Here is a 56,624-nt window from a genome sequence, read left to right on the forward strand (position 1 = left end):
CGCGCGGGCCCAGCTCTTTGGCCAGGTAGCGGCTCAGTACTTCGATGGCGCCCTTCATGGCCGCATAGGCGGCGTAGCCCGGCAGCGCGAAGCGGGCCAGGCCCGACGACACGTTCAGGATGCGGCCGCCGTCGTTCATCAGCGGCAGCAGCTTCTGGGTGAGGAAGAACACGCCCTTGAAATGCACGTTGGCGAGGGCGTCGAACTGCGCCTCGGTGGTCTCGGCAAAAGGCGTGTGCACGCCCATGCCGGCGTTGTTCACCAGGAAGTCAAAGCGCTCGCGCTGCCAGGTGGTCTGCAGGGCCTGCGCAAGTTGCGCGGCAAAGGCGCCGAAGCTGGCGACGTCGCCCACGTCCAGCGCCAGGGCCACGGCGCGGCGGCCCAGGGATTCGATCTCGGCCACCACGGCATGCGCTTCGGCGGCCTGCTGGCGGTAGGTCAGCACCACGTCGATGCCGCTCTTGGCAGCAGCCAGCGCGGCACTGCGGCCCAGGCCGCGGCTGCCGCCGGTGATGAGAACGATGGGACTGGAGGATGAAGAAGGTGTCAAGGTCACAGAGGTCGTCATGGCAAGGTCCTTTGCAGAGAGGAATGGTTGATGGGTATGGACTTTATTGATTGCCAAAGGACCGATAAATCACCAAAATTCAGATTCATTGTCCAGATTAAACAAACAATGAACCCCCTCCTCGACCAGATGCAAACTTTTGCCCGCGTGGCGGAGCTGGCCAGCTTTACCCAGGCCGCGCAGGTGCTGGGCATTCCCAAGGCCACCGCGTCGCTGGCGGTGCAGCAGCTGGAGGCGCAGCTGGGCACGCGCCTGCTGCACCGCACAACGCGGCGCGTGCAGCTCACGCAGGACGGCCAGGCGTATTACGAGCGCTGCAAGGACCTGCTGGACGATGTGGACGAGCTGCAAGCCCTGTTCCAGCAGCCGGGCGGGGCGGCCCTGCGCGGGCGGGTCCGCATCGACATGTCCACTGGCATTGCGCGGCAGCTGGTGCTGCCGCGCCTTCCGGAGCTGATGGACCGCCACCCGCTGCTGGAGGTGGAGCTGAGCAGCACCGACCGCCGCGTGGACCTGGTGCGCGAGGGCTTTGACTGCGTGATCCGTGTAGGCCCCGTGGCCGAGCCCAGCCTGGTGGCGCGCCCGCTGGGCAATGTGCGCGTGGCCACCTGCGCCAGCCCAGGCTACCTGGCGCGCAAGGGCTGGCCCCACACGCTGGTCGACCTGGCGCAGCACGACCTGGTGCACTACGTGAGCACGCTGGGCACGCGCTCGGCGGGGTTTGAAACACTGGATTCCAACGGCGAGACCCGCTTCCACACCATGGCGGGCCGCATCACGGTGAACAGCGCCGAGGCCTACCTGGGCGCCTGCGCTGCCGGGCTGGGGCTGATCCAGGCGCCGCTGCTGGGCGTGCGCGAACTGATTGACCGTGGCCTGCTGGTGGAGGTGATGCCTGAGCACCCCGCCCCGCCCATGCCGGTGACTCTGCTGTACGCCCATCGGCGCCACCTGTCGCAGCGTGTGCGGGTGGTGATGGACTGGCTGGCGGAGGTGGTGCAGGCGCACCTGCGCAGCGAAGCAGAGACTGCGGACGCCCAAAAACTATCAAAAAAATAGCTGCCAGCGCTTGCTGGATAAGCGCTAGAAGCCAAAAACACTTCAAACCCTGTGAATTGACGGATAGCTACGCGCCAGAGAACCGGTACACGATGGCGCCACGCGCCACCTCGCCCGGTTGCCACCAACGGGTAGGGAAGGCAGGGTGGTTCGGGGCGTCGGGGTACTCCATGGGCTCCAGGCAGATGCCATCGCCGGGTTGCCACAGCCAGCCCTCGCCAGGTGCGCCCACGGCGGGGCGCCCCAGGTCGCGCGCAGGGTCAGCCTTCAGGCCGTGGCCCGCGTACACCTGCACGCCCGGTACGCTGCTCCACACCTCCATGGCGCGGCCACTGACGGGCTCGGCCAGCAACGCGGCCAAGCGCAGGCCTGCGGGCGTGACGGCCGAGGTGGGCATGTGCGGTGGTGAGGCGTGCGCGCGGTCGTCCAGCACCAGGTAATGGTCCAGCCCGCCAGCGCGTGCCAGCTGCTCGTGCGGCTGCGCCACGGCGTCGCCCACGCGGCGCGGTTGAAGAAAATCGAACGGCGTGCCCTGCGCCGGCGCCAGCGCGCCGCTGGGGCACACGTCGGCCTCCAGCGGCACGTAGCGGCTGGCGGGCACCTGCAGGGTGTGGGCGTGCGTGCTGCCTGCGCCAGCCAGATTGAAAAACGCGTGGCCGGTGGGGTTGAACACCGTGGAGGCATCAGCCACCTCGGCGGTCCACGCCATGTGCAAGGCGTTGTCGGGCGCGGCATGCAGCACCAGCTGCAGTCGCACCGAGCCGGGTACGCCATCGTCTTCGGTGCGGAAGGTGTGGCCCAGCACCAGGGTGTCGGGCTGCACATCCTGCACCACAAACACCTGGAACCGGCTGCCGCGCGGGCCGCCATGGTGGTGGTGCGGGCCGCTGTTGGTGGGCAGCTGCAGCGCTGCGCCATCGGGCAATGCCAACTTTCCCTGGCGCAGCCGCCCGGCCCATCGGCCGATGAAGGCGCCCATGGAGAGCTGGCCGTCCAGGTAGCCCTGCAGGCTGTCATAGCCCAGGGCCACATCGACCAGACCGCCCTGCGCGTCGGGCACGGCCACCTGCACCAGGCGGGCGCCGTAGTTGCTCACGGCCACCTGCAGGCCGCCTGCGCCGTGCAGGGTGAAAAGATCGGTGCGCTGGCCATGCAGGTCGCGCTGGAATGCGTCGCGGGAGAGTGTGAAAGCCATGGCGGCAAGTCTATTTGTTGGCAGGCGGCGCGTCGCGCGTCACCAGCCAGATGCCCGCGCACACCAGCACCAGGGCCAGCAGGTTCTTCCACTCCAGCAGCGCCTCGCCCAGAAAGAGTGCCGACAGCGCTGCGCCGAAGATCGGCACCGTGAAGTTGAACACCGTGACCTGGCTCACGCGGTTGTGCTTGAGCAGAATGCTCCACAACGAAAACGCGGCCGAGGACAACAGCGCCAGGTAGATCAGCAGCACGGTCGAGCCCACTGTGAAACCTGTGAGCGAGCCCCCCAGCGCCCAGCCGATGGCCAGCAGCGCCACGCCGCCAATGCCCAGCTGCCAGCCGGTCATCACCACCGAATCCATGCGCTGCGACACCTGCTTGCCGTAGATGCTGGCCGCGGCCAGCACGAAGGCGGCGAACACCACAAAGCCCTCGCCCAGCAGGGTGAAGTCCAGGTCCAGCGTGCCGCGCCCGAGGTTCACCACCATCACACCCACAAAGCCCACCACGCAGCCCCAAAGCTTGGCATGGCTCAGGCGGTCGTTGTGATAGACCCAGTGCGCCAGCAGCACGCTAAAAAACGTGCCCGTGGCATTCATGATGGAGCCCTTGACGCCCGTGGTGTGCGCGAGGCCCACGTAGAAGAACACGTACTGCAGTGTCGTCTGTGCCAACCCCAGCACCACCAGCTGGCGCCCGGCCCCGGGCCCCAGACCCCAGATGGCCTTGCGCGTGGCCACGGCCCAGGCCAGCAGGATCAGCCCCGCGCCCAGAAAGCGCCAGCCTGCGAATACGAGCTGCGTGGGAATGTCATTGCGGACGATGCCAAACCAGGCGTAGCCGGTCTTGATGGCCGGGTACGAGCTGCCCCATAGCAGACAGCACAGCAGCGCCAGCGCCACCACGACCTTGCGGTCGGAAAAACGGGTGTGACCCATGAGAAACGGTCTTTCAAGGACAACAGCCCTTGCAGGCAAGGGCTGTTGGAGGGGAAACACAAGGGGCCATAGCCCCTATAACTTCACGTCACCGGCGCCGGGTTGAACAGCCCCAGCGCGTTGTGCAGCTTCCACTGCTCGGCCCAAGTCTTCTTGCGGCCGCTGGCCACGTCGAGCAGCAGGTGGAACATCTCCCAGCCCAGGTCTTCGATGGTGGCCTCGCCGTCGGCTATCTTGCCCGCGTTGATGTCCATCAGGTCGTGCCAACGGCGCGCCAGGTCGCTGCGCGTGGCCACTTTGACCACGGGGCATTCGGCCAGGCCGTAGGGCGTGCCCCGGCCGGTGGTGAAGACATGCAGGTTCATGCCCGCAGCCAGCTGCAGCGTGCCGCAGATGAAGTCGCTGGCGGGCGTGGCGGCGTACACCAGGCCGCGCTGGTCGCGGCGCAGTTTTTCGCCCGGAGCCAGCACGTGCGCAATGGGCGCAGTGCCGCTCTTGATGATGGAGCCCATGGCCTTCTCGGCGATGTTCGACAGCCCGCCCGCCTTGTTGCCGGGGGTGGTGTTGGCTGCGCGGTCCACACGGCCGCGGTCCAGGTAGCGGTCGTACCAGCCGAGTTCGCGCACGATGGCTTGCGCGACTTCAGGCGTGGCGGCGCGGCTGGTGAGCTGCTCCACGGCGTCGCGCACCTCGGTGTTCTCGCTGAACATCACCGTGGCACCCGCGCGCACCAGCAGGTCTGCGCAAAAGCCCACGGCCGGGTTTGCGGTGACGCCCGAGAACGCATCGCTGCCGCCGCACTGCACGCCCAGCACCAGCTCGCTGGCCGGGAGGGTCTCGCGGCGGCGGGCGTTGAGGCGTTCGAGGTGCGGGCGCGCGCTTTGCACGATGTGGTCGAGCATGGACATGAAGCCGACATGCTCTTCGGCCTGCAGGCACACGGTCTCTGGGCCCAAGGCCGCATCGCGTTCGTCGGTGATGGGAAAGCTGCCCGGGGGCAGCAGGCGGTCGGGTTGCAGCTTTTCGCAACCGAGACTCACCACCATGACCTCGCCGCCAAAGTTGGGGTTGAGGCTGATGTTGCGCAGCGTGCGGATCGGGATGATGGCGTCGGGCGCATCAATGGCCACGCCGCAGCCGTAGGTGTGCTCCAGGCCGATCACATCATCCACATGGGGGTACAGAGGCAGCAGCTCGGCCTTGATGCGGCGCACGGCCTGCGTCACCACACCGGCCACACACTGCACGGTGGTGGTGATGGCCAGGATGTTGCGCGTGCCAACCGAGCCGTCGGCGTTGCGGTAGCCCTCGAAGGTGTAGCCGGTCAAAGGCTCCGGCACCGGCGGCTTCACCGTGGCCATGGGCAGGCCCTCGAGCGCGCGGGCCGAGGGCATCTGCAGCAGGCGTTCGTGCACCCAACTGCCGGCTGAAATATCTTTCAACGCATAGCCGATGGGCACGTTGTAGCGGCGCACCACCTCGCCTTCGGCAATGTTTTGCAGCGCCACCTTATGGCCTTGCGGTACCTTGTCGCGCAGCGCCAGGCCTGCGCCGGGCACCCCGGGAGGCAGCACGGTGCCAGCGGGCAGGCCGCCATCGTTGGCGACGATGGCGACGTTGTCATCCGCGTGCATGCGGATGGTGAGGGCGGGTCGGGTCATCGGTGGTGGGGTCTTGGCAAAGTCGGCAATGCAGCAAAGGTCATGCCTCAGGCTGCAGGGGCAGCATCGTGATCCAGTTCGGATTCAGGCCCACATCGTGCTCTGCCACCTGCGTCAGCGCGCCGCTGGCGGGCGCAATCAAGTGCACGCCGACCCGGTGGCTCAGCTGGCCTGCGGCCAGCAGGTGGCGGCCGTCGGGCGCGATGGCGAAGCCGCGAGGCTGAAGCTGGGTGTGCCAATGTCCGATGGGGTTCAGCAGGCCACTGGTGGCGTCCACGGCAAAGCCCGCCAGTGTGTGGCTGTTGCGCTCGCTGGTGTACAGCCAGCGGCCGTCCGGGCTGAGGTGAATATCAGCAGCCCAGGCCGTACCGACAAAGCCGGGCGGCAGCGTGGGCAGGCTTTGCAACAGCTCCAGGCCGCCGCTTGCTTCGTCCCACGCCAGCACATGCACGAAGGCGTCGAGCTCGCCCAACAGATAGACCCGGTCGCCCCGCGCGTTAAAGCGCAAGTGCCTTGGACCGGTGCCCGCAGGCAGGGCGAAGACAGCGGGCTCGCTTGGCTGCAAAGCCCCCGTGGCCGCATCGAGGCGGTAACGGTGCAGCTGCCCACCACCCAGCGATGCCGCCAGCACAAAACCGTTGCCAGGGCTGGGCAGCGCGCTGTGCGCATGGCGGCCCGTGGCGTAGGTGGCGGCGGCAGCAGCAGCATCCACGACACCATTGGGGCCGATGGGCTGCACAGCCACCAGGTCGGACCCGTACGAGGCTGTAAGCAGCCAGCGTCCCGTGCCATCCGTGGCCACATGGGCCATGCTGGCAGGTAGCGGCGCCTCGCCCAGCACCTCGGCGCGGCCTGCGCGGCTGTCCACGGCCAGCGTGACCACAGCCAGCGGATCGCTGCGCCGAGCGACATACAGGCGGGTGCTGTCGGGACTCAATGCCATGGGCATGAGCTGGCCACCCAGAGGCAGTACCTGCTCGGTGCGCAGCTGGCCCGTGTGGGACGCCAGATGAAGCACGTGCAACTCGCCGCTGTCGGCGCAAGAAACCAAAACCAGGGTATCGCTCATCGAACAAGCCCCATGGTCAGAGCCCCATCGCGCGCGGCAGCGACAGCGAGATGGCCGGCACGTAGGTGATCATCAGTAGCACCACAAACAGCGCCGTAAAGAACGGCAGCATGGCGCGCGAGACGATGCCAAGCGGCAGCTTAGCCACGGCCGCACCGGTGAACAGCACCGTGCCCACGGGCGGCGTGATGAGACCGATGCCCAGGTTGACCATCATGATCATGCCGAAGTGCACCGGGTCCACGCCCAGCAGCTTGACCACGGGCAGCAGGATGGGCGTGAGGATGAGGATGAGGGGCGACATGTCCATCAGGCAGCCCAGCAGCAGCAGCATGATATTGATCAGCGCAAGGATGACGTACTTGTTGTCCGACAGGCTGGTGAGGAACATGGTGACCTTCATGGGGATCATCATCATCGTCATGAGGTAGCCAAACGCTGCCGCAAAGCCGATGAGGATCATCACCACGGTCACCGTCTTCACGGTGCGGTGCACCAGCTTGGGCAGGTCGCGCCAGCGGTAGTCGCGGTAGATGAACATGGTCACGAAGAACGCCCACAGCACCGCAATCGACGCCGATTCGTTGGCAGTGAACACGCCCGACAGGATGCCGCCCAGGATGATGACCATGGTCATCAGGCCCCACAGGGCTTCCACACAGATCTTGAGCGCCTGCTTGAGCGGGATGACCTCGCCCTTGGGGTAGCCCTGCCTGTGGGCCGTGAACAGGCACAGGCCCGCCAGCGTGAGCCCCAGCATCAGCCCTGGCAGCACGCCGGCCATGAACAGCGCAGCAATGGACACGGAGCCCCCCGCTGCCAGCGAATACAGCACCGCGTTGTGGCTGGGCGGGATGAGGATGGCCTGCACCGAGCCGCTGACGGTAACGGCCGTGGCGAACGGGCGTGGGTAGCCCTGCTTTTCCATCTGCGGAATCAGCACCGAACCGATGGAGGCCGTGTCGGCCACCGACGAGCCCGAGATGGCGCCAAAGAACGTGGAAGCCAGGATGTTGACCAGCGACAGCCCGCCGCGGATAAAACCCACCAGCACGCCCGCAAACGCCACCAGCCGCCGCGCCATGCCGCCTTCGGCCATGATGGCGCCGGCCAGCACAAAAAACGGAATCGCCAGCAGCGAGAACTTGTTGACGCCCGAGGCGAGCTGGATCATCACCGCGTCCAGCGGCAGCTCGATCCACAGTGCACCGGCCAGCGCCGCCAGGCCCAGCGAATAGGCAATGGGCACGCCAATCATCATCAGCACGAAGAACGTGCCCAGCAGTACGAGGGTGTCCATGGTCAGGCTCCGTCAGCGAGTTCTTCGTAGCGCACGATGCGCCGATGGGCCTGCGTGCCGAACACCATTTTTTCCAGCACGAACAGCAGCGTCACTGCCGCGCCGATGGGCAGCGATGCATACGTGGCACCCACGGGCAGCCAGGGTAGTTCGGCAATGCCCTGCCCCCAGGTTTCAATGCAGAGGTTGGTGCCATACCAGGCCACAAAGCCGCAGATGACCAGCATGAGCAAGTCCACCACCGTGCCCAACACGTGTTGCACAGCACGGGGCAGTTTTTCGGTGAGCATGTTGACGGCAATGTGGCCGCCCGCCCGGTAGGCTGCTGCGGCGCCGATGAAGGTGAACACCATCATGAGCAGGATGGCGATGGGCTCGGGCCATTGAGACCCCGTGCCCATCACGTAGCGACTGAACACGCCCCACGGGATGATCAGCGACATGAAGAAGATGGCCGTGCCGGCGGCCCAGATGGTGGCCAGATACAGGCGGTCCATCCAGCGCAAGAAGGGGTGGTCCATACGAATGGGTCCAGGAGAGGTCCAGGGGGCAAGGAAAAAGGCGCAGGCGCCCCACCAGGAGCTTTGCCTGCGCAAGACGTGAACGGTGGTGCTTACTTCACCGCCTCGATGCGCTTCATAAGGTCCGCATAGTTGGCGCCGTACTTGGCGCGCACGGGGGCTGTGGCGTCAAAGAACGGCTTGTTGTCCACAGTGATGAACTCCACACCTGCCGCCTTGAGCTTGGCGGTGTAGTCCTCCACACTCTTGTCCCACAGCGCGCGCTGCTCCATCTGGGCTTCGCGCCCAAACTTCTTCAGGAGGGCCTGGTCATCCTTGCTGAGCTTGTCCCACGTCACCTTCGACACCACCAGCAACTCGGGGATGATCAGGTGGTTGGTCTGCGTGTAGAACTTGGCGCCCGTGCTGTAGTGGTTGCTGGTGAAGAAGCTGGGCGCATTGTTTTCAGCGCCATCCACCACGCCGGTCTGCAAGGCGGTGAACACTTCGCCGTAACCCATCGAGATGCCGTTGCCGCCCATGGCATTCATGGTGTCCACGAACAGCGGGTTGCCCATCATGCGCACCTTCTGGCCCTTGAGGTCGGAGGGGCTGCGCACAGGCTTCTTGGTGTACAGGCTGCGCGATCCGCCGTCCATCCAGCCGATGGCCACCAGCTTGGCGGGCGATGCGCTGATCTTGGCCAGCAGTTCGTCGCCAATCGCGCCGTCGATCACCGCGCGCATGTGGTCCTGGCTGCGGAACACGAAGGGCATGTTGAACACGTTCACCTCCGGCACCACCGTTCCCACCGGGCCGAGCGAAGTGCGCAGGATGTTGATGGCGCCGAACTGCGTCTGCTCGATCATTTCCTTCTCGCCGCCCAGCACGCCGCCGGGGAAGGTCTGGATCTTCAGGCGGCCTTGCGTGGCGGCTTCGAGCTTTTTGCCCATGTTTTCCACCGCCACCACATTGGGGTAACCGGCGGGGTGCACGTCGGCCGCCTTCAGCACCATGGACTGGGCCTGGGCGGCAAGGGGAAGCATTGCCATCGCGGCCACAGCGGCGGCGCAGGCAGTCAGCAGGGATCGGCGAAAGGTCATGGTTTGTCTCCGGTGGAATGGTTTTTGAGAGATGTGGAATGGACTGAAATCCCGGCGCCGGGGTCATTCGAAAGGACCAGTGCGCACGAACGGACCGCCCTGGTAGATCACGGCGGGGTCGGTCATGTCGGGATGCGGGTCGGCCGCCTCCACTTTCGCGCGGAAGGGCTCAGAGCTGTCCTCTGGGCGGTAGCCGATGTGGCGCGCCAGGGTGTTGTCCCACCAGGTAGTGGTGTTATCGCCCATGCCATAGATGATGCTGTGGCCTACCACTGGCGCCGTGAGGCTGGCGACCACCAGGCGCTCCAAGTCGTCGTAGCTCATCCAAGTGGCCAGCATGCGGCGGTTGCGCGGCTCGGGAAAGGATGAGCCAATGCGCAGGCACACGGTCTCGATACCGTAACGGTCGAAGTAGAAGCGCGAGAGGTCTTCGCCAAACGCCTTTGAAACGCCGTAAAGCCCATCGGGCCGCGCAGGGTCGCGCAGGCCCACGACTTCGTCCTGGCGATAGAAACCGGTGACATGGTTGGAGCTGGCAAACACCACGCGCTTGACGCCCTGCTTGCGCGCCGCTTCGTACAAGTTAAAGACGCCCACGATGTTGGCGTGCAAGATGGGCTCCCAGGGCTGCTCGGTGGACACGCCGCCCAGATGCACCACAGCCTGAACACCCGCCAGCAGGGCCAGCATGGCGCCTGCATCTTCGAGCCGTGCAGGGCGCAGCTCTTCACCCTCGCTGGCGGCGCCCAGGTCAGCGATGTCGGAAATGCGCAGCGTGGCGCAATAAGCCTTGAGCCTTGGGCGCAGCTGCCGCCCCAGCCCTCCCGCGGCACCAGTCAACAGAAGTCGTTGGAATCGGATCGGCGTCGGGTGGCAGGGCATGGCAGTGGCGAAGGTTCTTGGTACAGTGGCGTTACACGGGGTTGCACGTCATCAGTTGTCGTACAACAATGCGGCAATGTACCCGTCTCTCCGTCGCCGCCACATAGGGATAACACCGAGAATGAACACCGATACCCTGCTCCGCCGCAAGCCCCGCACCCTGGCCCTGGAGCTGGTTGAGTCACTGGGCGACCGCATCCGCGACGGCCGGTTGGCGCTGGGCGCCAAGCTGCCCACAGAGGCAGCGATCATGGACGAGTTCAGCGTGAGCCGCACGGTGGTGCGCGAGGCAATTTCCAAGCTGCAGGCGTCGGGGCTGGTGGAAACGCGCCACGGCATCGGCACGTTTGTATTGGGCCTGGGGCAGGCCCCGGGCTTCAAGATTACGCCAGACCAAGTCAGCACGCTGCGCGATGTGATTGCCGTGCTGGAACTGCGCATCGGTGTGGAAACCGAAGCCGCGGCCCTGGCCGCGCAGCGACGCACCGACGCCAACTTGGCAACCATGCGCGAGGCGCTGAATGCCGTGGCGTCGGCCGTGGACGCAGGACGGGATGCAGTGGCGGCGGATTTCCAGTTCCATCTGGAAATCGCCCGTGCGACACAGAACAGCCACTTTGCCGAGCTGATGGGCACGCTGGGCAGCATGATCATTCCCCGCGCGCGGCTGGATGCCACCGACGCACTGAACGACGAGCGTCGCCAATACCTGCGCCGTGTAAACGGCGAACACGAGAGCATCTACGATGCCATCGTGGCGCAAGACCCGGACGCCGCACGCGCCGCCATGCGCACCCACCTGGCCAACAGCCGCGAGCGCCGCCGCCGCGCGCAGGCCGAAGCCAGCTGATATCAGAGACCCGCTGCAGCGACCAACCGCTCGGCGCTGCGGCCGAAGCAACTGCGCCGATACCTGCTACAGGGAGCTCCGCTACAGCTGACTCCCGATACCAAAACCTCTCGCATTGTTGTACGATGACATACAACAAAATATCATTCTGTCACCGCTTTGAGCGCGGCATGTGCCCGGCCGCGGGCGTTACGCAAGCGACTGCCACGTACTCCCATCGTGCCGTGCACGGGCCTCGTACCAACTTTCTTCCACCACCAACCACACCACCACAGCCATGCATGCAAACCTGATCGGCGGCGCCTGGATCGACGGCGTCCGCACCTACCAGAACACCAACCCCTCTGACACACGCGACGTGATTGGCGACTACGCCGTGGCCAGCCGTGAGCAGGCGCTCGATGCCGTGGCCGCCGCACACGCTGCTTTCCCGGCATGGAGCCTGTCCACCCCACAGCAGCGCTTTGACATCCTAGATGCCGTGGGCAACGAAATCATCGCCCGCAAGGCCGAGCTGGGCGACCTGCTGGCCCGCGAGGAAGGCAAGACCCTGCCCGAAGCGATTGGCGAAGTGGGCCGCGCCGCCGCCATCTTCAAGTTCTTTGCTGGTGAGGCGCTGCGCCCCGGTGGCGAGATGATCCCATCCGTGCGCCCTGGCGTGGGCATCGAGATCACACGCGAGCCGCTAGGCGTGATCGGCATCATCACGCCGTGGAACTTCCCCATCGCCATCCCGGCCTGGAAGATTGCCCCCGCCCTGGCCTACGGCAACACGGTGGTGTTCAAACCCGCTGAAGTGGTGCCAGGCTCTGCCTGGGCGCTGGCCGACATCCTGCACCGCGCGGGCCTGCCCGCCGGTGTGTTCAACCTGGTGATGGGCAGGGGATCGGACGTGGGCGCCGTGCTGCTGGAAGACGAACGCATTGCGGGCGTGAGCTTTACCGGCTCGGTCGGCACCGGCCAGCGTGTGGCCGCCGCCTGCGTGCCGCGCGGTGCCAAGGTGCAGCTGGAGATGGGCGGCAAGAACCCGTTTGTGGTGCTGGACGACGCCGACCTGAACGTTGCTGTGGGCGCCGCCATCAACAGCGGGTTCTTCTCGACCGGCCAGCGCTGCACCGCCAGCAGTCGCGTGATCGTGACCGAAGGCATCCACGACCGCTTCGTGGCCGCCATGGTCGAGAAAATGAAGACCTTGAAGGTGGACGACGCCCGCAGGGCTGGCACCGACATCGGCCCCGTGGTGGACGACCGCCAGCTCGCGCAAGACCTGGAATACATCGGCATCGGCCAGCAGGAAGGCGCCAAGCTCACCTACGGCGGCGAAGCCCTGGAGAAGAACGCCGACGGCGCGCCCGGCTACTACCTGCGCCCCGCCCTGTTCACCGAGACCACGCCCGGCATGCGCATCAACCGCGAAGAAATCTTCGGCCCCGTGGTGAGCGTGTTGCGCGCCAAGAACTACGAAGAGGCCCTGGCCCTGGCCAACGACACGCCCTTCGGCCTGGCCAGCGGCATTGCCACCACCAGCCTCAAGCACGCCACGCACTTCAAGCGCCACGCGCAAGCCGGCATGGTGATGGTGAACCTGCCCACGGCGGGCGTGGACTACCACGTGCCCTTCGGCGGCCGCAAGGGCAGCAGCTACGGCCCACGCGAGCAAGGGCGTTACGCGGCGGAGTTCTACACCACGGTGAAGACGGCGTACACGCAAGCGTGAAGCGGCCAGCCCGCAACCCACCGGACAGGCGGCGCAGCGGGTTGCTGAAAATATGAGGAAAAAATAGGCCCTGCCGCTCTACCACATTGCGTCACAAGCTATACATTTAATAGCAAGCAGAACGCACGGGGCCTATCTCCTGATGGGAGGCTCGCCCCTCCCCCATGCCGGCCTCAGCGCGGGACTGGATCCCCTCCGCTATCATCGCGCCCCATGACCGCCCCCCGACGAACCTTTGCTGCGCTGCGCCTGTGGGTGCTCGCATGGTTCGTGGCGTCAATGGGGGTGGCCATTGCATCGCCGCTAGCGCACCCGCAATCCTTTGAGGTGATCTGCTCGGGCGCGGGCACCATCAAGCTGCTGGTGCAGACCGACGATGGCACCGTCGAAATGGGCGCGATGGGCATGGACTGCCCCTTGTGCTCCACCCCCAGCGCCCCGCCACCCACACCGGCAGCCGCCGTGCTGCCACCCCATCCCCTGGCCCATGCGCTGCAGCCTGTAGAGGCTGCCCGCATCGCGGCCGCCACTGCGGCGCCCCTGCCCGCACGCGGGCCCCCATCGCGCTCTTGATCTGAAGCTTGTTGGCAGTGCCCGGTACCTGGTGGTCGGGTGCTGCCCTGTTCCCGCTGTTTTCCAGATCGCGCAGCCCTGCGTGCAACTCACGCAGGCCCGGCTGCGCTGTCGCCTCAAGACAAGAGCGTTTTCATGTCCTGTATTTCCTTTGCTTCGCGCAGCGCTGCGGCCTTGCCGCGCCTGCCCCTTTCCCCTCTGTGCCTGGGCGTGCTTGCCACCTGCGCGCTGGCCTCGGCCGCCACCCATGCACAGCAGCCCACTACACCCACATTGCAGGCCGTGGACGTGGTCGATGCCACTGCATCCCCCAACGGCAAACTCAACCTGGACACCCCCGTGGACACCGGCAGCCGCCTGGGCCTGACGGTGCGCGAGAACCCCGCCTCCGTCACCGTGGTAGACCGCGCCACCATCGACGCACGCGGCGCACAGGACACGCAGGAAATTCTGCGCGCCGTGCCGGGCGTGGTGGCGCACAACGCGCCGGGTTCGATGTCCGCGCACTACCGGGGCTTTACCAGCAACTCGGTGGCGCAGCTCTACAACGGCATCAACCCGCAATACGGCAGCGCCACGCGCGCGGTCGATAGCTGGATCTACGACCGCGTGGAAGCCATCGGCGGTGCCTCAAGCTTTTTGTACGGCTCGGGCGGAGTGGGTGGCTCCATCAACTACATCACCAAGACGGCCGAGCGCAGCGACTTTGCCGAAGGCCAAGTGCGCCTGGGCTCGTACGACCTGAAAGAAGTGTCTGTGGGCTTGAACCGCCGCATCGCAGGCGGCGACGGCACTGCAGGCCCCACGCACTACGCACGCATCGACCTCAACCACCGCGACGCAGGCAGCTGGACCGAGGGCACCAAGACGCAGTCCACCCAGCTCGCTACCTCGCTGCTGTCGGACCTGGGCGGCGGCTTCAGCCACACGCTGGCCTACGAATACCAGAAGGACCATGTGGACCGCCCTTACTGGGGCACGCCGGTGCTGAACCCTGCCGTGGGCGCGCTGACCATCGACCCCGCCACGCGCTTCAAGAACTACAACAGCGCCGACGGCATGTACGAGCACCGCGTGCAGTGGCTGCGCTCGGTGGCGCAATGGCGCGTGTCCGATGCGCTGCAGCTCAAGAACACGCTCTACGTGTACGACGCGCTGCGCGACTATCGCAACGTGGAGATCTACACCTTCAACGCCACCAACACTGCCGTCACCCGCACCTCCCCCCTGCTCCAGCGGCACGACCAGCAACTGCTGGGCAACCGCATTGAAGGCACGTACCTGGGGCAACTGGCTGGCAGGAAAAGCGACTGGGCGTTTGGCCTGGACGTGAGCGTGAACAAGCAAACCCGATTCCCGCTGGGCCCGTCGGTCACCGTAAGCACGGTCAACCCCTACAACTTCTCCACCGAGAACTTCTTCAGCATCACTGGCATCTCGCCCGTCTGGAGCCCCGACAAGGACAACAAGATCACCAACACCGCGCTGTACCTGGAAAACCGCACGGCCGTGGTGCCTGGCGTGAATCTGATCACCGCGCTGCGGCACGAGCGCATCGATCTCGACCTGGTGAACCGCCGCGCCGTCACAGCCACCGCGCCCGCCACCTTCAGCCGCAGCTACAGCCCCACCACTGGCCGCCTGGGCGTGGTGTGGGACATTGCGCCTGGCGCCAACCTGTATGCGCAGGCCTCCAACGCGGCCGACCCACCCTCGGGCTCGCTGGCCTCGGCCTCGTTTGCCGATGTGCGCAACAACAGCGAACTGACCACCGGCCGCCAGGTCGAGGTGGGCAGCAAGTTTGACTTCTTGGACGGCAAGGGCAGCGCCACGGTGGCGGCCTTTGACATCCGCCGCAAGAACATCGCTTCGCAAGATCCGTCCAACCCCAATCTCACGGTGCTGGTGGGCGAGCAGTCGTCCAAGGGCATCGAGCTGTCGGCCGGTATCCGCCCCACGCCGCAATGGCAGCTGCAGGGCAACCTGTCGCTGATCCGTGCGCGGTATGAAAACTTCGTGCAGGGCGGTGTATCGCGCGCGGGCAACGTGCCGCAACTGGTGCCACAGCAGGTCGCCAACCTGTGGGCCTCGTACGCGATCACCCCCAACGTCACCGCCAGCGCGGGTGTGCGCCATGTGGGCAAGGTGTATGGCAATGCGGCCAACACCAAGTTCTGGCCGTCATACACGCTTCTCGACCTGGGCCTGGCCTGGAAGGTCAACAAGTCCACCACTCTCACGGGCCGCGTGCGCAACGCTACCGACCGCATCTACGCGGCCGAGACGCGCGACCAGGTCTACCTGGGCGCACCGCGCACGCTGGACGTGACGCTACACACCGCGTTCTGACGCAGGCGGAGCACCAGACATGCCACACGCCAAACGCTGGCTGTACCTCGTCCATCGCTGGCTGGGCGTGTTGCTGTGCGCCTTCTTCGCCATGTGGTTCCTCTCGGGCGTGGTGATGATGTACGTGGGCTATCCCAAGCTCACGCAGGCCGAGCGCCTGGCCCATCTGCCGCCGCTGCGCAGCGCCACGCGGGGCCCCGAACGCCTGCTGGAGCCCGCCGACGCCCTCGCGCGCGCGGGCCTGACAGGCCCGCTGCAGGACCTGCGGCTGGCCGTGGCCAGCGGCGGGCGCGCGGTGTACTTGGTGGTTCCCGCGGCCCCGACGGGAGACGCCGCACCCCGCCCGCGCCGGGCACCCGCACCTGCGGTCGTCGACGCCCTCACGGGCGAGCGGTTGCAGCATGTGGACGCCGCACACGCCATCGCCTCGGCCCAAGCCTTCGCGCAGCAGCCCGATGCCACCATCGACTACCAGGGCACGATCGACGAAGACGCCTTCACCCACTCGCGTGCACTCGACGTGCACCGCCCACTGCACCGCCTGCACCTGGGCGACAGCGCGGGTACCGTGGTCTATGTGTCGGGCACCACGGGCGAGGTAGTGCGCGATGCACCGCTGCAAGAGCGGGCCTGGAACTACGCGGGCGCCTGGATCCACTGGCTATACCCGTTCCGCGGCAATGTCTTCAACGACTACTGGACGGACATCGTGAACTGGCTGTCCATCGCAGGCATCGTGCTCACGGTAACGGGCACGGTGGTAGGCGTGCTGCGCTGGCGCTTCAAGGGTCGGTACAAGACGGGCGCGCGCACGCCCTACCGGGGCTTCATGATGCGCTGGCACCACATGTTCGGGCTCGTGTTTGCGGTCATCACGTTCACGTGGATCTTCAGCGGCCTCATGTCCATGAACCCCTGGAAGATTTTCGACAGCGGTGCCGCCCCCCTGCGCCAACAGGCCATGCACGGCGGCCCACTGGTGCTGCCTGCGCAAGCCGCCACCGTGCATGCGCTGCTCTCGGCCGGGTCCCTCGACACCCGCGAACTGCGCTGGATACGCAGCGCAGGCCACACGCTGGTGCTTGCAAGCAGCCCCACCGGCGCACCTGCGGTGCTGGACGCCACCACGGCCGCGCCCCACACCTGGGCCACAGGCGCTGTGGCCCAGGCCGCCACACAGCTGCTGCCCCACGCCGTGGTGCGCACCGAAACCCTGACCGCCTACGACCTGCACTACTACGACCGCGCCGCCCACACCATGACCGGCGGCGCCGAGAAGCCTTTGCCGGTGCTGCGCGTGGTGTTTGAAGACCCCCACGCCACCTGGGTCCACATCGACCCCCACACCGGCGCCGTGCTCGGCCGCACCGACAGTTATCGCCGCACCAGCCGCTGGCTGTTTGCCATGCTGCACAGCTGGGACTGGCTGCCCCTGCTGGAACGCAGGCCGCTGTGGGACGTGGTACTCATCGTGCTTAGCCTGGGCGGGGCAGTGATGAGCATGACGGGGGTGGTGTTGGGGTGGCGCAGGCTGGGGGTGAAGCTGCGCGAATCGAGGGGGCCGTCAGCTTCGGCTGCGCAGCGTCCGGCTCAGCAGAATCACCGGCACCAGCCCCACGGCCACCAGCGCCAGTGAAGGCAGTGCCGCCTCGCCCAGACGCTCGTCGCGCGCGAGCTGGTAGGCCACCACGGCCAGGGTGTCGCTGTTGAAGGGGCGCAGCACCATGGTGGCAGGCAGCTCTTTCATCACGTCCACAAACACCAGCAGCGCGGCGGCGGCGGTGGAGCGCTTGAGCAGCGGCCAGTGCACGCGGGTCAGCAGGCCGGGGCTGCCGATGCCGAGCATACGGGCCGAATCGTCCAGACTGGGCGGGATGCGTGCATACCCGCTTTGCATGGACTGCAGGGCCACAGCGCAAAAACGCACCAGGTAGGCCCACACGATGCCGAACGCAGTAGCCGTGACGAGCGCGCCCACGCCCCAGTGCGGCATGGCGGCCTGCAGCCAGCCCACAGGCAAGAGCAGGCCCACCACGATGACGGCGCCGGGCACGGCATAGCCCACGCTAGCCAGTTGCACCACGCCACGCGTAATGGCGTCGGGCTGTCGGCGCACGGCAAAGGCCAGGGCCAATGCGATGACCACAGCCAGCGCGGCGGTGATGCCACCCAGGCGCACGCTGTGCCAGGCCCATTCCATGAAGCGCTCCCACGGCAGCACCGACCAGTCTGCGGCCAGCGGCCGGAGCATGAAGAGGACCGGGGCGACAAAGCCCATCAGCACGGGCACCGTGCACACCGCCCAGGCTGCCCAGCGGCGCGCTCCACGCAGGGCCAGCGGTTGCGCTTCGGCCGAGCCTGCGCGCCCGCCAACTGCGGCAAAACGCATGCGCTTTTGCGCGCGGTGTTCCAGGTGCAGCAGCGCCATCACCACCAGCAGCAGCATGGTGGCCAGTTGCGCGGCCGCCAGGCGGTTGTCCATCGACAGCCAAGCCTTGTAGATGCCGGTGGTGAAGGTTTGAATGCCAAAGTAGCTGGCCACGCCAAAGTCGGCCAGGGTTTCCATCAGCACCAGCGCCACGCCAGCCGCCACGGCAGGCCGTGCCAGCGGCAAGGCGACAGCGCGAATGCGGCGCGACAGCGGCGCGCCGAGCAGGCGTGCGGCCTCCATGAGGTGAGCGGCGCGCTCACCCAGCGCCGTGCGGGCCAGCAAGTACACGTAGGGGTACAGCGAGAAGATGAAAACCCACACCGCACCGCCCAGGCTGCGCACTTCGGGCAGCAGGCGGCCCTCCAAGCCGAAGGTATTGCGCAGCCCTACCTGCAGCGGGCCGCTGAACTGCAGGAAGTCGGTGTACGCGTATGCCGTCACATAGGCGGGCATCGCCAGCGGCAGGAGCAGCAGCCATTCGAGCGTGCGCCGGCCCGGAAAATCAAACAGCGTGACGGCGGCCGCCGTTCCCGTGCCCACGATGGCCGCGCCCAGCGCCACCAGCACGCTCAGCCACAGTGTGGTCCACACATAGCCTGGCAACACGGTGGCCGCCATCTCGCGCAGGATGGCGCCGGCATGGGCGTCGCCCTGGCCCACGGGCAGCCATGACGCGAGCACGGCCAGCACGGGCAATGCCAGAAAGCCCGCGAACAGGATCAACGGGACGGAGCGAAAGGCAAAACGGGGCATGCGGCGCAAGGCGGGGGCTCGATCAACGGAGTAGAAAGTAACACCCATGGCCGGGCTCCGGGGGCGGGGCAATGCTCAAGAATGCAAATGCGAATTTTAAGCATTCGCCCCGCGCCTAGAATAGGAGTATGTTTCTTGAGGTCTCCCAACTCGAAGTGCGCTATGCCGGCCGCGCCCAGGCCGCTGTACAAGGCGTGACGCTGGCATTGAAGGCCGGTGACATTGGCGTGCTGATCGGCCCGTCGGGCTGTGGCAAGACCACCCTGCTGCGCGCGGTGGCGGGACTGGAGCGAGTGACGGGTGGTGAGATCCGCCTGAGCAAAAGCGTGGTCAGCAGCGCCAGCCTGAGCTTGCCGCCCGAGCTGCGGCGCATCGGCATGGTATTCCAAGACTACGCGCTGTTCCCGCACCTCTCGGTGGGTCGCAATGTGGCCTTTGGCATCCACCAGCTGCCGAAGGCCGAGCAAGCCGCGCGCGTGACCGAGGTGCTGAAGCTGGTCGGACTGGAGGGCAGCGAGCAGCGCTTTCCGCACGAGCTCTCCGGCGGGCAGCAGCAGCGGGTGGCGCTGGCGCGTGCGCTGGCGCCGCGCCCGCAGCTCATGCTGCTGGACGAGCCGTTTTCGAACCTGGACGTGGACCTGCGCGAGCGCCTCGCGCACGAGGTGCGCGGCATTCTGAAAGCCGCGGGCGCCACGGCCTTGTTTGTGACGCACGACCAGTTCGAGGCCTTTGCCATTGGAGACGTGATTGGTGTGATGCACGAGGGCCAGCTGCACCAGTGGGACGATGCCTATACCCTGTACCACCGCCCCACCAAACGCTTTGTGGCCGACTTCATCGGCCACGGCGTGTTTGCCCCCGCCACACTGGTGCAGCGTGGCGACAACGTGGTGGCGCAGACCCCCCTGGGCGAGCTGACGGACCTGGACGAATGCCCCCTGCCCGGCAGCTACCCCGCTGGCGAATGCGACGTGTTGCTGCGCGCGGATGACATCGTGCACGACGACCACGCGCCGGTGCAGGCGCAGATCGTGCGCAAATCTTTCCGCGGGTCGGAATTTCTGTACACCCTGCGCCTGGCCAGCGGCCACACCGTGCTGGCTCATGTGCCCAGCCACCACGACCATGCACTGGGCGAATGGATCGGCATCCGCGCCCAGGTGGACCATGTGGTGACTTTTCCCCGGGGCTGACGCCTCGAAATTTGGGTCAAATCAGGCTCTAGCGCTTTTCCAGAGCGCGCTGGCAGCTATCAAATTTGACCAGTTTGCATACTGACTGTGCGTGTCGCGCCACAACCGCGTCATCGCGCCCCCGACCCATCGGCCGCATCCACCAGCAAGTGATTTCTCATGGGCATGCCTCACAGCATTCCCGCGCTGCCCGGCATGAAGACCGCACTGACCGCACCCATGAGCACACCCATGACGATGGCGGCAATGAGCACCACAACGGTGTAGGCGACCGACTTTTCGGGGGCGCTTTTCATCAGCACGGGCAACCCGGTGTACAGCAGGTAGATGGAATAAAGGGCCGCCAGCAGGCCCAGCATGGACAACACCGACAGCAGGCTGAAAACGCCCCCCAAGAGCGCCGCCGTGCTGGCGTACACCGCCACCTTGAGGGCCTGAATCTGGCTCTTTTGGCCCCCAAAGGTGGGTGCCAGCGCGTCGATGATGAGCCCCAGCACGAAGATGCCCGCCAGGCTGAGGGCATACGACAGCACCATGTTGACCAGCCCCGCCAGCAGGGGCATGCGTACCGACACGCCAAAGGCGCTGAACCCGATGAGCGATAGCCCGATGAACCCGCACACGGCCGGGACCGCGGCCAGGACCATGGCGTAGCGGGTGTAGAGGGTTGCGGCGTCGGTCGGCTCCGCGTCGATGGTGGCCCAGGTGGTCTGGGGCTGCAGAAGAATGCTCTTGGCGCGCTCTATCAGGTTCATGGTGCCCTCCCGGCAATGGCAATGGCGTGTAGCGGTGTTGGAACAAGGCCCGTGCGGCGACTCGCGCGGGCCTACGAAACCGCGAACGATAGGAGCAAACCACCCGAGGAGGAGGACGGCCCGCCACAGAGCAAGGCCACGGTTGTGCAATATGTCCGGTTTTTGCCGCGCGTCGTGCGCGTCGCCGAGCATGCCGCGGCTGCGTCAATGCGGTCGGGAGGCGGCCAGCGACCGGTATCAGCCTTGTGCGGGAGGCAGTGGTGCAGGTTCTGGCGGGGTTTCAGACGGGGACTGGGCGGGAGGGGGTTCCGGTGTTTGCGCCGGAGTCTGGCTGGCCGGGGCGGGTGGCGTCTGCGCTGGCGTGGTTGCCGGCGTGGCGCCGGGGGCCGACGCGGGCGGTAAGGCAGGCCGCAGTCCCGGCACCACGGCGGGGGTGTTGACCCCTTGCGCCACAGCGGCCATGGCGCTGAACATCATCAGGGCCCACACGCACCATTCACGGAAACCTTGGCGGAACAATTGCAAAGCAGACATGGCGACCTCCTTGATGCCACCCCGGTCGATGGACCGCAGGCTGGCCGCCAGTCTCGCGCCCGCCGCGCTGGTGCGGCGTCGGACAAGGCCGCAAGGCTGCCGCAGCACAGCGCGCAAAGCGACCGGGAAGACTCAGCTGCGGCGCAGCCCGTCGACCACGCCCTGCAGGTGCTGCGTGAAGGTGCGGCGATCGCGGCCCGCAGGCAGCTCAGGCTCGCCATAGTGCACCACCGCTTCGATGGCCGGGGCACTCAGCGTGCGCCAGATGGATCCCACCAGGGTTTCATCGCCGATATAGCTGGGGGCAAAGCTGGTGGTACCGCTGGCGCGGTCCACAAAGCGCAGCCCCACGGGTTGCACGGGCGCATCGGCGGCCACCGCGGCCTGCAGCAGGTTGGCGTGAAAGGGCAGCATCTCGCGCCCGTCGCCCGTGGTGCCTTCGGGGAACACGGCCAGCACCTCGCCGCGCTGCAGCGCCTCCTGCATGGACTTCACCATGCGCAGCGCGTCGCGGCGCGAGCTGCGCTCGATGTAGAGCGTGCCGGCGGCGGTGGCCAGTGCGCCGATGATGGGCCAGCCCTGCACATCGGACTTGGACACGAAACGGCAATGGCGGGCGGCGTGCATGACGGGGATGTCCAGCCACGAAATGTGGTTGGCTACCAGCATCACCGGCCCCGTGACGGGCGGACGGCCCTGGATGCGCAGACGGATGCCCGCATGGGCCAGCAACTGCAGCGACCAAGCCTGCACGTGAGCGTGCTGCTGGTCGGGGGAAAGCGCCGGAAAGCGCAGCGCCACGATCCACACGCCCTTGGCGATGTGCGCCAGCATGCGCAGCAGCCGGCCACTGGCGCGCAACAGTCTCATCACCAGGCCCGAGGGTGGCGGCGGCGCACTGCGTCAGGCCGCGTCGAAGGCGACTTGGCCGCCGACCAGCGTCATGCGCACGCGGCCGGGCAGTTCGTAGCCTGAGAACGGCGTGTGTTTGCCCTGGCTGCGCAAGGCGTCGTCCTGCACCGTCCAGGCGGCCTGCGGGTCAAAGATGCAGAGGTCACCGACGCCCCCTTCCACGATCTGGCCGACGCTGGCCTGCAAGGTGCCCAGCGCATTGCCCAGCACCCGGGCCGGCTCGCTGGTCACCACGGCGAGGGCGCGCGCCAGCGGCACGCCGCTGTCCTGCGACCACTTGAGCGCCAGGGACAGCAACAGTTCAAGCCCCGTGGCGCCGGGTTCGGCCTCAGCAAACGGCAGGGTCTTTGCGTCTTCATCCACCGGGGTGTGGTCGGACACCAGCGCGTCGATGGTGCCATCGAGCAGCGCCGCGCTCAGGGCATCGCGGTCACGCTGCTGGCGCAGCGGCGGCGTCAGGCGCGCGCGGCTGTCGAAGAAGCCGATGTCGTTCTCGGTGAGGTGCAGCGAGTTGATGCTGACGTCGGCCGTCACCTTCAGGCCATCGGCCTTGGCGCGGCGCACCAGCTCCACGCCGGCAGCGCTGCTCAGGCGGCACAGGTGCACTCGCGCGCCGGTGGTCTTGAGCAGTTCAAAAATGGTATGCAGCGCAATCGTCTCGGCCGCCACGGGCACGCCCGACAGACCCAGGCGCGTGGCCAGCGCACCGCTGGCGGCCACCCCACGCCCCAAGTGCATCTCTTGCGGGCGCAGCCACACGGTGTAGCCAAAGGTGGCCGCGTACTGCAGCGCGCGCTGCAGCACCTGGGTGCTGGCCAGCGGCACCTCGGCCTGGCCGAAGCCCACACAGCCGGACTCGGTCAGCTCGGCCATCTCGGTCAGCACCTCGCCGGCCAGGTTGCGGGTGAGCGCACCGAGCGGGAACAGGCGCGACTGGTGCAGCTTCTCGGCGCGGAACTTGAGCATCTCGACCAGGCCGGGCTCGTCGAGCACAGGGTCGGTGTCGGGCGGGCAGACCAGGCTGGTCACGCCACCGGCCACGGCGGCGGCCATTTCGGATTCGAGCATGCCTTCGTGCTCGTGGCCGGGCTCACGCAGCCGTGCGGCCAGGTCCACCAGGCCGGGCAGCACGATGCAGCCGGCAGCGTTGATGGTGCGGTTGGGCGCAAAGTCGGGGGGCACGCGGTTGACGCTCACGATACGGCCTGCCGCCAGCGCGATGTCGCAGGTCTGGTCAAGGCCCGAAGCGGGGTCGATCACACGGCCGTTCTGGATCAGTATCTTCATGATTTCAAGCCAAATTGGCTGCTAGCGCTTACTGGATAAGCGGTAGCAGCTATGAAAACAGGAGTGTTTGTTCCGAGCGTCATGCTTCGTTACCAGCCACGATGGACATCACAGCCATACGGACCGCAATACCGAAAGTCACCTGCGGCAGGATCACGCTCTGCTTGCCATCGACCACGGCGGAGTCGATTTCCACGCCGCGGTTGATGGGGCCGGGGTGCATGACGATGGCGTCGGGCTTGGCCAGCTGCAGCTTTTCCTGCGTGAGGCCGAAGCTCTTGAAATACTCCTGGCTCGACGGCAAGAGCGCACCGCTCATGCGCTCGTTCTGCAGGCGCAGCATGATGACCACGTCGGCATCCTTGATGCCCTCTTCGAGCGTGTGGCACACGCGCACGCCCATCTGCGCCATGTCCGACGGCACCAGTGTGCGCGGCCCTACCACACGCACTTCGGCGCAGCCCAGCGTGGTAAGGCCGTGGATGTCCGAGCGCGCCACGCGCGAGTGCAGCACGTCGCCCACGATGGCCACGGTGAGGTTGCTGAAGTCCTTCTTGTAGTGGCGGATGGTGTACATGTCCAGCAGCCCCTGCGTGGGGTGGGCATGGCGACCATCGCCGGCGTTGATCACGTGCACATGGGGCGCCACATGCTGGGCAATCAGGTACGGCGCGCCCGACTCGCTGTGCCGCACCACGAACAAATCGGCCGCCATCGCGCTCAGGTTGGCGATGGTGTCGAGCAGCGACTCGCCCTTGCTGGCCGAGCTGCGCGCGATGTCGAGGTTGATCACGTCGGCCGACAGGCGCTTGGCCGCGATCTCGAAGGTGGTGCGGGTGCGCGTGCTGTTCTCGAAGAACAGGTTGAACACGCTCTTGCCACGCAAGAGGGGCACCTTCTTCACTTCGCGGTCGTTCACGCTCACGAAGTTGGCCGCCGTGTCGAGGATGTGCGTGACGATGTCGCGCGGCAGGCCCTCGATGGACAGCAGGTGGATGAGTTCGCCGTTGCCGTTGAGTTGGGGGTTGCGCTTGTGCAGCACGGTCAGGCCTCTTTGACTTGGAATTGGAAGATGCCGCTGTCGTCACGCGCCAGGGCCAGCGACTGGGCGGCAGGCAGGGCCACACGCGCAGCGGCAAAGTCGGCCTGCACGGGCAGCTCGCGCCCGCCCCGGTCCACCAGCACGGCCAGGCGCACGCTGGCGGGGCGACCGTAGTCGAACAGCTCGTTGAGCACGGCGCGGATGGTGCGGCCGGTGTAGAGCACGTCGTCGAGCACCAGCACATCGGCGCCATTCACATCAAACGGCAACGCGGTCTGCGCGCTGGCCGACAGACCGCGCTGGGCGAAGTCGTCGCGGTGCATCACCGACGAGAGCACACCTGCGGGCCCTTCGAGGCCCAGGTCTTTTTGCAGGCGCTCGGCCAGCCAGGCGCCGCCCGAGGCAATGCCGGCCAGGCGCGTGGTGGGGGTCAGCATGCTGCGCACTCCGCGCAGCAGTTCGCGGTACAGCGCCTCGGCATCAAGCACCAGGCTGCCGGACATTCCGGGGGATGGGGTGGTCATGGGAGATTCCTCAAAAACTGTTCCAGGATGATGCAGGCCGATGCCGCGTCGGCATCCTTGGCACCACCCGCGATGGCTTCCGTGGTGCTGTAGCGCTCGTCCACCTCGAACACCTGCAAACCAAAGCGCCCGCGCAGCTGGCGCCCGAACTTGAGAGCCCGCGCAGTGTTCTCGTGGCTGGCGCCGTCAGGGTGGTAGGGCACGCCGATCACCAGTGCGTCGGGCTGCCATTCCTTGATGCGCTCGGCCACCTGGGCAAAACGAGCGTCGCCCTCGGCCTGGATGGTGCGCTGGGGCGTGGCGCTGCGCAGCATGCGGTTGCCCGAGGCCACGCCCGTGCGCTTGAGCCCGAAGTCAAAAGCAAGAAAGGTCTGGAAATGCGCAGGAACCGCTGGCGGCTGGATGGACTGAGCGGGCGCGCCAGTCATGCGTGCCCCGCCTCGGGCGACAGCATCCAGGCCTGCAGGCCCAGCAGCGACAAGGCCCGGTCGTAACGCTCGGGCACGGGGGTGTCAAAGATCACCGACAGATCGGCCGCCACGGTGAGCCAGGCGTTCTCGGCCAGTTCGGATTCAAGCTGCCCCTCGCCCCAGGACGAATACCCCAGCGTGATGAGCACGCGGCGGGGGCCGGCGCCGGTGGACAGGGCTTCGAGCACGTCCTTGGAGGTGGTCATCTCCAGGCCGCCGGGGATGGTCATGGTGGAGGCATAGGCCGACTCGTCGGTTTCCGCCTTGTCCATCAGCATGGGTTCGTGCAGCACAAATCCGCGCTCGGTCTGCACCGGGCCGCCCTGGAAAACGGGCTCTTTGGTAAGGTCCTCGCGGCGCAGGGACAGGTCTACCTTGTCGAACAGGCCCTTGAGGGTGATATCGGTGGGCTTGTTGATGATGAGGCCGAGCGCACCGCGCTCGCTGTGCTCGCACAGATACACGACGCTGCGCGCAAAAGACTCATCTTCCAAGCCGGGCATCGCGATCAGGAAGTGATGCGTCAGGTTGATGGGCGCAGAATCGAAAGACATCCCGCAATTTTAACGGTGAACATGCCCCCCTCCCCCGCGTCCGCCTACCCCTGCGGCCTTGTCTGGTTTCGCCGCGACCTGCGCGCTGAAGACCATGCGGCCCTGTACCACGCCCTCACCCAGTGCGCGCAGGTGCACTGCGTTTTTGTGTTCGACACCGACATCCTGGACACGCTACCGCGTGCGGACCGCCGAGTGGAATTCATTCGTGAATCACTGGTGGAGCTGGACGCAGCGCTACGCAACCTGTGCGGCCATGCGCAAGGGGGCTTGATCGTGCGGCACGCGGCTGCCAGCGAGGCGGTGCCTGCGCTGGCAGAGGAGCTGGGCGCACAGGCCGTGTTTGCCAACCACGACGACGAGCCGGCCGCACTGGAGCGGGACAGCCAGGTGCGCACGCGGCTCGCTGCGGCAAGCCGTGCGTTCCACACCTTCAAGGACCACACGGTGCTGGAGCGCAGTGAGGTGCTCACGCAGTCGGGCAGCCCATACAGCGTGTTCACACCCTACAAGAATGCCTGGCTCAAGAAGGTGGATGCGTTCCAGCTGTCGAGCTACCCGGTGGAGCGGCATGCACACCGCCTCGCCCCGCGCCCTCCAACATGCCGCCATGCGGTGCCCGATCTGGCATGGTTGGGCTTTGAACCCGCAGGCCTGGCGCAGCTGCGCATTCCGACCGGCGCCAGCGGGGCCCGACAACTTCTGAAAGATTTTCTGGGTCGCATTGCGCGGTATGACACAGCACGGGATTTTCCGGCCATCAAGGGCCCGAGTTACCTCAGCGTGCACCTGCGGTTTGGCACCATCTCGCCGCGTGTGCTGGCGCGCACTGCGCACGGGCTGATGCGCGAGGGCAATGCCGGCGCCACGACCTGGCTGAGCGAGCTGATCTGGCGCGATTTCTACTTTCAGATCCTGCACCACCATCCGCACGTCGTGGGGCACAGCTTCAAACCCGCGTACGACGCCATTCAGTGGGAAACCGGACCCGAGGCCGACGCCTTGTTTGCCGCGTGGTGCGAAGGCCGCACGGGCTATCCGCTGGTGGACGCCGCCATGGCGCAGATCAACCAGACCGGCTACATGCACAACCGCCTGCGCATGGTGGTGGCGAGCTTTCTGGTGAAGGACTTGGGGCTGGACTGGCGCCGGGGCGAGGCCTACTTTGCCGAGCACCTCAACGATTTTGATTTGGCGGCCAACAACGGCGGCTGGCAGTGGGCCAGCTCCAGCGGCTGCGACGCGCAGCCCTACTTCCGCATCTTCAACCCTGTAAGCCAGAGCGAGAAGTTTGACCCCGAGGGCAAGTTCATCCGCCGCTACCTGCCGCAGTTGGCCAGACTGCCCGACAAGGCGCTGCACGCGCCATGGCTGGCACGGCCACTGGACCTGCAGGAGGCCGGCGTGCACCTGGGGCGCGACTACCCGCACCCCGTGGTGGACCACGACGCCGCACGCCAGCGCACGCTGGCGCGCTACGCGGTAGTGAAAGCGGCTCACGCCGACTGAGGGGGGGGTAAGGGGTGAGCGACCCCGAGGGGAAATGGGGGCTCACGAAAGCCTGCGGGCTCAGCGGCCGTTGGGCGCTCCTGCTTCCTGCTGGGCACTCATGCTCATGCCGTCCACGCTGAGCGTGCCTCCAGCTGCCAACCGCAGCTTGAGCGAAAGATCGGTGCGATTGTCGGCATGGGCGATGGCCTCTTCGGCGGAGATGGCCCCCGCTTCCACCAGCTTGAACAAAGAGTGGTCGAAGCTGCACATGCCCTGCTCGGTGCCACGGTTGATGGCGGTCTTGAGCTCGTCGATCTGGCCTTTTTGGATCAGGTCCGCCACGTAGGGTGTCAGCAGCATGATCTCGGTGGCCGGCACCAGCCGGCCCTGGACACCTTTGATGAGGCGCTGAGCCACCACCGCCCGCAGGTTGAGCGACAGGTCCATCTGCAGCTGCTTGTGCGCGTGTTCAGGGAAGAAGTTCAGGATGCGCTGCACCGCCTGGTTGGCGTTGTGCGCGTGCAGGGTTGATACGCAAAGGTGCCCGGACTCGGCATAGTGCAGCGCGTGCTGCATGGTGGCCCGGTCGCGGATCTCGCCGATCATGATCACGTTGGGCGCCTCGCGCATGGCGCGGCGCAAGGCCTCGTCGTACGAACGCGTGTCGATGCCCACCTCGCGCTGCGTGATCAGCGACTTCTTGTGTGGGTGCAGGTATTCGATGGGGTCTTCAATGGTGAGGATGTGCCCGCTGGCATTGGTGTTGCGGTGGTCCAGCAGCGCCGCCAGCGTGGTGGTCTTGCCAGACCCTGCCGACCCCACGGTCAGGATGAGCCCGCCCTTGAGGAAAGCAAGGTCCTTCAGCACCTGGGGCAGGCCCAGCTCATCCAACGTGGCAATGCTGCCCGCCACATGCCGGATCACCATGCCCACCTGGCCGCGCTGCAGATGCACGTTCACCCGGAACCGATCACCTTCGGCGGTGGCATACGAAAAGTCGCACTCCATCGTGGACTCGAACTCGTGGTGCTGCGCCTTGCCCATGATGGAGTACGCCATGGTGCGGATGTCCTGCGCCCGCAGCACCTGCTGGCTGATGGGCAGGAAGGCCCCCTGCCTCTTGACGGTGGGCGGTGCGCCCGCCAGCAGGAACAGGTCCGATGCCTTCTCCCTCGCCACCAACGCGAGGCATGCGAGCAGGCGGCTGTCGCCGTACGGAGCAGGTGCGGTGGCTTCCAGGGAAACAGCCGATTGATTCATGGAGTCCATAGGCAAAGTCGCTGGGTTGGGACGAGAGGAAAACGCTGCTGTGGAAGAAAAAACGCTCTGCCCCTTGCGGGGAAGAGCGTTTTACAGGAGCACCAGGGGTCGTTCAGACCTCGGCCGGCGCCGCCAGTCGGGCGTAGTGCTGGATCAGGCTGAGCAGTTCCTCGTCGGAATAGGGCTTGCCCAGGTAATGGTTCACGCCCAGTTCCATCGCGTGCTCGCGGTGCTTTTCGGCAATGCGCGAGGTGATCATGATGATGGGCAGGTCGCGCAGCGCGCCATCGGCGCGGATGTTGCGCGCCAGGTCAAAACCGTCCATGCGCGGCATTTCGATGTCGGACAGCACGACCGTGGGGCGCTCTTCCTGCAGACGTTCGAGGGCTTGCAAGCCGTCGGCCGCCAGCGCGACCCGGTAGCCTTCGCGCTGCAGCAGGCGCTGCGTCACGCGGCGCACCGTGATCGAATCGTCCACCACCAGCACCAGTGGGACCTGGCTGGTGCCCGTCAGTTGGGCAGACGCCACCGCCTTGCCCGCACCCGAACCGCCTGCCGCATCCGCCGCCACCGGTGGCAGCCCCACGCTGGACGAACGCACCTGGTCGCCATACACCGTGGCCAGCGCCACGGGGTTGTAGATCAAGACCACCGCACCCGAAGCCAGCACGGACATGCCCGCGAGGCCCGGCAGGCGGGACAGCTGCGGCCCCAGGTTCTTCACCACCACTTCCTGGTTGCCCAGCACTTCGTCCACGTGCATGGCAATGCGCTGCGACGCGCTTCGGAAGATAACCACCGGGCGCGTCTTGCTGCCGGGCTCGTGGCTGCGGGCCGAGGCCTGCAGCAGCGCCCCGGACCAGAAGAACGGCAGCTTTTCGGTGCCATCGTCAAATGTGCCCGTACGGTACGCCTCCTCCAGATCGGCAGCCGAAGTGCGGCGCACGATTTCCACCACGTTGGCGGGCACTCCAATGGCCAGTTCGCCCGCGCGCAGCATCACCACCTGCGTGACGGCCGTGGTCAGCGGCAGCACCATGCGGAAGGCCGCACCCTTGCCGGTTTCGGTCGAGGTCTCGATGCGGCCGCCCAGGGCGTTGATCTCGGCACGCACCACGTCCATGCCAATACCGCGGCCGGAAAGGCCGGTGACCTCGCTGGCCGTCGAGAAACCGGGCATGAAGATCAGATTGGCGGCATCAGCGTCCGACAGCTCTACATCCGCGCTCACGATGCCCTGGGCCAGGGCCTTCTCGCGGATGCGGGGCAGGTTCAGGCCGGCGCCGTCGTCACGGAACTCCACTGACACGTCGTTGCCTTCGTGGTGCAGATCGATGGTGATGGTGCCGGAGGCAGGCTTGCCCGCAGCCGTACGCACCTGCGGCTCCTCGATACCGTGGGCCACGCAGTTGCGCAGCAGGTGTTCGAACGCGGGCGTCATGCGGTCCAGCACGCCGCGGTCCATTTCAATAGATCCGCCGGTGATGTCCAGCTTGATCTGCTTGCCCGTTTCTTTCGATGCTTGGCGCACCACCGCGTACAACCGCTCGGAGATGCCTTCGAACTCCACCATGCGGGTGCGCAGCAGGTCGCGCTGCAGTTCACGCGCCTGGCGGCCCTGGGCGATCAGGTCGTCTTCGGCACCTTCCATCGCACGCTGCAGGTTGCGCTGCACGGTGGCCACGTCGTTCACGGACTCGGCCATCATGCGGGTCAGTTCCTGCACGCGGGTGAAGCGGTCGAACTCCAGAGGGTCAAAGCCGGCGGCCGAGTCCTTGGACAAGGCCAGGCGCGACTGCATCTGGGATTCAGCCTGGACCTCAATGTCGCGCAGTTGCTGGCGCAGACGGTCCAGGTTGCCCGACAGGTCGGTCAGCGAAGTGCGGAATTGACCCAACCGCACATCCAGGCGCGAGCGGCTGATCAACACTTCGCCGGCCTGATTGACCAGGCGGTCCAGCAGCTGTGCACGCACGCGCACTGACTGGCTGGCCGCCACGCGCAGCGGTGCGAGCTGCGAGGGAACGGGCATACGCGCGGCAGCGGGCGCCACGGGCTTGGCGGCGGAGTCTGCAGCGGGCGACTCGGGGGCCGCGGTCGCAGCAGCATCCACCACGGCCGACGCTACCGCCGCTGTGCGAGGTGTTTCCACCGGCAGGGAGACCACCGTGTCCGCAGGGTTCTGGCCGATCGCGCGCAGGGCCTCGAAGTTGGCCTGCAGGCCGTCAAAGCTGGCCTGCAGCGGCTCGATCTGGTCGGCCGTGACGGACTCCGCGTCGAGCTGCTCGATCGCGGACTCCAGTCGGTGGGCCATTTCGCCCAGGCGCATCGCGCCTGCCAAGCGTGAGCTGCCCTTGAGCGTGTGCAGTGCACGAAGCACCTCGCTGCGCGCACCCAGGTTGTCGGGCCGCGAGGCCCACTGGCGCAATGCACCGCCAAGCTGAGGCAACAGTTCCAGCGCTTCTTCTTCAAAGATCGGGAACAGGTCCGGATCGATGACGTCGATGGCATCGATGTCATCGTCCACGTCCGTGCTCATCGCGATTGCGTGTGCAATAGCGTCGTCAACTTGCTGGTCGTGGTCGTGCACCACCGCCGACAGGGCTGGCGCGACATGACCCGGATGAACCACCGGGGACTCTGGCTCAGGAGCAGCAACTGCTTGCAAGGGCTCGGCCCCGGGCTGTGCGAACGCCACGGGCGCCGCGTCCTCCACCAACTCTTCACGTTCGAGCGGGAGGTCGTCTTCTTCTTCAGGAGGCGACAAGGTGTTGGCCACCTCGGCTTCGAGGATTTGGCGCAACTGCTCCAGCACGTCAGGATTGGGCTCCTTAAGGAAGCCGGCGGCAAACTGGTGCAGCAGGCGGCGAATGTCTTCCGCTGCGGCCAGGAAGGCGTGCGACTGTTCTTCGGTGCCACCAGACTGCAACTGCACATGCTGCAAGGCATGCTCCAGCAAGCGCGAGAGCTCGGACAGCGCCGTGAACCCGACGGTGGCGGAACTGCCCGCCAGCGAGTGCGCGAGTGCCACCGAGGTATCGGGCAAAGGCTGGTGCAGCTCAAGAGCCCATTCCTGCAGGCACGTCACCAGACGACGCGACCATTCATCGGCCTCGTTGAGGTACACGTTGTACAGCGGGATGCCGATGCGCAGGGTCTCTATCACCTTGACCGCGTCGTCACCCGAGCTTTCATCGAGCGGCAGGTCCTCGTGGATGTCGGCCACCTCGGCAGGGGATGCTGCGGCGACCTCTTCCACCAACGCTGCGGGAACGTCTTGCGCCGCCGCTGTCACCGCTTCGATAACTTCTTCGGCGAGTGGAGGCTCAGACGCCTGCGCGTCGGCAGGGGTGTCCAGAAGGCTTTCCAGTTCTGCGAGGGTGGCAGCGTCGAGGTCCGAGATTTCCAGGGCTTCGGTTGCCAGGTCGGGCAAGTCGTCTGGGGCAGCTTCGGAGGGCAGGACCAGCAAATCAGCGTCCGCCCCTGCGGTGGGTCCAGGCTCGGCCGCCGCAGGCACTGCAGGCTCCAGATCGGGTAGCTCCAGGTCCAGGACGAAGTCCACACTGGACGGATCGACAGCGGGCGCCCCGCCCAGAGTTTCATTCACGGCCGCAGCAAACACCGAGAAGTCGATGTCTTGTGCCATACCGGGTGCTGCGGCGCCTTCTGACGGCGCTTCGGGCACGTGGTCCGAAATCTGGGTGATCTCGAAGTCGGGAACAGCCAACTCCTGGTCGGAGGTTTGCGCCACTTCCTGGACAACTTTCACTGCGGATGGATTCGCATCCACACTCAACGGCGTTTCGGGCGTCAGGGTTGCGGGCTCAACATCCAACAGAGGTGCGTCCATCAGCGCCTCTGCCGCCACCAGCGGTTCTGGCGCAGCGGGTGCAGGGGCCAGCTCGGCCTCGCCGCCTGTGGCAAATGCCAGGGGCACCAACTTGCCATCCAGGCGCATGGCATCAGCCGATTTGCGGAAGGGCTCGGTACTCCAGCCCTCAGCCGTGCCGGCGGCGATGTCGTCCGCCCAGCGGCTGAAGGCGCGCATCGCATCGGACGAAAGCTGCAGCAGGTCTGGATGCATGGGCTTTTGCTCAGCCAGCCAGGCATTCAGCAGTTGCTCCATCGACCAAGCGGCTTCACCGAAGTCGTTGAGCCCCACCATGCGCGAGCTGCCCTTGAGCGTGTGGAACGCGCGGCGCAGCGTGGTCTGTTCGCTCAGATTCCCTGGCTCTTCCTTCAGCTGTTCAATGGCCGCCAAGCCCGTCACCACCACCTCACGCGCCTCTTCAAGGAACACGTCCAACAGTTCGTCCTCGATCTCCAGGGGCCGGGCCACCGGTGCGGACGCGGCAGGCGCGGCTGCCGGAGGAGGCAGGGATGCCGCGGTATCTGCCGCGGGCGGAGCGTCAAACGAAATCTCCGGCGCCAGGGCCGCAGGCTCGGGCTGCGCTGCGGCGGGTGCTGGAGCAAAGTCGGGGAACGGAGCGAAATCGGTGGGTTCGCTCACGGGTTCGGGAACCGGGAAACGCGGCACCACGTCCGGCAGCGGCACGCCAGCCCGTGCGTCAAGCTTGGTCGGAGCCTCCTCGGCTGCATCGCTCGCACGCGAGCGCGTTTTGCCCATCAGGATGCGCAGTTCGCCAAGCTCCTCGTCGTACACAAACAGCTTGCGCGCCATGGTGCGCTGGTAGCTGAGCATGTCGATGAGGAACCCCAGCGCCCCCAGGCTGTTGCCCAGTTTTTCAAAAACGCCCTGACGCTGGTCTTCGGGCACCTCGTTGATGAGAAGACGATCCACGGTGTCGCGCATCCGCACAACGGCGAGCGAGGCCTGGTCCAGGCCCAGCACTGAAAGCACACCGCGCATTTGCGCGAGATGGCTCGGCACGGTGGCAAGCACCGCCGTGTCCTGCGTGTTGCGGAAGAACTGGTCCAAGGATTTTTCCACTTCGCCCAGCGTGGCACGCAATTCGTCCACCACACTGCCCATGGTCTGGTTATCGCTGACGCGGCGGTACAGCTCTTCCATCCACTGCTCGAGGGGCTCCGGCTCGGCGCCGGCACCTACAGCGTCCAGACGCTCGGCCAAGCGCGTGGCGCGGGCAGCCATCTGGTCATCCGCTGCGTCCAGTTCTTCAAAGGCCGCTTGCAGATACAGAACGGATGTGGCCACTTCCATGGCCAGCGCTGCGGAAGGGGGTTCCCCGGAGCGCGTGGTGGTGTCCAGGGCACGGGTCAGCGCCTGAGCGAGGCTTTCGCTGCCCGGGTGCAGCTTGCGCAGCGAGTCGCACACCAAGCTGAACTGGTCCGCCGCAGGCTTGAGCTTGTTGCGGTCGCCGCCAGCCAAGGCGGACCACGTCTCAGTGGCCGATGCGATGCGCTTACGCGCCTGCAGCAGCAAAGCGGGGTCGAAACGACCGAAGCGGGCGGTCTCATAGTCCACCGGCTTGAAGCGATCCAAGGCGAACGCCTGGCGCACCGCCATCAGGGACGGCAGATCGGACGAGGCGGAGTCCGCTGGCTTGGCCTGCGAGCAGAAGAACAGCAGATCCTGCACGAGACGGTCGGCGATGGTGGGATCGCCCTTGGCCAGCGTGGCGTATTGCATGAGCACGCGGGATGCCACGCGCTTGACGTAGACGTCGGGCGGCAAAAGGCCTGAGCCGAAGGCTTCGAAGAAACCTGCGCAGATTTTCCAGAACGCGCGGGACTGCCTGTCGGAATGCGCGGCCACAAACCCGAGGCACGTGTCACGCAGACTGAGGGCAGCCGTCAAGTCACCCGTCTTGACTATCCGCAGGACTGCGGAATCCAGGCGCGCACGGGCTTCCGGTCCGTAAGGCAGCGGGGGCACGGCCACGGTGCCTTCCGGCTCGCGAAAGCGGCGCTCCACTGGCCAAAGGTCGGCGGGGTGGACGCGGTCGGCGCCCGCCAGCGCCTGGGCGTCTCGGTACTGAGGAAACAGGGCCACCGGCGAGGCGGGTTTGCCAGCCAAAACGGTCTCAAGGTACTCAATCAGGGCAAAGCTGGCACGTTCGATCACGGCTGCAGCATCGTCGCTGCAGGTCTCGGGCCGCTGCACGAACTTCTGAACCGCAGTTTCCATGGACCGCAGCACGAGTGCCGGCGGGCCCATTCCGACCATTTCCAGAGCACCGCAGGCTTGGTGAAGCTGTTGGCGCGCTATGCGCAACGGGCCGGCGTCCAGCGCGGCCAGATCCGACTCCCGTGCAGTTTCAGCATCGCGCACAAAGCGCCGCATGGCCTTGACCGCACCGTCCAGCGACTTGCGCAGTTCGTCTAGCACCCACGCCAGCGGCCCCAGGTCGTGATCTCCCTGGCTCCCATCCGCGGCCGGTGCGTTGTTGACATCAATAGATGACATGAATTCGTCCCCGGCTGCAAAGAGCCAGCTAGTTGGTGACTACGTACTGCTGCTGGGTCAGGCGATCTTGAACCGAGACACCGATTGGCGAAGTTCTTCAGCCATGTGCGAGAGTTCGCGCACCTGCTGCGCCGTGGAGCGCGTACCCTCACCGGTCTGCTCAGTCACAGCGAAAATGTGCTGGATGTTGTCGGCCACTTCGTTCGCCAGAACGGCTTCGCGGGATGTGGACGAGGAAATCTGCTCAATCAGCTCTGCAAGACGGCGCGACACGCGGTCGATTTCGGTCAGTGCAGTACCAGCAGAGTCGGACAGACGGGCCCCCTCCACCACACCCTGCGTGGAGCGCTCCATAGCGGCCACAGCATCTTGCGTGTCGGTCTGAATGGCCTTCACCAGCGCCGAGATCTGGCGCGTAGCGTCTGCGGAACGTTCAGCAAGGCGCTGCACTTCTTCCGCCACCACAGAGAAGCCACGGCCGGCTTCACCGGCAGATGCGGCCTGGATGGCAGCGTTCAGAGCCAGCACGTTCGTCTGCTCGGTAATGTCGGAAATCAGCTCGGTGATTTCACCGATCTCTTGCGACGATTCGCCCAGGCGCTTGATCCGCTTGGAGGTGTCCTGGATCTGATCGCGGATGGAGTTCATACCGCCGATGGCGTTCTGCACGGCCTGAAGACCGGAATCCGCAGCTTGCAGCGACTGGCGGGCCACAGTGGCAGACTCCTGCGCTTGCGTGGACACTTCGTTGATTCGGGTCGCCATGTCCAGAACGGAGCGCCCGGTTTCGCGGATTTCGCGCAGCTGCTCTGTCGAGGCGGCCAGCAGCTCGGTCGAGGTGGAATCCACCTGGGCAGTCGTCTGGGCCACGCGGGTCGCCGTGTTCTGCACACTGCCCACCAGCTGGCGCAGCTCTTCCACCGTGTAGTTCACCGAGTCGGCGATAGCGCCCGTGATGTCTTCGGTCACAGTGGCTTCTTGCGTCAGGTCACCTTCAGCGACCGACTGCAGTTCGTTCATCAAACGCAAAATGGCGGCCTGATTGGCGTCATTGACGCGCTTGGCTTCCTGCTCCTGGCGCTTGGCGTCGCGCTGCTGCATTTCAGCGTTGGCCTGGCGGCCACGGCTGTCCAGCAGTTGCACGCGGGAAATACCGATACCGCAAAGCACCACGAACAAACCGGCCAGTGCCAGGGCGGCCACCTGGCCACCACCCAGACCTGTTTGGGCCGAGAGCTTCGTCTGCAGACCTTCCAGCTGGCGGCGCAACGGTTCGCTGTCGGCAATGATCGCGGACTGGGCTTCACGGGCGGACACCAGACCTTGCAGGTTGCCCAGAATGGCGCTGGCCTGGGTGCGGGTCTGTTCGTACAGCTTGATCAAGGCATCCAGTTGCTCGCGGGTTTGGGCATCCTTCGTGGGAGCCAAGCGCAATTCAGGACTGCCGTCCAGCAGGCCCTGGGCAATCTCCTTGAACGAGTTCAAGTCCTTCCCCAGCAGGAACACGGCCTCGGGGCTCACACCTTCCATGGTCTGGAATTCGTTGGCGGACTTGCCGATACGCTGGGTCAACATCACCAGCTGGCCAGCTGCGGAGATTTCAGCCGCGGGCGCGTTCTGTTGCAGCTTCAGGGACGAGACCGTTTCGGCGATTTCCAGCAGGTCAGAAGACTGGCGGTTGATGGTGCGCAGAGCGTCGCCCACCTGGGTCAGGATCTTCTGCTGGCCCATCACCACGCTGGCGTTGCGCTCGGCGCGCTCCATCAAGGGGTTCACCGCTTCCAGGTCGGGCTTGTAGGGCTCGCCCAGCGAATCCACACCCAGTTCGGCATCGCCACTGTTGAGCGCGCGCACGTTACGCGCCAGCACACCGGAGCTTTCCACCACGTCGGGGAAGGCCTGGGGGCTCCCCACCAGCGCCTGCGACACCGACTTGGCCAAGCGCTGCGACTGCATCAGCGACTGGCCGGTGGCCGCAAGCTGCTGCGCAGACCGGTCGGCCTGCTGCAGCACCCAGAACGCGATGGCACCCAGCACCAGCACACCCACACCCAACAGCGCCAGCAGGCGCCGCTGATGGGCTGCGGCCGTGGCCCGACCCAGCAGTGGCAGGGCAATCAGGTCTTCTTCCGCATCGGGAGCAGTCAGCTCCGGGGAATAACCCTCTGCATCACCCTGCACACTGTTCAAGGCATCGGATGGGTAGCCATCAGCAAGCTGGGCCGCTTCAAGCGACCCGGTGCCCATGAGATCACGCCCGTCATCGGCCTTGCCGGCATCCGACGCGGCGGGTTTCCGGTTGAACATTTTTCCAAATTGATTGACGACGGACATGGTGCAGCCTTACAGAAAAACTCAAGCACTGATGCTCAGGAAAGCGGGATGTTGGGACAGGATCTGCAAGTTCAGCTCCTGCCAGCGGGTGCCGCTGGAATCGATATAGGTGGTGCCGAAGTAACCTGGGGAATCTTCGGCGGGCGGCTCGGAAGTGACGAAGGCGTCGGTGCCGCGCAGGCCGGAAAGGCGATCCACCAGCAGCGCGGCATTCACGTCCAGCGCGGCGTTGAAGGACAGCAGGCTGGACTCGGCCAATGCCTGGTCGGACCGCGGCGCCGTGGACCCCAAGAGGCCTGCCAGATCGACCACGCCGACCAAGCCACCGCGCAGGTTGGCCACGCCCAGGAACCAGCTTTGCGTATAAGGCACCGCCTGCACGGGAACCCACGGGAAGATCTCCCCGGATTGCCCAAGCGGCAGCAAATAGAAACTCCCGGCGGACTCCACAGCCAGCCAGGACGAAACAGACGTACCTTCGGATCTTGCAGCCTGCAGCCGGCTGGCAAGTCGGGTCTGGAGCTCTCGAAGGGCTTCGCGGTTGGCCATGAACGCGCCGCAGCCTCAGTTCAGAGCGTCGATTTTGGCTTGGAGCTCAGCAGGATCCACCGGCTTGGTGATGTAGCCGCGCGCACCCTGACGCATCCCCCAGACACGATCAGTTTCCTGGTTCTTGCTGGTGCACATGATGATGGGCACATCGGCATACAGCGGGTCGCGGGTAATGGCGCGGGTGAGTTGAAACCCATTCTGGCCGGGCATGACCACGTCCATCAAAATCAGGTCGGGCTTTTCTTCGGCGAGACGGCGAAAAGCCTCATCGGCATTTTCGGCGGTACGCACTTGCATGCCTTTTTTCTGAAGCAGGTCGGTCAAAAACATCAACTCGGTCTTCGAGTCATCGACGACCAGTACTTTCTGGATAGGCATTACATCGCTCCTTGTTGGGCATTGCCAAACTGCTGCACGGCTTGCAACAGCTGGTCTTTGGTAAACGGTTTGGTGAGATATTCTTGGCAGCCGACCATGCGCCCGCGCGCCTTGTCGAACACGCCGTCCTTGGAGGACAGCATAACCACCGGAGTATCTGCAAAACGGGCATTGCGCTTGATGATGGCGCAGGTCTGGTACCCGTCGAGCTTGGGCATGAGGATGTCGCAGAAAATCAGCTGAGGCTGATAATCGTTGACCTTGGCCAAAGCATCAAAGCCGTCGTCAGCCAACAAGACTTCGTGCCCCCCCTGCTTGAGAAAAATCTCGGCGCTTCGACGGATGGTATTGCTGTCATCCACCACGAGCACTTTGAAAGATGCGCCTGTTGTAGTCAATTGTTACTGCTCCCGATGGAAAAATAAACAACGCAGCAGCAGATGATCATGCTGGTGCGCCTCAAATCTGAACCATCTCGAAATCTTCCTTGCGGGCGCCACATTCCGGGCAGGTCCAATTCATGGGAACTTGGTCCCATGGAGTGTTGGGTGCAATGCCGTGCTCGGGTGAACCCTGGGCTTCGTCATAAATCCAACCGCAAATCAAGCACATCCAGGTTTTAGAGTCGATCACAGCTTAAAGGGCCTTCACATAGAATGCAACGATTGTATCTAGTCATCTCCGCGGCCTGCAGCTTCTGTGCCACCCCTCTGGCAGGATCTGGTCAATGACCTCCAAAGCACCTTCCCCCTCCCCTGAAATCCTAGACATTGAAGATGACAGCGCGGAGGAGGCGACGCCGGCCTGCGTGCTCGTTTTCAACGCCAACGACCCCAGCGGTGCCGGCGGCCTCACAGCGGACGTCACCACCATTGCGTCGGTCGGCGGGCATCCGATCGCGGTCGTGACGGGCGCCTACGCCCGCGATACGGCGCAGATTTTCGACCATTTCAGCTTTGACGATGACGCCGTGGCGGAGCAGGCCCGTGCCGTGCTGGAAGACCTGCCGGTGCAGGCCATCAAGATCGGCTTCGTAGGCAGCCCAGAGAACATCAGCACCATCGCCGAAATAACCGCAGACTATGACGAAGTCCCGGTAATAGCCTATATGCCCAACCTCTCCTGGTGGCGGGAAGAGCTGATCGACGAGTATCTGGACGCCTTCCGGGAATTGTTGTTACCGCAGACCTCGGTGTTGGTTGGAAACCACAGTACGCTGTGGCGCTGGCTATTGCCCGACTGGTCGAGCGACCGCAGCCCCACGGCGCGCGACATCGCCCGCGCTGCTTCCGAGATGGGTGTGCCCTACACGCTGGTCACCGGGATCCCGCTGCCTGAACAGTTTGTGGAAAACGTCCTCGCATCGCCGCAGGCCGTGCTGGGCAGCGGCAAGTTCGAGTTGTTCGATGCCACCTTCTCGGGTGCTGGCGACACCCTGTCGGCCGCACTCACGTCGCTGGTGGCCGCAGGCAACGACCTGGGCGAGGCCACAAGCGAAGCACTCGGCTATCTCGACCGCTGCCTGGACGCGGGGTTTCGCCCGGGCATGGGGCACATCGTGCCCGACCGCATGTTCTGGGCCCTGCCCGACGAAGATGACGACGCCGCCGCGACAGAAGACGAAGAACCCGCCATTGATGAAGCACAGGCCCTGGAAGGCTTTGTGATGCCGCCCCATGACACCAAGCACTGACCTCAACATTCCCCTGTTCGAGCGCGCCAAGGCGCTGATCCCCGGCGGCGTGAACTCGCCCGTGCGCGCCTTCAAGGCCGTGGGCGGCACGCCGCGCTTCGTCAAGCGGGCACAAGGCGCGTACTTCTGGGACGCCAACGACCAGCGTTTCATTGACTACATCGGCTCCTGGGGCCCGATGATCCTCGGCCATGGCCACCCCGCCGTGCTGGAGGCCGTGCAGAAGGCGGCGCTCGAAGGCTTCAGCTTCGGCGCGCCCACCGAGCGCGAGGTTGAGTTGGCCGAGGAAATCCTGGGCCTCGTGCCTTCCATGGAGATGATCCGCCTGGTCAGCTCGGGCACCGAGGCGGGCATGAGCGCCATACGCCTCGCGCGCGGCGCCACGGGCCGCAGCAAGTTCATCAAGTTCGAAGGCTGCTACCACGGCCATGCCGATTCGCTGCTGGTCAAGGCTGGCTCGGGCCTTGCGACCTTTGGCAATGCCACCAGCGCGGGCGTGCCGCCCGAGGTGGTGCAGCACACCATCGTGCTCGAATACAACAACGTCGCCCAGCTGGAAGAAGCCTTCGCCCTGCACGGCAAGGACCTCGCCTGCGTGATGATCGAGCCCATCGCTGGCAACATGAACTTCGTGCGCGCCAGCGTTCCGTTCATGAAGCGCTGCCGCGAGCTGTGCACCGAGCACGGCGCGCTGCTGGTGCTGGACGAGGTGATGACGGGCTTTCGCGTCGGCCTGGGCAGCGCACAAGGCGTGTATGCCCAAAGCATCCCCGGTTTCAAGCCCGACCTCACGGTGCTGGGCAAGGTGATCGGCGGCGGCATGCCGCTGGCAGCCTTTGGCGGCCCCCGCGCCATCATGGAACACCTCGCCCCGCTGGGCGCCGTGTACCAGGCCGGTACGCTCTCGGGCAACCCGGTGGCCACGGCCTGCGGGCTGACCACGCTGCGGGAAATCAAGAAGCCCGGCTTCTTCGATGCGCTTTCAGTCCGCACCCGCTCGCTGGTCGATGGCCTGGCCCAGGCCGCCCAGGACGAAGGCGTGCCCTTCAGCGCCGACTGCGAAGGTGGCATGTTCGGCTTCTTCCTGCTGCCCGAGCTGCCACAGAACTACGCCCAGGTGCTCAAAACCGACAGCGCGCGCTTCAACGCCCTGTTCCACGGCCTGCTGGACCGCGGCGTCTACATCGCCCCCGCGCTGTACGAAGCCGGCTTCGTGAGCGCCGCCCACACCGCCGACGACATTGCCGCCACGGTGGCTGCCGCGCGCGAAGTGTTCAAGGCACTACAAAAATAATAGCTGCCGGCGCTTTTCCACCAAGCGCTGGAGCATATTCTCACTGAGATTTCGCCGGATAGCCGTCACAGCAACCCGCGCAGCTCCCGCGCGGCGTCCTGCAGCAGGGGCAGCATGTCGCGCAGCAGGCTGCCTTCGTCGATCTGCTTGGGAGACGCCACCACGTTCAGCGCCGCCACCGTGTGGCCCTGCAGGTTGCGCAGCGGCACGGCCAGGGCGTGCACGCCCAGTTCATGCTCCTCCACCGCCAGGCAGTAGTCATCGCGCCGCGCCTGGGCAATCGCCTGGCGCAGGGGCCCGACCTGCGTGATGGTGCGGGGTGTGAGCCGCTGCAGCGTGCGCCCCTTGAGCCAGGCCGTGAGTGCTGCGGGCGGCAGCGCCGCCAGCAGCACGCGGCCGGTGGACGTGGGATGCGCCGGCAGCCGCGCCCCCAAATGCAGGCCGTATGCCAGCACACGCGACGGCGCGCCATACACCCCGCTGCGCGCCACGATCACCACTTCATCGCCATCCAGCACCACGGCCGAGAACGACTGCTGCGTCTGCGCGGCCAGCCGGTTCAGCGTGGGCTGCAGCACGCGCGGTAGCCGGGCCGAGGCCAGGTAGCTGCCCGAGAACCGTAGCACCTTGGGCGCCAGCCAGAAGTAGCTGCCATCCGTCTCCAGATAGCCCAGATGCGCCAGGGTGAGCAGATGCCGCCGCGCCGCCGCCCGCGTGAGCCCGGTGCGCTGCGCGGCCAGCGTGGCATTGAGCCGCTGGCGCTCGGTGTCGAAGCTCTCCAGCACGGCCATGCCTTTGGCCATGCCTTCGATGAAATCTGCCTTGGCGATGGGGGCGGCGGCCTGCACGATGGTCATTGCGCGATGATCGCACAACACGACCGACAATCGCACGCAACCGCCACGGCGGCCCGCTCTCTTGACACAGATCAACCTACGCTTGGCAGCATCGAACTTCACGAGGTTGCCCCACCATGCGTACCCAGGTTGCCATCATCGGCGCAGGCCCCGCCGGCCTGCTGCTCGGCCAGTTGCTCTACAAATCCGGCATTGACGCCGTCATCATCGAACAGCGCAGCCCCGACTACGTGCTGGGCCGCATCCGCGCGGGTGTGCTGGAGCAGGTCAGCATGGACCTGCTGGACAAGGCCGGTGTCGGCGCCCGCGCCCACGCCGAAGGCCTGCCCCACGACGGCATCGAGCTGCTGTTCAAGGGCGCACGCCACCGCATCGATCTGCATGAACTCACCGGCGGCAGCCGCGTGACGGTGTATGGGCAGACCGAGGTGACGCGGGATCTGATGGACGCCCGCGCAGCGGAAGGGCTGACCACGGTGTACGAAGCCCACAACGTGAGCGTGCACGACTTCGACGGCCAAGAGCCGCGCGTGACCTACGAGAAGGACGGCCAGACCCACACTCTGCACTGCGACTTCATCGCAGGCTGCGACGGCTACCACGGCGTGTGCCGCGCCAGCGCGCCGGCCGACCTGCTCAAGACCTACGAACGCGTGTACCCCTTTGGCTGGCTGGGGGTGCTGGCCGATGTGCCGCCCGTCTCGCATGAACTGATTTACGCCAACACCGAACGCGGCTTTGCGCTGTGCAGCATGCGCAGCGCCACGCGCAGCCGCTACTACGTGCAGGTGCCCAGCACCGACAAGATGGAGAACTGGACCCTCGACCAGTTCTGGACCGAGCTGGGCAACCGCCTGGATCCCGAGGCCCGCGCCAACCTGGTGACCGGCCCGGCACTGGAGATGAGCATCGCCCCGCTGCGCAGTTTTGTGGCCGAGCCCATGCGGTTTGGCCGCATGTTCCTGGCGGGCGACGCGGCCCACATCGTGCCGCCCACCGGCGCCAAGGGCCTGAACCTGGCGGCCAGCGACGTAGGCTTCCTGTGGACTGCGCTGACCGAGTTCTACACCGAGAAATCCTCAGTGGGCATCGACACCTACTCCGACCGCTGCCTGCGCCGCGTATGGCGCGCCGAGCGCTTCTCGTGGTGGTTCACCTCGCTGATGCATCGATTCCCCGACACCGGCGAGTTCGGCCAGAAGATCCAGGAGGCTGAGCTGGACTACTTGGTGAACTCACGCGCCGCCTCGGTGTCGTTGGCGGAGAACTATGTGGGACTGCCGATGAACTTCGGCACCTGAACCTCACCTTAGTCCTGACAATGGGCATAAAAAAAAGCGGCTTCCTTGGAAGCCGCTTTTTGTTAGGTACCCGCCTTCGGTCGGATCAGTGACGGAAGTGACGCACGCCGCTGAAGACCATGGCCACGCCGCGCTCGTTGGCTGCGTCAATCACTTCGTTGTCGCGCATGGAGCCACCGGGCTGGATGACGCAGGTGGCACCTGCATCCACCACTACATCCAGACCATCGCGGAAGGGGAAGAACGCATCGCTCGCCACGACCGTGCCTTGCAAGGTCAGGCCCGCGTGGCCTGCCTTGATGCTGGCGATGCGGGCCGAGTCCAGGCGGCTCATCTGGCCGGCGCCCACGCCCATGGTCATGCCGCCCTTGCAGAAGACGATGGCGTTGCTCTTGACGTACTTGGCCACCTTCCAGGCAAAAAGCAGGTCTTCCATCTCTTCCAACGTGGGCTGTTTCTTCGTCACGACCTTGAGGTCGATGAGCGACAGCTCATGGTTGTCTGCCGTCTGCAGCAGCAGGCCCGAGCCGATGCGCTTGGCGTCCATGGCGTTGCGGCCGCGTTCCCAGTCGGTCTTGCCACCGTGTGCTGGCAAGGCAATCTTGAGCAGGCGCACATTGGCTTTGGCCTTGAAAATCTCCAGCGCCTCGGCGGAGAAGTCGGGGGCCATCAGCACTTCCACGAACTGCTTGCTGACCTGCGCTGCGGCTGCGCCATCCACCACGCGGTTGAAGGCGATGATGCCGCCGAAGGCGCTGGTGGGGTCGGTCTGGAACGCCTTGCTGTAGGCGCTCAGTGCATCCAGGCCCACGGCCACGCCGCAGGGGTTGGCGTGCTTGACGATCACACAGGCGGCAGCTTCAAAGCTCTTCACGCATTCCCACGCGGCATCGGCGTCGGCAATGTTGTTGTAGCTCAGTTCCTTGCCTTGCAGCTGCTGTGCCGTGACGAGCGAGCCGGGTGCTGGGTACAGGTCGCGGTACAGCGCGGCCTGCTGGTGGCTGTTTTCGCCATAACGCAGGTCCTGCACCTTGGTGAAGATGCCGTTGCTCTGGCCGGGAAACTGGGTGCGCGTGGGCACGTAGGTTTCCGACAGCTTTTCTTCTTCGAACGTGACGGATGAGAGGTAGTCGCTGATGGCCCCGTCGTACTGCGCGATGCGGTTGAATGCGGCCACCGACAGCGCGAAGCGCAGCTTGTCGCTCAACTTGCCACCGGCCTTCAGCTCGGCCAGCACGGCCTCGTACTGGTCGGCGGAGGTAATCACACCGACGTCCTTCCAGTTCTTGGCGGCGCTGCGCACCATGGCGGGGCCGCCGATGTCGATGTTTTCGATGGCATCGGCCAGCGTGCAGCCGGCCTTGGCCACGGTGGCTTCAAAAGGGTAGAGGTTGACCACCAGCAGGTCGATGGTGTCGATGCCGTGCTCTTTGAGGGCGGCCATGTGTTCGGGCAGCTCGCGGCGCGCCAGCAGGCCGCCGTGCACCTTGGGGTGCAGCGTCTTCACGCGGCCGTCCAGCATCTCGGGGAACTGGGTGACCTCGGCCACTTCGGTGACGGGCAGGCCCTTGTCGGCCAGCAGCTTGGCGGTGCCCCCGGTGGACAGCAGCTTGATGCCCAGCGCGTGCAGCGCTTGCGCGAATTCGACGATGCCGGTCTTGTCGGAGACGGAGAGGAGTGCGTTCATGGCAGTGGTGGTGCGGAGGTTTTGAATAAAAACAGGCCCCAGCGCTTATCGATCAAGCGCCAGCAGCTATAAATTTAATAGTATTGAACCCGAGGGTGTCAGAGCAGCTTGTGCTCCACCAGCTTCTTGCGCAGGGTGTTGCGGTTCAGGCCCAGCCATTCGGCGGCGCGCGACTGGTTGTTGTCGGCCTGTTGCATCACGACTTCCAGCAACGGGCGCTCGACCACGCGCACCAGCATGTCGTACATGCCATCGGGCGTCTCGCCGCCCAGGTCGCGAAAGTAGCCTTGCAGGCTCTCGCGCACGCATTCCTCAATGTGTTTCTTGCTCATACAGCCAATCCCTCTTGTTCTTCTGTGGCAGCGTCCACGTCGGTGGCGGCAGGCAACCGATCCATCTGTTGCCCCAGGGCATCGACGTAGTCGGCCACTGCCTGCCACTGCGTGGCGCAGTCTTCAATGGTGTTGATGTGTTGCCTGAAAACCTCGCCGCCCGGCAGCGCGCGCAGGTACCACGCAATGTGCTTGCGCGCACTGCGCACCCCGGTCAACTCGCCGTACAGGCTGTAGTGGTCTTGCAGGTGGTCCAACAGCAGGCGGCGCACCTCGGCCACCAGCGGTGGCGCCAGATGCTCTCCGGTGGCCAGAAAGTGGCCGATCTCGCGGAAGATCCATGGCCGGCCTTGTGCGGCGCGGCCAATCATGATCGCGTCCGCGCCGGTGGCGGCCAGGACAGCGCGCGCCTTCTCGGGCGAGGTGATGTCGCCGTTGGCCACCACGGGCACCTTCACCGCCGCCTTGACCGCAGCGATGGTGTCGTATTCCGCGTGCCCCTTGTAGCCCTGCTCGCGCGTGCGGCCATGCACGGTCAGCATCTGGATGCCCACGGCCTCAAATTGCCGCGCAAGCTGCACGGCATTCTTGTGCTCCTGGCACCAGCCGGTGCGCATCTTCAGCGTGACAGGCACGTTATAGGGCGCGCAGGCTTCGACCACCGCCGCGGCGATCTCCACCGCGAGCGCTTCGTTCTGCATCAGGGCGGAACCCGCCCATTTGTTGCAGACCTTCTTCGCCGGGCAGCCCATGTTGATGTCGATGATCTGCGCGCCGCGTTCCACGTTGTAGACCGCGGCCTCGGCCATCATGGGCGCTTCGGTGCCGGCAATCTGCACGGCGATGGGGCCCGGCTCCCCGTCATGGTTGGCCCGGCGCGAGGTCTTGAGGCTGTTCCACAAATCCTTGCGCGAGGTCACCATCTCGCTGACCGCATAACCCGCGCCCAACGCTTTGCACAGCTGACGAAACGGCCGGTCGGTAACGCCTGCCATCGGGGCGACGAACAACCGGTTCGCCAGAGGAATGTGGCCGATGTGCATGGCAGGGGAGGGGGGAAGGGAAATGCAGCGGATGCTGAAAAAGGAGGCAGGATTGTACCTGCTCAAAATTTCAGCAAATGAAATTTTGAGGGGCGCTGCGCAGCCATGGCGCACCGCTCCGCCCTCCCCCAGCGCCGGCCAATTGCGGTGGCGTTTTACCGAATGGCGAGGTCCGTGTCTGCGGACGATGGCACACCCGCTCCGCGCCGCGCGAAGTGCCACCACGCATCGGGCAGGTTGTTGAACTGGTGGCGCGCCATCTGCGCCTGCAACCACTGGCGGTTGTGCTCCACGTCGGGCGAAAAGCCGGTCGCGGCCAGTGCAGCGTCGGCGGCCTCCACACCGGCTGGCGTGCCCATGTCCACGTCGTGCCCGTCGGCCAGGGGGCCGCGCACGACCTGGCTGGCCTTCATGCCGTCCATCACACGCACCCGCACCGCCCAGCCGCCGCTGGCCGCTTGGCAGGTCGCGGTCAGTGCCAGGCCCTGGCTGCGCAGATCGCGCTCCAACGCGTTAAGCGCCGCGCGCTCGGCCTCTGCATCTGCACAGCCCATCTGCGGCGCTGCCAAGGCCACGGCCCCAGTGGCCTGCTGCGGGGTGACCGCTGCGTGGGGGCTTTGCGCGCAAGCAGCCAGCAGCAACGCCACGACCAGCGCGCCACCGTGCATGGGCACAATCCCAGCGCGGTGGCGAGCAGGCGTGCCGTGAGGAATGGTTGCGTGAGTGGCGGGTTGGTGCATGAGAGCCTCCTGCAATCGGTTCGAAAACATGTGGCTTGACGATACAAATACGCCCGAGGCACGAGCCATGCGCGCATGCCGCTGGCCGCTGTAGGACGGCGCCCCCTGCGCGCAATGCGGACGTTGGCCGCCTCTACACTCGCCGGCTATGGAAATCTGGATGCACCAGTTGCTGGAATGGCTGGCCCTGCCACAGTTCGGGCTCAGCACGGTCTTCATCGTGTCGTTCGTCTCGGCCACACTGCTGCCGTTAGGCTCCGAGCCCGCGGTGTTCGGCCTCATCAAGCTCAACCCCGAACTCTTCTGGGCGGCAATTGGCGTGGCCACGGTGGGTAACACGCTGGGCGGTGGGGTGAGCTGGTGGATGGGCCTGGGCGCGCACAAGGTTGTGGACAAGGCGCGGGGCAATTCCACCGATGTGCGGGCGCTCGGCTGGCTCAAGCGCTTTGGCCCGCGCGCATGCCTGCTGAGCTGGCTGCCCGTGGTGGGTGACCCGCTGTGCGCGGTGGCCGGGTGGCTGAAGCTGCCCTTCTGGCCCTGCCTGGCTTATATGGCTGTGGGCAAGTTCTTCCGCTACCTCGTCATGACCGCCGTGCTGCTGTACCTGATGCCCGGGCATCTGGCCGTGTAGGCGCAGGGCCTTCCAACGTTCAGAGCGTGGGGTACCCGCTGGCTTCGGCCATCAGCGAGTCGCCGCGGACCACGGGCTCTTCCACCACCACCTGGTTGCGGCCGCCTTCCTTAGCCATGTACATGGCGGTATCGGCGCGCGAGAAGAACTCCAGCACCGACTCGCCCAGGACATACTGCGTGACGCCAATCGACACCGTGACCCGCCCCCGCAGCAGCCCGTTCCACGCGTACGACTCCACCTGCGCACGGATGCGTTCGCAGGTGTTGAGCGCGGGGAGCAGCGACGTGCCCGGAAAGATCAGCAAGAACTCTTCGCCACCGTACCGCCCGAACACGTCGCCTCCGCGCACGCCCTGCTGCGCAATGCGGGCGAAGTTGCGCAGCACCTCGTCGCCGCCCAGGTGGCCGAGCTCGTCGTTGATGCGCTTGAAATGGTCGATGTCGAGCACGGCCAGGCACAGGGGAATGCCGCTCTCGTCGGCCAGCTGTTTTTGTTCTTCCAGCGCGGCCAGCACATAGCGCCGGTTGAAGCAGCCCACCAGCGGGTCGCGCTGCGCGTCTTCCTGGATGTTCTTGATCTTGCGACTGGCCTGGTGCAGGCTGCGGTACAGAGACTGCACCTTGCCCAGCAGCACGATAAAGGCTGGCAGCGACACCACCAGCGCCATCAGGTGCAACACCTCCAGCCGCAGCAGCGCCGAATTTTGCTGCTGCACATGGTGCAATCCCACCACCAGCGCATAGGCCGCCGCCACCGCGCCCGCCAGCGCGAGAAGGGTGCGCCGGGGCACGACGAAGATGCCGTAGGCGACCGCCACAAACGTAAAAGGCGTGAGCAGGATCTGCGTGACCGGTGCCAGGTAGCACAGGACCATCATGCCGGCCAGCGCGGTGGCCACAATGGCCAGCTTCAGGTGGCGGTGCCGCATCTTGCGCACCAGCCCCGAATGCGCCACCCACCAGAAGCCTGCAGCGCCGACGGCGATCATCCCCAGCAGCGCGCCCAGGACTTCTGCCTCCACCATCCCCAGGACCCAGAAGCCCGCCAGCGCCACTGCATACAGGCCGATGAGCACGCTGGCCGCCCTCCAGTCGCGGCCGGCGCCAGCCAGGGGCCGCTCACCCACCCCGTCGAGGGCCCGGCGCGCAGGGCGCACCGCGGCGGACGAAGAATCATCAAACTCCATCACGGCATCGGACAATGGAAAAGCGTCCGTGGCCGAAAACGGATTCTTGCGTCCAAAAAGCATAAGGAAGCAGGCGTTGGCCTGGTTGGGTTCGGGGACGGGCACCGGAACGCGCGCTCGTCAGAGAAGTGCCTGCCGTCTTCGGGCAAACCCGCGCATCTTACGGAGAACTGACACGATCACGCTCCGTGTTTTCCAGTAGGGGTGACAGGGTAGCCGCACCCGGCCGCCGCTGCGGCCACCCCGCCCCAGAGTCCTGCGACAGATCAAAAAAAAATCCCTGTGCCGCACAGTGCGGACAGGGATCGATCGGTGCGCAATGTGCATGCGCCACCACCAAACGCCCTCAGTATCTGGGCGCCAGTTTGCCGGGCACGCCGTTTAGACGTTGAACAGGAAGTTCAGCACGTCACCATCCTTGACCACGTAGTCCTTGCCTTCGGCGCGCATCTTGCCCGCGTCCTTGGCGCCCTGCTCGCCCTTGTACTGGATGTAATCGTCAAACGCGATGGTCTGTGCGCGGATGAAGCCGCGCTCGAAATCTCCGTGGATGACCCCGGCCGCCTGGGGCGCAGTGTCGCCGACCTTGATGGTCCAGGCGCGCACTTCCTTCACACCGGCGGTGAAGTAGGTCTGCAGGCCCAGCAGGCTGAACCCGGCGCGGATGAGGCGGTTCAGGCCGGGTTCCTCCAGGCCCATCTCCTGCAGGAACATGTCTCGGTCTTCGTCGCTCATCTCGGCCATTTCGGCTTCGATCTTGGCGCAGATGGCGACCACGGGCGCGCCCTGGGCTGCGGCGTATTCCTTGAGACGGTCGAGCAGCGGATTGTTCTCGAAGCCGTCCTCGCTCACGTTGCCCACGAACATCGCCGGCTTGGAAGTGATGAGGCAGAACTGCTTGAGCAGCGGTGCGTCTTCCTTGCTGACAGCGATGGTGCGCGCGGGCTTGCCCTCGTTGAGCGCCGCCTGGATGGGGGTGAGCAGCGAGACGATCTTGGCCGCCTCCTTGTCATTGCCCGATTTGGCGGCCTTGCTGTAGCGGTTCAGGGCCTTCTCGACCGTGGCGAGGTCGGCCAGGCACAGCTCGGTCTGGATGACCTCGATGTCGGCGATCGGGTCCACGCGGCCGGCCACGTGGATCACGTTGGGGTCTTCGAAGCAGCGGACCACGTTGACGATGGCATCCGTCTCGCGGATGTGGGCCAGGAACTGGTTGCCCAGGCCTTCGCCCTTGGAAGCGCCCGCCACCAGACCGGCGATGTCCACAAACTCGACGATGGCCGGAACGACGCGCTCGGGCTGGACGATCTCGGACAGCTTCTGAAGGCGCGGGTCAGGCACCTCCACCACACCCGTGTTGGGCTCGATGGTGCAAAACGGATAGTTCTCGGCGGCAATGCCGGCCTTGGTCAGCGCGTTGAAAAGGGTGGACTTGCCGACGTTGGGCAGGCCCACGATGCCGCATTGGAGGCTCATGGCAGGGCTTTCTGGAATTCGGAGACAAACCGCCGATTTTACGGGGCCGCCAACCGACCCACCTTCAGCCTGCGCTCCGGGGCGTCATTCGAACCGAAGATCGGCAGCCACCCGCTGGCCCACGCGCAGCATCTGGCCCGCGCCCTGGCGCACGATGGCGTTCATTCCGAAGGTGATGGCGCCCCCCAGGCGCTTGTCATGGCGGTACTGGCGCAGGGTGTCGCCGACGGCAGGGTGGGTCTCGGCCGTCGCCGGGTCGATGTCGGGGATGGGGCACCGCGCGCAGGGTTTGACGAGCTGCAGGCAGGCTTCGTCTGCACCCGTGTCGATGCGCACCCGGTCCACCCGGTCTTCGTCGTGGGCCTCCACGCCTGCCAGCACCACGTTGGGCCGGAACCGCTCAATGCCCACGGCTTCGTGGCCTTGCGCAGCCAAGCGTGTATTGAGGTCGTCCATCGACGCCTCGCTGGCCACCAGAACGGGAAAGCCATCGGAGAACTGGTTCGGCGCCTCCAAACCACCGGTCCAGTCCAGGCTGGACAGGCGCCTGTGTTCGGGATCAAACCGCACCAGGCGGCAGGGCTGACCCAGGAAATCAGTGAACCACTGCGCCGCCACGGCGCCCATGTCCCAGGCCGGCACGGTGTCGCGCCAGACGGTCACGGTGGCGGGCGCCTCCACGGCATCAATGGCGATGTGCAGCACCAGCATGCCCGGGGCGCGCAGAACCAGTTCGTCTGTCTTGAGCTGGGGGCGAATCAGGGCCATGCGAGGCAGGTCCCGCTGCGTGACAAACACCCCCTTGTCGTCTACCACCATCCAGGCCCGGTCCAGGTCCAGTCCGGTTTCGGTGAGCAGCGCTTCCTGTACTTCGATCCCCGCGCACGACTTGACGGGGTACACAAACAGGCGCGCGATGGTGCCGGTCAAATCAGATTCGGGGTTGAAGCTCACGCCAAGCGCTCCTGCGGGACAAAGCCGCAATTCTGCACTGCGCGCGGGGGCCGTAAGACCGCTCCTACAATGGCCCGCATGGCCCAAAACTTTGATATCTGTATTCGCGGCGGCGGCATTGTGGGCAAGACGCTGGCACTGCTGCTGGCGCGGGACCGGCTGAAAGTGGCCCTGGCGCCGCACCCCGGGCCCCAGAACCCCGCAACCACCGACGTGCGGGCCTACGCGCTGAACCTGGCGTCGCGCCGCCTGCTGGAATCTCTGCGCAGCTGGCCCGACGCCAAACACGCCACCGCCGTGCGCCAGATGGAGGTGCGCGGCGACCAGGATGGCGTGGTGAATTTTGACGCTGCCACCCAGGGGGTGGACGCGCTGGCCTGGATTGTGGACGTGCCCGCGCTGGAAGCGCGCCTGGACGACGCCGTGCGCTTTCAGCCCCATGTGGAGCGCGTGGAAAACCCGGTGCCAGCCCCACTCAACGTAGTGTGCGAAGGCCGCGCCAGCACCACTCGGGCAGAGTTTGGTGTGAACTTTCGCGTCACGCCTTATGGCCAGACGGCCATCGCCACTCGGCTGACCACCGAACGACCCCACGGACAGGTGGCGCGGCAGTGGTTCTCTCCCGAGGGCATTCTTGCGTTTCTACCGCTTGACGGGCCCACGGGGAACTCCGTGGCCGTTGTGTGGTCCGTCCTGCACGACCATGCCGCGCCGCTGATGGCCCTGTCGCCCGAAGCCTTTGTAGAGAAGTTGCAAGCTGCCAGCCACGGAACGTTGGGCACGCTGGCGCTGTGCGCCGAGCGCGCAGCCTGGCCCCTGCAATTGGCAACGGCCGACCGGTGGTGCGGGCCTGACCCGCACAGCGGCGGCGCCCGCCGCAGCTGGGCGCTGGCGGGTGACGCCGCCCACAACGTGCACCCGCTGGCCGGCCAGGGGCTGAACCTGGGCCTGGCGGATGTGGAGGTATTGGCCCGTGTGCTGCACGGGCGCGACTACTGGCGCAGCGTGGCCGACTTGAAGCTGCTGCGCAGCTACGAGCGGGAGCGCAAAGCCGCCGTGCTGGCCATGGGGTGGACCACGGACGGACTGGCGCAACTGTTTGCACGCCAGGAGGGCCCGGTGCAGGCGCTGCGCAATTGGGGCATGAAAGGCTTCGAGCGCAGCGGCCCGCTCAAGGCCTTTGTGGCCCGCCAGGCCATGGGCATGTATTGAAAGACTGTGGCCCTTGCACGGGCGAGCGAACTTACGAAATTGACCGATCGAGACCACCATGAAACTGTTTTCCACCCTGCTGACCGCCCTCGCCCTCGCCACGCTCAGCCTCACGGCCGCCGCCCAAGAGTCCGACATCCGCAAAGCGCTGGCAGAGCGCATTCCGCAGATGGACAAGATCGACGAAGTGCGCCCCACGCCCATGAAAGGCCTGTACGAGGTGCGCATCGGCACGGATCTTTTCTACACCGATGCCAAGGGCAACTACGTGATCCAAGGGGAGCTTATCGACACCAAGGCTCGCCGCAACCTGACGGAAGACCGCATCGCCAAACTGACGGCAGTGGATTTTTCGGCGCTTCCGCTCAAGGACGCGTTCACCATTGTGCGGGGCGACGGCAAGCGCAAGGTGGCGGTGTTTGAAGACCCGAACTGCGGCTACTGCAAGCGGTTTGAACGGGATCTGCAGAACGTGGACAACGTCACGGTATACCTGTTCCTGTACCCCATTCTGAGCCCGGACTCGGCCGAGAAGTCGCGCAACATCTGGTGTGCCAAGGACAAGACGGCCGCCTGGCAGGACTACATGGTGCGCGACAAGGCCCCTGCAGCAGCCAGCTGCGACACCAGCGCCCTCCAGCGCAATCTGGCGTTTGGCCGCAAGCACAAGATCACGGGCACCCCGACGCTGATCTTCGCCAACGGCACGCGCGTGCCAGGCGCCATCGGGGCGCAGGAAGTGGAAAAGCGGCTTGTGGAAGCGAGCGGCGAGACACCCACCACCAACTGACACCCTGTTTGCCGTTGCCTGCGCCGCTGCCCACGCCCATGACCTCTGCCCGACCTGCCGCCCACTCCGCTTCTGCACCCCTCCACTACCGTGTCGATCCCTCGGACCTGAACGCGCACCTGTTCACCGTCACGCTCACAGTGGCACAGCCTGCGCAAGGGCAGGAGGTGTCGCTGCCTGCGTGGATACCCGGCAGCTACCTCGTGCGCGAGTTCTCCAAGAACCTGCAGAACCTGAAAGCCCGCCAAGGCCGGCGCGAGGTGCCGTTGACCCAGCTGGACAAACACCGCTGGCGCGCAGACAGCACGCCGGCCAAGCCGCTGGTGCTGACCTACTCGGTGTGCGCCTACGACAACTCGGTGCGCACCGCCTGGCTTGACGCTGCGCGGGGGTTTTTTAACGGCACCAGCCTGTGCTTGCGTGTCCATGGGCAGGAATCGGAACGCCACGTGCTGGAAGTGGCACGCACACCGGCGACTTCGGCGTGGTCGGTTGCCACCGGACTGAGCGCGTTGGACGTGGACGACCAGGGCTTTGGCCACTACGCCGCAGCGGACTACGACGAGCTGGTGGACTGCCCGGTGGAGATGGGCACGTTCTGGATGGGCCGCTTTACCGCCTGTGGTGTGGCGCACCGCTTTGTGGTGGCCGGTGCTGCGCCTTCCTTCGACGGCAAGCGCCTGCTGGCGGACACGCAGAAAATCTGCGAGGCCAACATCCGCTTCTGGCATGGCGATGGCAAGGCGCCGTTCAAGAACTATCTCTTCATGCTCAATGCCGTGGGCGATGGCTACGGGGGCCTGGAGCACCGCAATTCCACCGCGCTGATCTGCGGCCGCCGCGACCTGCCCCGGGTGGGCGACTCGCGCGCCAGCGAGGGCTACACCACGCTGCTGGGCCTGATCAGCCACGAGTACTTCCACACCTGGAACGTAAAGCGCCTGCGCCCGGCCGAATTTGTCACCTACGACTACACGCGCGAGAACTACACACAGCTTCTGTGGTTCTTCGAAGGCTTTACCAGCTACTACGACGACCTGCTGCTGCGCAGGGCCGGGCTGATTGACGATGCCACTTACCTGAAGCTCATCACCAAGACCATCAACCAGGTGCTGCAAACGCCGGGCCGGCGGGTGCAGTCGGTAGCCGAGGCGAGCTTTGACGCCTGGGTGAAGTACTACCGCCAGGACGAGAACACCCCCAATGCCACCGTGAGCTACTACACCAAGGGCTCGCTGGTGGCGCTGTGCCTGGACCTGGCACTGCGGCGCGAGGGCAAAACCACGCTGGACAACGTGTTGCGCGCGCTGTGGGCGCGCACCGAAGGCGGCCCCATGTCCGAGGCGGACCTGCGCGAGGTGCTGCGCGAGCTCGCCGGCCGCTCGTTCGACGACGAGCTGCAGCAGTGGGCGCATGGCACGGATGAACTACCTCTGGCGGACCTGCTGGCGGCCCACGGCGTGACGCTGAAGGGCGAAACGCCGCAGCTGGCGCAGCAACTGGGCCTGCGCGTGGCAGAGAACCACAGCGTGCACATCAAGACCGTTCTGCGCGGCAGCGCCGCAGAAAAGGCCGGGATGATGGCCGGTGACGAATGGCTGGGCCTTGCCGTGCAGGAGCAGGAGTGGCGCATTGCCCGGCTGGACGACGTGAGCTTTTATGCCGGCGCGCAGCGCCAGGTGACGGCGCTGGTGGCGCGCGACGGCCGCCTGCTGCGCCTGCCGCTGGATCTGCCCCGCCATGGCACCGCCGCGGCCGCTGGCAGTGGCAAGTCCGTGCAAGCGGCCCCGCCCGACACCATCAGCCTGACACCCGCCGACCCGGCAGCCCTGGCGCGCTGGCTGGACTGACGGCACGGTTCTTCGATGGGCGCGCCGAGCTTGCTTCGTTATATGCTGTGCCCGGTTCCACCCCACCATAAGGATGTCCTGCATAACTCCCTGCGGTCGGTGATGGCGCGGCCTCGGGCAGTCCGCGGCGTTGCTTTTCTTGCCAATAGCCATGCTATTGGCTCCTAAAAGACGCCTTGCGGCCTTTCCCAATCCGCGCCATCACCGACTCGCGAGGGTTATGCAGGACATCCATAACAATCCATAACCCAGGAGATTCCATGGCCTACGAAACCATCGAAGTCCGCACCGAAGCGGACAAGGTTGGCGTGATTACGCTGAACCGCCCCAAGCAGTTGAACGCGCTGAACGACCAGCTGATGAACGAGCTGGGCGAGGCCCTCAAGGCCTTCGATGCCGACGAGAAGATCGGCTGCGTCATCATCACCGGCAGCGAGAAGGCCTTTGCCGCGGGCGCCGACATCGGCGCGATGGCCAAGTACAGCTTCGCAGACACCTACAAGGGCGACTACATCACGCGCAACTGGGAAGCCATTCGCTCCATCCGCAAGCCCGTGATTGCCGCCGTGAGTGGTTTTGCGCTGGGCGGCGGCTGCGAGCTGGCCATGATGTGCGACTTCATCATCGCTGCGGACAACGCCAAGTTCGGCCAGCCCGAAATCAAGCTCGGCGTCATCCCCGGCGCGGGCGGCACGCAGCGCCTGCCCCGCGCGGTGGGCAAGTCCAAGGCCATGGACATGGCGCTCACGGGCCGCATGATGGACGCGGTGGAGGCCGAGCGCGCCGGCCTGGTAAGCCGCGTGGTGCCGTTCGACAAACTCATGGACGAAGCGCTGGGCGCGGCACTCATCATCGCTGGCTTCTCGCAGATTGCCGTGATGGCCGCCAAGGAATCGGTCAACCGCGCGTTCGAAGGCTCGCTGTCCGACGGCGTGATGTTCGAGCGCCGTC

The 56,624-nt window shown here is 65.8% G+C and carries 49 protein-coding genes (2 of these 49 running past the window's edge); 16 read left to right on the forward strand and 33 right to left on the reverse strand.

What is annotated here, in order from left to right:
• Window positions 1-568: the 5' portion of an SDR family oxidoreductase gene (locus ACK4HJ_RS01260; RefSeq protein WP_409826964.1), read on the reverse strand. Its footprint begins 224 nt before the window's first position; the window shows 568 of its 792 coding nt (coding positions 1-568); its start codon is at window positions 566-568; its stop codon lies beyond the left edge, outside the window.
• A gap of 108 nt (window positions 569-676) precedes the next feature.
• On the opposite strand from ACK4HJ_RS01260, the gene ACK4HJ_RS01265 reads away from it, so the two are divergent.
• Complete coding sequence (locus ACK4HJ_RS01265) at window positions 677-1,627, forward strand: LysR family transcriptional regulator (RefSeq protein ID WP_409826966.1); 951 nt, start codon at window positions 677-679, stop codon at window positions 1,625-1,627.
• Window positions 1,628-1,694: 67 nt separating this feature from the next.
• Here the strand turns inward: ACK4HJ_RS01265 and ACK4HJ_RS01270 are convergent, their stop codons facing one another.
• From ACK4HJ_RS01270 to ACK4HJ_RS01305, 8 genes are all read right to left on the reverse strand, one after another.
• The gene (locus tag ACK4HJ_RS01270; RefSeq protein WP_409826968.1) at window positions 1,695-2,822 is read right to left on the reverse strand and encodes an aldose epimerase family protein; all 1,128 of its coding nucleotides are present in this window, start codon (window positions 2,820-2,822) and stop codon (window positions 1,695-1,697) included.
• A gap of 10 nt (window positions 2,823-2,832) precedes the next feature.
• Window positions 2,833-3,762 carry a DMT family transporter gene (locus ACK4HJ_RS01275; RefSeq protein ID WP_409826969.1) on the reverse strand — a complete coding sequence of 310 codons (930 nt, stop codon included), beginning with the start codon at window positions 3,760-3,762 and terminating at the stop codon, window positions 2,833-2,835.
• 83 nt (window positions 3,763-3,845) lie between these two features.
• Window positions 3,846-5,423: a galactarate dehydratase gene (gene garD, locus ACK4HJ_RS01280; protein ID WP_409826971.1), complete on the reverse strand. Its 1,578-nt coding sequence runs from the start codon at window positions 5,421-5,423 to the stop codon at window positions 3,846-3,848.
• 40 nt (window positions 5,424-5,463) lie between these two features.
• Window positions 5,464-6,492 carry a lactonase family protein gene (locus tag ACK4HJ_RS01285; RefSeq protein WP_409826973.1) on the reverse strand — a complete coding sequence of 343 codons (1,029 nt, stop codon included), beginning with the start codon at window positions 6,490-6,492 and terminating at the stop codon, window positions 5,464-5,466.
• 16 nt (window positions 6,493-6,508) lie between these two features.
• Window positions 6,509-7,792 (reverse strand): TRAP transporter large permease, encoded by a 1,284-nt coding sequence (locus ACK4HJ_RS01290; RefSeq protein WP_409826974.1) that lies wholly within the window; start codon window positions 7,790-7,792, stop codon window positions 6,509-6,511.
• Window positions 7,793-7,794: 2 nt separating this feature from the next.
• On the reverse strand, window positions 7,795-8,313 hold the full coding sequence (locus ACK4HJ_RS01295; protein ID WP_409826976.1) for a TRAP transporter small permease: 519 nt from the start codon (window positions 8,311-8,313) through the stop codon (window positions 7,795-7,797).
• A 92-nt stretch (window positions 8,314-8,405) separates the two neighbouring features.
• Window positions 8,406-9,395 (reverse strand): TRAP transporter substrate-binding protein, encoded by a 990-nt coding sequence (locus tag ACK4HJ_RS01300; RefSeq protein ID WP_409826978.1) that lies wholly within the window; start codon window positions 9,393-9,395, stop codon window positions 8,406-8,408.
• A 63-nt stretch (window positions 9,396-9,458) separates the two neighbouring features.
• Window positions 9,459-10,277 (reverse strand): NAD-dependent epimerase/dehydratase family protein, encoded by an 819-nt coding sequence (locus ACK4HJ_RS01305; RefSeq protein WP_409826980.1) that lies wholly within the window; start codon window positions 10,275-10,277, stop codon window positions 9,459-9,461.
• A gap of 121 nt (window positions 10,278-10,398) precedes the next feature.
• On the opposite strand from ACK4HJ_RS01305, the gene ACK4HJ_RS01310 reads away from it, so the two are divergent.
• From ACK4HJ_RS01310 to ACK4HJ_RS01330, 5 genes are all read left to right on the forward strand, one after another.
• Window positions 10,399-11,127: a FadR/GntR family transcriptional regulator gene (locus tag ACK4HJ_RS01310; RefSeq protein WP_409826981.1), complete on the forward strand. Its 729-nt coding sequence runs from the start codon at window positions 10,399-10,401 to the stop codon at window positions 11,125-11,127.
• A gap of 277 nt (window positions 11,128-11,404) precedes the next feature.
• A complete protein-coding gene (locus tag ACK4HJ_RS01315; protein ID WP_409826983.1) occupies window positions 11,405-12,844 on the forward strand; it encodes an aldehyde dehydrogenase family protein in 1,440 nt (479 codons plus the stop codon).
• 213 nt (window positions 12,845-13,057) lie between these two features.
• The gene (locus ACK4HJ_RS01320; RefSeq protein ID WP_409826985.1) at window positions 13,058-13,417 is read left to right on the forward strand and encodes a DUF2946 family protein; all 360 of its coding nucleotides are present in this window, start codon (window positions 13,058-13,060) and stop codon (window positions 13,415-13,417) included.
• A gap of 135 nt (window positions 13,418-13,552) precedes the next feature.
• Entirely contained in the window at window positions 13,553-15,766 is a 2,214-nt protein-coding gene (locus ACK4HJ_RS01325) for a TonB-dependent receptor (RefSeq protein WP_409826987.1), read from the forward strand.
• 19 nt (window positions 15,767-15,785) lie between these two features.
• Window positions 15,786-17,402 carry a PepSY domain-containing protein gene (locus ACK4HJ_RS01330; RefSeq protein WP_409826988.1) on the forward strand — a complete coding sequence of 539 codons (1,617 nt, stop codon included), beginning with the start codon at window positions 15,786-15,788 and terminating at the stop codon, window positions 17,400-17,402.
• Here ACK4HJ_RS01330 and ACK4HJ_RS01335 read toward each other — a convergent pair.
• A complete protein-coding gene (locus tag ACK4HJ_RS01335; RefSeq protein WP_409827385.1) occupies window positions 17,331-18,950 on the reverse strand; it encodes an ABC transporter permease in 1,620 nt (539 codons plus the stop codon). The two genes, ACK4HJ_RS01330 and ACK4HJ_RS01335, sit on opposite strands and share 72 nt — an antisense overlap.
• 128 nt (window positions 18,951-19,078) lie before the next feature.
• Between ACK4HJ_RS01335 and ACK4HJ_RS01340 the strand changes: the two genes are divergently transcribed.
• Window positions 19,079-20,143, forward strand: coding sequence for an ABC transporter ATP-binding protein (locus ACK4HJ_RS01340; RefSeq protein ID WP_409826990.1), 1,065 nt, complete (start codon window positions 19,079-19,081; stop codon window positions 20,141-20,143).
• 170 nt (window positions 20,144-20,313) lie between these two features.
• Here ACK4HJ_RS01340 and ACK4HJ_RS01345 read toward each other — a convergent pair whose 3' ends face one another.
• The 8 genes from ACK4HJ_RS01345 to ACK4HJ_RS01380 all read right to left on the reverse strand — a co-directional run bounded on the left by ACK4HJ_RS01345 (window position 20,314) and on the right by ACK4HJ_RS01380 (window position 26,221).
• Window positions 20,314-20,898, reverse strand: coding sequence for a Yip1 family protein (locus tag ACK4HJ_RS01345; RefSeq protein WP_409826991.1), 585 nt, complete (start codon window positions 20,896-20,898; stop codon window positions 20,314-20,316).
• 237 nt (window positions 20,899-21,135) lie between these two features.
• Entirely contained in the window at window positions 21,136-21,432 is a 297-nt protein-coding gene (locus ACK4HJ_RS01350) for a hypothetical protein (protein ID WP_409826992.1), read from the reverse strand.
• Between the two features lie 132 nt (window positions 21,433-21,564).
• Window positions 21,565-22,302, reverse strand: coding sequence for a lysophospholipid acyltransferase family protein (locus ACK4HJ_RS01355; protein WP_409826994.1), 738 nt, complete (start codon window positions 22,300-22,302; stop codon window positions 21,565-21,567).
• A 33-nt stretch (window positions 22,303-22,335) separates the two neighbouring features.
• Window positions 22,336-23,631, reverse strand: a complete 1,296-nt coding sequence (locus ACK4HJ_RS01360; protein ID WP_409826996.1) for a dihydroorotase — start codon at window positions 23,629-23,631, stop codon at window positions 22,336-22,338.
• Between the two features lie 79 nt (window positions 23,632-23,710).
• Complete coding sequence (locus ACK4HJ_RS01365; protein ID WP_056066217.1) at window positions 23,711-24,673, reverse strand: aspartate carbamoyltransferase catalytic subunit; 963 nt, start codon at window positions 24,671-24,673, stop codon at window positions 23,711-23,713.
• A 2-nt stretch (window positions 24,674-24,675) separates the two neighbouring features.
• Window positions 24,676-25,197, reverse strand: coding sequence for a bifunctional pyr operon transcriptional regulator/uracil phosphoribosyltransferase PyrR (pyrR, locus tag ACK4HJ_RS01370; RefSeq protein ID WP_228896299.1), 522 nt, complete (start codon window positions 25,195-25,197; stop codon window positions 24,676-24,678).
• A complete protein-coding gene (ruvX, locus tag ACK4HJ_RS01375) occupies window positions 25,194-25,625 on the reverse strand; it encodes a Holliday junction resolvase RuvX (protein ID WP_409826999.1) in 432 nt (143 codons plus the stop codon). The genes pyrR and ruvX overlap by 4 nt, the downstream gene beginning before the upstream one ends.
• Window positions 25,622-26,221: a YqgE/AlgH family protein gene (locus tag ACK4HJ_RS01380; protein ID WP_409827001.1), complete on the reverse strand. Its 600-nt coding sequence runs from the start codon at window positions 26,219-26,221 to the stop codon at window positions 25,622-25,624. The genes ruvX and ACK4HJ_RS01380 overlap by 4 nt, the downstream gene beginning before the upstream one ends.
• Window positions 26,222-26,242: 21 nt before the next feature.
• Here ACK4HJ_RS01380 and ACK4HJ_RS01385 point away from each other — a divergent pair, with 21 nt between their 5' ends.
• A complete protein-coding gene (locus tag ACK4HJ_RS01385; RefSeq protein ID WP_409827003.1) occupies window positions 26,243-27,730 on the forward strand; it encodes a cryptochrome/photolyase family protein in 1,488 nt (495 codons plus the stop codon).
• Window positions 27,731-27,790: 60 nt separating this feature from the next.
• On the opposite strand, the gene ACK4HJ_RS01390 is transcribed toward ACK4HJ_RS01385, so the two are convergent.
• From ACK4HJ_RS01390 to ACK4HJ_RS01420, 7 genes are all read right to left on the reverse strand, one after another.
• A complete protein-coding gene (locus ACK4HJ_RS01390) occupies window positions 27,791-28,972 on the reverse strand; it encodes a PilT/PilU family type 4a pilus ATPase (RefSeq protein ID WP_409827387.1) in 1,182 nt (393 codons plus the stop codon).
• Between the two features lie 112 nt (window positions 28,973-29,084).
• On the reverse strand, window positions 29,085-35,360 hold the full coding sequence (locus ACK4HJ_RS01395; RefSeq protein ID WP_409827005.1) for an Hpt domain-containing protein: 6,276 nt from the start codon (window positions 35,358-35,360) through the stop codon (window positions 29,085-29,087).
• 57 nt (window positions 35,361-35,417) lie between these two features.
• Entirely contained in the window at window positions 35,418-37,694 is a 2,277-nt protein-coding gene (locus ACK4HJ_RS01400) for a methyl-accepting chemotaxis protein (RefSeq protein ID WP_409827007.1), read from the reverse strand.
• A 21-nt stretch (window positions 37,695-37,715) separates the two neighbouring features.
• Window positions 37,716-38,243, reverse strand: a complete 528-nt coding sequence (locus tag ACK4HJ_RS01405) for a chemotaxis protein CheW (RefSeq protein ID WP_409827009.1) — start codon at window positions 38,241-38,243, stop codon at window positions 37,716-37,718.
• A 15-nt stretch (window positions 38,244-38,258) separates the two neighbouring features.
• The gene (locus ACK4HJ_RS01410) at window positions 38,259-38,624 is read right to left on the reverse strand and encodes a PleD family two-component system response regulator (RefSeq protein WP_010459520.1); all 366 of its coding nucleotides are present in this window, start codon (window positions 38,622-38,624) and stop codon (window positions 38,259-38,261) included.
• Window positions 38,624-39,022, reverse strand: a complete 399-nt coding sequence (locus ACK4HJ_RS01415; protein ID WP_034692846.1) for a PleD family two-component system response regulator — start codon at window positions 39,020-39,022, stop codon at window positions 38,624-38,626. Before ACK4HJ_RS01415 ends, ACK4HJ_RS01410 begins: the two co-directional genes overlap by 1 nt.
• 61 nt (window positions 39,023-39,083) lie before the next feature.
• Window positions 39,084-39,257, reverse strand: a complete 174-nt coding sequence (locus ACK4HJ_RS01420) for a rubredoxin (protein ID WP_409827011.1) — start codon at window positions 39,255-39,257, stop codon at window positions 39,084-39,086.
• A 94-nt stretch (window positions 39,258-39,351) separates the two neighbouring features.
• Here ACK4HJ_RS01420 and ACK4HJ_RS01425 point away from each other — a divergent pair, with 94 nt between their 5' ends.
• On the forward strand, window positions 39,352-40,317 hold the full coding sequence (locus ACK4HJ_RS01425; RefSeq protein WP_409827013.1) for a hydroxymethylpyrimidine/phosphomethylpyrimidine kinase: 966 nt from the start codon (window positions 39,352-39,354) through the stop codon (window positions 40,315-40,317).
• On the forward strand, window positions 40,301-41,611 hold the full coding sequence (gene hemL / locus ACK4HJ_RS01430) for a glutamate-1-semialdehyde 2,1-aminomutase (protein ID WP_409827015.1): 1,311 nt from the start codon (window positions 40,301-40,303) through the stop codon (window positions 41,609-41,611). Before ACK4HJ_RS01425 ends, hemL begins: the two co-directional genes overlap by 17 nt.
• A gap of 65 nt (window positions 41,612-41,676) precedes the next feature.
• Here the strand turns inward: hemL and ACK4HJ_RS01435 are convergent, their stop codons facing one another.
• Window positions 41,677-42,468 carry an IclR family transcriptional regulator C-terminal domain-containing protein gene (locus ACK4HJ_RS01435; RefSeq protein WP_409827017.1) on the reverse strand — a complete coding sequence of 264 codons (792 nt, stop codon included), beginning with the start codon at window positions 42,466-42,468 and terminating at the stop codon, window positions 41,677-41,679.
• 116 nt (window positions 42,469-42,584) lie between these two features.
• On the opposite strand from ACK4HJ_RS01435, the gene pobA reads away from it, so the two are divergent.
• Window positions 42,585-43,769 carry a 4-hydroxybenzoate 3-monooxygenase gene (gene pobA / locus ACK4HJ_RS01440; RefSeq protein ID WP_409827019.1) on the forward strand — a complete coding sequence of 395 codons (1,185 nt, stop codon included), beginning with the start codon at window positions 42,585-42,587 and terminating at the stop codon, window positions 43,767-43,769.
• Between the two features lie 85 nt (window positions 43,770-43,854).
• Here pobA and purH read toward each other — a convergent pair whose 3' ends face one another.
• From purH to ACK4HJ_RS01460, 4 genes are all read right to left on the reverse strand, one after another.
• Window positions 43,855-45,456 carry a bifunctional phosphoribosylaminoimidazolecarboxamide formyltransferase/IMP cyclohydrolase gene (gene purH, locus ACK4HJ_RS01445; protein WP_409827021.1) on the reverse strand — a complete coding sequence of 534 codons (1,602 nt, stop codon included), beginning with the start codon at window positions 45,454-45,456 and terminating at the stop codon, window positions 43,855-43,857.
• A gap of 98 nt (window positions 45,457-45,554) precedes the next feature.
• Complete coding sequence (locus ACK4HJ_RS01450) at window positions 45,555-45,788, reverse strand: Fis family transcriptional regulator (protein ID WP_015015597.1); 234 nt, start codon at window positions 45,786-45,788, stop codon at window positions 45,555-45,557.
• Window positions 45,785-46,831: a tRNA dihydrouridine synthase DusB gene (gene dusB / locus ACK4HJ_RS01455; RefSeq protein WP_409827024.1), complete on the reverse strand. Its 1,047-nt coding sequence runs from the start codon at window positions 46,829-46,831 to the stop codon at window positions 45,785-45,787. Before dusB ends, ACK4HJ_RS01450 begins: the two co-directional genes overlap by 4 nt.
• A 155-nt stretch (window positions 46,832-46,986) precedes the next feature.
• Window positions 46,987-47,571, reverse strand: coding sequence for a D-Ala-D-Ala dipeptidase (locus ACK4HJ_RS01460; RefSeq protein WP_409827026.1), 585 nt, complete (start codon window positions 47,569-47,571; stop codon window positions 46,987-46,989).
• A gap of 148 nt (window positions 47,572-47,719) precedes the next feature.
• Between ACK4HJ_RS01460 and ACK4HJ_RS01465 the strand changes: the two genes are divergently transcribed.
• Window positions 47,720-48,202 carry a YqaA family protein gene (locus tag ACK4HJ_RS01465; RefSeq protein ID WP_409827028.1) on the forward strand — a complete coding sequence of 161 codons (483 nt, stop codon included), beginning with the start codon at window positions 47,720-47,722 and terminating at the stop codon, window positions 48,200-48,202.
• Window positions 48,203-48,221: 19 nt separating this feature from the next.
• Here the strand turns inward: ACK4HJ_RS01465 and ACK4HJ_RS01470 are convergent, their stop codons facing one another.
• The 3 genes from ACK4HJ_RS01470 to ACK4HJ_RS01480 form a co-directional block, all read right to left on the reverse strand.
• Window positions 48,222-49,406 carry a diguanylate cyclase gene (locus tag ACK4HJ_RS01470; protein ID WP_409827030.1) on the reverse strand — a complete coding sequence of 395 codons (1,185 nt, stop codon included), beginning with the start codon at window positions 49,404-49,406 and terminating at the stop codon, window positions 48,222-48,224.
• Window positions 49,407-49,772: 366 nt separating this feature from the next.
• A complete protein-coding gene (gene ychF / locus ACK4HJ_RS01475; RefSeq protein WP_409827032.1) occupies window positions 49,773-50,867 on the reverse strand; it encodes a redox-regulated ATPase YchF in 1,095 nt (364 codons plus the stop codon).
• A gap of 84 nt (window positions 50,868-50,951) precedes the next feature.
• Entirely contained in the window at window positions 50,952-51,821 is an 870-nt protein-coding gene (locus ACK4HJ_RS01480) for an MOSC domain-containing protein (protein ID WP_409827034.1), read from the reverse strand.
• A 78-nt stretch (window positions 51,822-51,899) separates the two neighbouring features.
• On the opposite strand from ACK4HJ_RS01480, the gene ACK4HJ_RS01485 reads away from it, so the two are divergent.
• The 4 genes from ACK4HJ_RS01485 to ACK4HJ_RS01500 all read left to right on the forward strand — a co-directional run.
• Window positions 51,900-53,033 (forward strand): FAD-dependent monooxygenase, encoded by a 1,134-nt coding sequence (locus ACK4HJ_RS01485; protein WP_409827036.1) that lies wholly within the window; start codon window positions 51,900-51,902, stop codon window positions 53,031-53,033.
• A 58-nt stretch (window positions 53,034-53,091) separates the two neighbouring features.
• A complete protein-coding gene (locus ACK4HJ_RS01490) occupies window positions 53,092-53,823 on the forward strand; it encodes a DsbC family protein (protein ID WP_409827038.1) in 732 nt (243 codons plus the stop codon).
• A gap of 38 nt (window positions 53,824-53,861) precedes the next feature.
• Window positions 53,862-55,673, forward strand: a complete 1,812-nt coding sequence (locus tag ACK4HJ_RS01495; RefSeq protein ID WP_409827039.1) for a M61 family metallopeptidase — start codon at window positions 53,862-53,864, stop codon at window positions 55,671-55,673.
• Window positions 55,674-55,933: 260 nt separating this feature from the next.
• A protein-coding gene (locus ACK4HJ_RS01500) for an enoyl-CoA hydratase (protein ID WP_409827040.1) crosses the window boundary here: on the forward strand, window positions 55,934-56,624 show its 5' portion. Its footprint extends 89 nt past the window's final position; the window shows 691 of its 780 coding nt (coding positions 1-691); it begins with the start codon at window positions 55,934-55,936; its stop codon lies off the right edge, out of view.

This window comes from Acidovorax sp., assembly GCF_046294525.1.
In the GTDB taxonomy this organism is placed as follows: Bacteria; Pseudomonadota; Gammaproteobacteria; order Burkholderiales; family Burkholderiaceae_C; genus Acidovorax.

What these genes read in the sequence shown, in the direction of transcription:
- ACK4HJ_RS01350 (WP_409826992.1), bottom strand. Translation starts at nt 21,432, where the DNA reads ATGTCTGCTTTGCAATTGTTCCGCCAAGGTTTCCGTGAATGGTGCGTG.
- ACK4HJ_RS01305 (WP_409826980.1), bottom strand. Translation starts at nt 10,277, where the DNA reads ATGCCCTGCCACCCGACGCCGATCCGATTCCAACGACTTCTGTTGACT.
- ACK4HJ_RS01290 (WP_409826974.1), bottom strand. Translation starts at nt 7,792, where the DNA reads ATGGACACCCTCGTACTGCTGGGCACGTTCTTCGTGCTGATGATGATT.
- ACK4HJ_RS01460 (WP_409827026.1), bottom strand. Translation starts at nt 47,571, where the DNA reads ATGCACCAACCCGCCACTCACGCAACCATTCCTCACGGCACGCCTGCT.
- ACK4HJ_RS01330 (WP_409826988.1), top strand. Translation starts at nt 15,786, where the DNA reads ATGCCACACGCCAAACGCTGGCTGTACCTCGTCCATCGCTGGCTGGGC.
- ACK4HJ_RS01465 (WP_409827028.1), top strand. Translation starts at nt 47,720, where the DNA reads ATGGAAATCTGGATGCACCAGTTGCTGGAATGGCTGGCCCTGCCACAG.
- ACK4HJ_RS01335 (WP_409827385.1), bottom strand. Translation starts at nt 18,950, where the DNA reads ATGCCCCGTTTTGCCTTTCGCTCCGTCCCGTTGATCCTGTTCGCGGGC.
- ACK4HJ_RS01385 (WP_409827003.1), top strand. Translation starts at nt 26,243, where the DNA reads ATGCCCCCCTCCCCCGCGTCCGCCTACCCCTGCGGCCTTGTCTGGTTT.
- ACK4HJ_RS01380 (WP_409827001.1), bottom strand. Translation starts at nt 26,221, where the DNA reads ATGTCTTTCGATTCTGCGCCCATCAACCTGACGCATCACTTCCTGATC.
- ACK4HJ_RS01285 (WP_409826973.1), bottom strand. Translation starts at nt 6,492, where the DNA reads ATGAGCGATACCCTGGTTTTGGTTTCTTGCGCCGACAGCGGCGAGTTG.
- purH (WP_409827021.1), bottom strand. Translation starts at nt 45,456, where the DNA reads ATGAACGCACTCCTCTCCGTCTCCGACAAGACCGGCATCGTCGAATTC.
- ACK4HJ_RS01275 (WP_409826969.1), bottom strand. Translation starts at nt 3,762, where the DNA reads ATGGGTCACACCCGTTTTTCCGACCGCAAGGTCGTGGTGGCGCTGGCG.
- ACK4HJ_RS01315 (WP_409826983.1), top strand. Translation starts at nt 11,405, where the DNA reads ATGCATGCAAACCTGATCGGCGGCGCCTGGATCGACGGCGTCCGCACC.
- hemL (WP_409827015.1), top strand. Translation starts at nt 40,301, where the DNA reads ATGACACCAAGCACTGACCTCAACATTCCCCTGTTCGAGCGCGCCAAG.
- ACK4HJ_RS01345 (WP_409826991.1), bottom strand. Translation starts at nt 20,898, where the DNA reads ATGAACCTGATAGAGCGCGCCAAGAGCATTCTTCTGCAGCCCCAGACC.
- ACK4HJ_RS01495 (WP_409827039.1), top strand. Translation starts at nt 53,862, where the DNA reads ATGACCTCTGCCCGACCTGCCGCCCACTCCGCTTCTGCACCCCTCCAC.
- ACK4HJ_RS01450 (WP_015015597.1), bottom strand. Translation starts at nt 45,788, where the DNA reads ATGAGCAAGAAACACATTGAGGAATGCGTGCGCGAGAGCCTGCAAGGC.
- pobA (WP_409827019.1), top strand. Translation starts at nt 42,585, where the DNA reads ATGCGTACCCAGGTTGCCATCATCGGCGCAGGCCCCGCCGGCCTGCTG.
- ACK4HJ_RS01410 (WP_010459520.1), bottom strand. Translation starts at nt 38,624, where the DNA reads ATGCCTATCCAGAAAGTACTGGTCGTCGATGACTCGAAGACCGAGTTG.
- ACK4HJ_RS01355 (WP_409826994.1), bottom strand. Translation starts at nt 22,302, where the DNA reads ATGAGACTGTTGCGCGCCAGTGGCCGGCTGCTGCGCATGCTGGCGCAC.
- ACK4HJ_RS01395 (WP_409827005.1), bottom strand. Translation starts at nt 35,360, where the DNA reads ATGTCATCTATTGATGTCAACAACGCACCGGCCGCGGATGGGAGCCAG.
- ACK4HJ_RS01485 (WP_409827036.1), top strand. Translation starts at nt 51,900, where the DNA reads ATGGCCCAAAACTTTGATATCTGTATTCGCGGCGGCGGCATTGTGGGC.
- ACK4HJ_RS01325 (WP_409826987.1), top strand. Translation starts at nt 13,553, where the DNA reads ATGTCCTGTATTTCCTTTGCTTCGCGCAGCGCTGCGGCCTTGCCGCGC.
- ACK4HJ_RS01300 (WP_409826978.1), bottom strand. Translation starts at nt 9,395, where the DNA reads ATGACCTTTCGCCGATCCCTGCTGACTGCCTGCGCCGCCGCTGTGGCC.
- ychF (WP_409827032.1), bottom strand. Translation starts at nt 50,867, where the DNA reads ATGAGCCTCCAATGCGGCATCGTGGGCCTGCCCAACGTCGGCAAGTCC.
- ACK4HJ_RS01435 (WP_409827017.1), bottom strand. Translation starts at nt 42,468, where the DNA reads ATGACCATCGTGCAGGCCGCCGCCCCCATCGCCAAGGCAGATTTCATC.
- dusB (WP_409827024.1), bottom strand. Translation starts at nt 46,831, where the DNA reads ATGCACATCGGCCACATTCCTCTGGCGAACCGGTTGTTCGTCGCCCCG.
- ACK4HJ_RS01390 (WP_409827387.1), bottom strand. Translation starts at nt 28,972, where the DNA reads ATGAATCAATCGGCTGTTTCCCTGGAAGCCACCGCACCTGCTCCGTAC.
- ACK4HJ_RS01310 (WP_409826981.1), top strand. Translation starts at nt 10,399, where the DNA reads ATGAACACCGATACCCTGCTCCGCCGCAAGCCCCGCACCCTGGCCCTG.
- ACK4HJ_RS01340 (WP_409826990.1), top strand. Translation starts at nt 19,079, where the DNA reads ATGTTTCTTGAGGTCTCCCAACTCGAAGTGCGCTATGCCGGCCGCGCC.
- ACK4HJ_RS01360 (WP_409826996.1), bottom strand. Translation starts at nt 23,631, where the DNA reads ATGAAGATACTGATCCAGAACGGCCGTGTGATCGACCCCGCTTCGGGC.
- ruvX (WP_409826999.1), bottom strand. Translation starts at nt 25,625, where the DNA reads ATGACTGGCGCGCCCGCTCAGTCCATCCAGCCGCCAGCGGTTCCTGCG.
- ACK4HJ_RS01320 (WP_409826985.1), top strand. Translation starts at nt 13,058, where the DNA reads ATGACCGCCCCCCGACGAACCTTTGCTGCGCTGCGCCTGTGGGTGCTC.
- ACK4HJ_RS01400 (WP_409827007.1), bottom strand. Translation starts at nt 37,694, where the DNA reads ATGTCCGTCGTCAATCAATTTGGAAAAATGTTCAACCGGAAACCCGCC.
- ACK4HJ_RS01490 (WP_409827038.1), top strand. Translation starts at nt 53,092, where the DNA reads ATGAAACTGTTTTCCACCCTGCTGACCGCCCTCGCCCTCGCCACGCTC.
- ACK4HJ_RS01425 (WP_409827013.1), top strand. Translation starts at nt 39,352, where the DNA reads ATGACCTCCAAAGCACCTTCCCCCTCCCCTGAAATCCTAGACATTGAA.
- garD (WP_409826971.1), bottom strand. Translation starts at nt 5,423, where the DNA reads ATGACCCGACCCGCCCTCACCATCCGCATGCACGCGGATGACAACGTC.
- ACK4HJ_RS01270 (WP_409826968.1), bottom strand. Translation starts at nt 2,822, where the DNA reads ATGGCTTTCACACTCTCCCGCGACGCATTCCAGCGCGACCTGCATGGC.
- ACK4HJ_RS01265 (WP_409826966.1), top strand. Translation starts at nt 677, where the DNA reads ATGAACCCCCTCCTCGACCAGATGCAAACTTTTGCCCGCGTGGCGGAG.
- pyrR (WP_228896299.1), bottom strand. Translation starts at nt 25,197, where the DNA reads ATGACCACCCCATCCCCCGGAATGTCCGGCAGCCTGGTGCTTGATGCC.
- ACK4HJ_RS01295 (WP_409826976.1), bottom strand. Translation starts at nt 8,313, where the DNA reads ATGGACCACCCCTTCTTGCGCTGGATGGACCGCCTGTATCTGGCCACC.
- ACK4HJ_RS01405 (WP_409827009.1), bottom strand. Translation starts at nt 38,243, where the DNA reads ATGGCCAACCGCGAAGCCCTTCGAGAGCTCCAGACCCGACTTGCCAGC.